The following is a 55,587-nucleotide window of genomic DNA, read 5'->3' as shown; positions in this document are numbered from 1 at the left end:
CCGGAACCGGAACCCCCGCCAGTGACAACCGGACGTACGGGAAAGACCTTCTTCTGAGCGGCTGTCGTTCCGGACTATTCCAGCCGCAGCTGCGGCACGATCTCCTGCAGGGTGCGCAGGCGGTCCACGGGGTCGTCCAGGCTGAGCAGCTGCTGCTTGTGCTCCAGGGAGACCGGCAGGACCTCGGCCAGCCGGCCGGCGAGCCACGCGGCGTCGGTGTCACGGCGCGGGCAGTGGTGGTAGCCCAGGCTGGTCATGGCCAGTACCCGGTCCAGGAGCTGCGTGATGTCCGCCGGCTGCGGCGGCAGGGTGACCGCCGGCTCCGGGCCCAGGCGCTCGATCTCCGCCAGCCGCAGGCGGTCCGGGGCCAGGCGGCTGCGCAGGATCCGGAAACGCTCCTCGCCCAGGGCGGTGACGCCCAGCAGGCCGTCGCTGCGCTGCTCCCAGTCGACGATCCGCGCCAGGGTGCCGAGGCCGTGGGGTGTTGCCGCGTCGGCCACCTCGCGCCCTTCCCGGATCAGGCAGACGCCGAAGGGCTGCTCCTGGCGCAGGCAGCGGCTGACCATGTCCACGTAGCGCGGCTCGAAGATCCGCAGGGGCAGGGGCCCCCCGGGGAAGAGCACCGTACGCAGGGGGAAGATCGCGATCTCCCGGGCACTTTCGGGTCCTTCGGTGGTCACGTCGCGTTCTCCGGGCCGTGCCCCCAGCGCGGCATGAGCTCCTGGGGGATGTCCAGATGGTCCAGTATGCGCGCCACCACGAAGTCCACCAGATCCTCGACGCGTTGCGGGTGGTGGTAGAAGCCCGGGCTCGGCGGCATGATCACGGCGCCGGCCTGGCTGAGGCGCAGCATGTTCTCCAGGTGCAGGGTGGAGAAGGGCATCTCCCGCGGTACGACGATGAGCTGCCCCCGCTCCTTCAGGGCCACGTCGCCGGCGCGCTCGATGAGATTGTTGCTGGTGCCGGCGGCCAGCGCCGCCAGGGTGCCCGTGGTGCAGGGGCAGATCACCATGCGCCGCGGCGCGCCGGAGCCGGAAGCGCAGGCGGCGGTCCACTCGTTCTGGCCCAGCAGGCGCAGCTGCCCGTCCGCGGCCCCGTAGCGCTGGGCCAGGTAGCGCTCGGCGTCGCGGTTGCGCCCGGGCAGGGATTCCTCCGTCTCCATGCCGATGACCACCCGCGCCGGATCGGAGATGAGCAGGTGCACGGGGCGGCCGGCCGCCAGCAGGCAGGCCAGCAGCCGCAGCCCGTACTGGGCGCCGGACGCGCCGGTGAGCGCCAGGGTGATGCCGTCGTCGCGGATGTTCATGCCGGTACCTCGATGGGGGCGTGGTGGCGGCTGGCCAGGGCATCCAGCAGGCGTTGGTGAATGCCGCCGAAGCTGCCGTTGCTCATGACCACGATCTGATCGCCTGGCCGGGCCTCGGCGGCGATCCGCTCGACCAGCTCCGCCAGGTCGTCGGACCAGGCGCCGGTGCCGGCCATGGCGTCGCTGACCTCCGCCACCGACCAGTCCAGGCCCGGCGGCTGATAGAGGAACGCGCGCTGGGCCGGGGCCAGCGCGCCGGGCAGGGCGGCCCGCTGGGCGCCCAGGCGCATGGTGTTGGAGCGCGGTTCCAGGACCGCCAGCAGGCGCCCGGCCGGGCGCAGCGCCTCCAGGGTCGCGCGGATGGCCGTGGGGTGATGGGCGAAATCGTCCACCACGCGGATGCCGTTGACCGTGCCCCGCAGCTCCTGGCGCCGCCGCATGCCGCGGAAGCCCGCCAGCGATGCCAGCCCCTGCGCCACGGGCACGCCGGCATGGCGGGCGGCCAGCAGCGCCGCCAGGGCGTTGCGGGCGTTGTGAACGCCGGCCAGCGACCAGTTCAGCTCTCCCTGCGCGCGATCGCCCGCCATGACGCGGAATCCGGCGCCCTGCGGCTCCACGTGCCAGCCCTGTGGGTCGTCCATGGCCTCCAGCTCGCTCCAGCAGCCCATGGCCAGCATGTCCCGGACCCCGGGGTCGTCCTGCGGCGCGATGATGCGGCCGCGCCCGGGCACCGTGCGGACCAGGTGGTGGAACTGGCGCTGGATGGCGTCCAGGTCCGGGAAGATGTCGGCGTGGTCGAATTCCAGGTTGTTGACCACCAGCGTATCCGGGCGGAAGTGCACGAACTTGGAGCGCTTGTCGAAGAAGGCGCTGTCGTACTCGTCGGCCTCGATGACGAAGAACGGCGATGCCCCCAGGCGGGCCGAGACGTCGAAGTTGCCGGGCACGCCGCCGATGAGAAAGCCCGGTGCCAGCCCGGCGTCCTCCAGCAGCCAGGCCGTCAGACCGGCCGTGGTGGTCTTGCCGTGGGTGCCGCTGACGGCGATCACCCAGCGGTCCCGCAGCAGGTTGTCCGCCAGCCACTGGGGCCCGGAGGTGTAGGGGATGCGGCGGTCCAGCACCGCCTCCACCAGCGGGTGCCCGCGGGACAGGGCGTTGCCGATGATGACGCAGTCCGGTGCGGGTACCAGCTGCTCCGGGTCGTCATCCGGGCCCACGGGGATGCCCTGGGCGGCCAGCAGATCGCTCATGGGCGGATAGATCCCCCGGTCCGAGCCGGTGACCCGGTGCCCGGCTTCCCGAGCGAGCAGGGCCAGGCTGCCCATGAAGGTGCCGCAGATGCCCAGGATGTGGATGTGCATCGGGGCGTGCTCCTGAAAGGTCGGTGATTGCCGGAGAGGCTACCGGAGCGGCGCATTCTTGGGTAGGACCCGCGCCCGGAGGATCGCGCAACGGCGCCGGAATCCGGCGGTACGCCCGGGTTGTCGGTAACAGCGTCCGGGCGGCGCCTTGCCCGGGATTTCGGGAACGGGGTGGTTTGAGCTATCCTTGCGGCGCTTTCTGGCGGCCGCCGCCCCCGGGCCCGGCAAGACGGTCCGGTCGCGACCAGTGCAACCCAGCGAGGGACAGCCCATGCCTCCGAAGAACGCCTTCTACGCCCAGTCCGGCGGCGTAACCTCCGTGCTCAATGCCAGTGCCTGCGGGGTCATCGAGGCGGCACGACAGCACCCCGACCATATCCGCCACGTCTACGCCGGGCGCAACGGCATCATCGGCGCCCTGCGCGAGGACATGATCGATACCGGCCAGGAGTCCGCCGAGGCCATCGCGGCGCTGCGCTACACGCCGGCCGGGGCGTTCGGCTCCTGCCGCTACAAGCTCAAGGGCCTGGAGGACAACCGCGCCGAGTACGAGCGCCTGATCGAGGTCTTCGCCGCCCACGACATCGGCTACTTCTTCTACAACGGCGGCGGCGATTCCCAGGATACCGCCCAGAAGGTCTCGCAGCTGGGCGAGCATCTGGGCTACCCCATTACCTGCATCGGCATCCCCAAGACCGTGGACAACGATCTCGCCGAGACGGATACCTGTCCCGGCTTCGGCTCCACCGCCAAATACGTGGCCGTGTCCACCCGGGAGGCGGGGCTGGACGTGCGCTCCATGGCCGAGTCCTCCACCAAGGTGTTCGTCATGGAGGTCATGGGCCGGCACGCGGGCTGGATCGCCGCGGCCTCGGGCCTGGCCGCCGAGCACACCGGCGATGCGCCCCATGTCATCCTGTTTCCGGAAGTCACCTTCGACCCGGATGCATTCCTGGCCCGGGTCCGGGACAGCGTCGAGCGCTTCGGCTTCTGCGTGGTGGTGGTCTCCGAGGGGCTCAAGGACCGCGACGGCAGGTACATCTCCGACGGCGGCAGCCAGGACGCCTTCGGCCACACGCAGCTGGGGGGCGTCGGCCCCATCATCGCGGATCTGTGCAAGGAACGGCTCGGCTACAAGCACCACTGCGCCGTGGTGGACTACCTGCAGCGCTCCGCGCGGCATCTGGCCTCCAAGACCGACGTGGACCAGGCGTACGCCGTGGGCCGGGCGGCCGTGGAGCGCGCCGTCGCCGGCGACAACGCCATTATGCCCACCATCGTCCGCAAGGCCGACGAGCCCTACCAGTGGGAAATCGGCACCGTGCCCCTGGCGCAGGTCGCCAACGTGGAACGCAAGGTCCCGGCGCACTACATTACCGAGGACGGCTTCGGCATCACGGAGGCGTGCCGGCGCTACCTGACGCCCCTGATCCAGGGCGAGGACTACCCGCCCTACCGGGACGGGCTGCCCGCCTACGTGACGCTCAAGAACGTATCCGTGCCGCGGGTGCTGGGCACCGGTTTCGACGTGTAGGGCGGGCCGCCCGGCGGCAATCCCGGAATTCAGTTACTGGCAACGAAGAGAGGTGCACCCATGAACGTGGACAACATCCCGGTCGGCAAGTCCGTGCCCGACGATATCAACGTGATCATCGAGATCCCGCAGAACGCGGATCCGGTCAAGTACGAGGTGGACAAGGACAGCGGCGCCCTGCAGGTGGACCGCTTCATGTTCACCGCCATGCACTACCCGTGCAACTACGGCTACGTGCCCCATACGCTCTGCGGTGACGGTGACCCGGCGGATGTCCTGGTGATCGCTCCGTTCGGCCTGGTCCCCGGCTCGGTGATCCGCTGCCGCCCCGTGGGCGTGCTGGAGATGACCGACGAGGCCGGCGAGGATGCCAAGATCGTCGCCGTGCCGGTGAGCAAGCTGACGCCCCTCTACGACCGGGTGCACGAGCCCGAGGATCTGCCGCCCATGCTGCTGGAGCAGATCGGCCACTTCTTCGAGCATTACAAGGACCTCGAGAAGGGCAAGTGGGTGCGCGTCGATGGCTGGAAGGGGGCCGAGGCCGCCCGCCAGGAGCTCCGCGACGCCGTCGATCGCTACCAGCGCGAGGGCTGAATCCGCGGCGACGCGTGCATTTGGCGCCCGGCTGTGGTGCCATGGGGCTGCCGACCTGCAGAACACGGTTCCGCAGGGGTGGACATGGCCTGCAGCCGGCCTATAATCGGGCCTCGATGCAGTGCAGCATGCCGCGCCGAGGCGCGGCCGGAAGGTGGCACACGCGTGCGACAAACAGGCGGACGGAGTTGGCTTCATGGCGACGGCAGGGGTCATGGGCAAGCGGCGTCTTGAGCGGGAGAACCAGGCCTACGGGGCCACCGGCGGCGTCAGCCAGCACAACCGGTGCTTCGGGTTTCGGCCGGCGTTCAAGGACGGCGAGACCGGGGCGATCTATCCGTCCCTGAATGCGAGCGGGTCCCCCTGCCCCTTCCACTGCCTGGACGGCCTGCCCGCTGAAGTGGTTACCGAGCGCGGCACGGGCGGGCAGGTTGTCTGTGTCAAGCCGACCCTGGAAGCCGGTTTCGAGCGCGAGGGCGAGTTCTTCACCCGGGCGCAGGCGGCCGAGCTGGTCGCCCGCGGCGAGAACGAGACCCGGTAGGGATTCCCGATGCATCACCGTCAGATCCGCTGCACGTTGCCGGCAGCCGCGTGCGCGCGCGCCGAGACCGTGCTCGTCGACCAGGGGGCGTACTCCGTCACCCTGCAGGACTCCGGCGGTGAGCCGATCCTGGAACCCGATCCCGGCAGCAGCCCGCTGTGGGAGCAGGTGGTCATGCTGGCCCTGTTCGATGGTGATGTGGACGTGCCCGGGATCCGCACCGCCCTGGAGCAAGCCCTGGGCCCGGACGTGCTCGCCGGCTGGCACGAGGAAACCATCCCCGACCAGGACTGGGAGCGGGCGTGGATGGACACCTTCGAGCCCATGCGCTTCGGCCAGCGCCTCTGGGTCTGCCCCAGCACGCATCAGCCGCCGGATCCCCGGGCCGTCAACATCCGCCTGGACCCGGGCCTGGCCTTCGGCACGGGAACGCATCCCACCACGGCGCTGTGCCTGGAGTGGCTGGATCAGCAGAACGTCGCCGGCCGGCGGGTGCTCGACTACGGCTGCGGGTCCGGCGTCCTCGCCGTGGCCGCGCTGCTTCTCGGCGCCGGCGAGGCCCACGGCGTGGACAACGACCGCCAGGCCCTGGTCGCCAGCCGGGAGAATGCCCGGCGCAACGGGGTCGAGTCCCGCCTGCACCTGCGTGACAACGAGGAAGCGGACCCGCCGGTGGCCGACGTGCTGGTCGCCAACATCCTCTCGGGGATTCTCATCGACCTGGTGCCCCGGCTGATGGCCCTGGTGCGGCCCGGAGGGCAGGTGGCCCTGTCCGGCATCATGGAGCAGCAGGCCGGGACCGTCGAGGAAGCCTACCGCGAGTTCGTCGACTTCCAGCGCCCGCGCTTCCGGGACGGCTGGACCCTTCTCGCCGGCGTCCGGCGGGGCGCCTGAGTTCTTCTTTACAGTCCGTACGGGCGTCCCGACAATGCAACCCTGACGAGGCGGCCGCCGGACGCAGCCATGTACACCCAGTGCCCCACCTGTGCCACCGTTTTCCGGGTGAGCGAGCAGGAACTCGCCTGCGCGGACGGGGTGGTGTGCTGCGGCTACTGCCTGCGGGCCTTCGACGCCCGCCGCCGCCTGGCGACCGCGCTCCCCGAGGCCATGGCAGCCTTGTTGCCGGAACCGGAACCGGAACCGGAACCGGAACCGGAGCCGGAGCCGGAGTCCGAACCCGAGTCCGAACCCGAGCCTGCCGCGGCCCCCCGCCGGCGCCAGATCGACTGGCTCTCCGGGCCGGTTCCGGTGATCCCCGGGCATTCCGGGCGCTCGTCCGCGTCCCGGTCGCCGGCGGCATCGCCGGGGTCAGCGGCGGCTGCCCCCGAACCGAGCGCGGGCGCGGGCCACCGGGCCGACGCGTCGGCGCATGCACCGGTGCAAGCAGATGCTGCCGCAGCCGCGGCGGACGCCCCCGAGGCCGGACCCGCGGGCGTGCCCGAGCCGGACCCCGGGGTGGCCATGGGGGCCGGCCTGGCGGCGGACTGGCACGATCTCTCCCGCATGGAGATCGAGAGTGCGCCGCCGGCTGCACCGGCGCGCCGGTCACGGCGGTACGGCTGGCTGGCGGGGATCGTCCTGCTGACGGCGACGCTGGGGCTCCAGGCCGCCTATGTCATGCGCGACGATCTCGCCGGCGACGCGCGCTGGCGCCCCTGGCTGGAGGCGATGTGCAGCGTCGCCGGCTGCGAGCTGCCGCTGATGCGGGATGTCGACGCCATTCGCCTGGTTCGGGGACGGGTGACCGAGCATCCGGAGATCCCCGGCGCCCTGGTCGCGACCGCTGCGCTGGTCAATGATGCCTCCTTCCGGCAACCGTACCCTTTGCTTCAGCTGTCACTTCTGGATAATAACCAGAATATTTCGGGGGAGCGCTGGTTCCACCCCGAGGACTATCTCGGCGACGGGGCGGGACGGCGCGACTGGACGGCGGGCATGGCACCCGGGGCGACGAGCCGGGTGCGGCTGGTCCTCGAGGATCCGGGCACGGGCGCACGGCAGTACATCTTCGACCTGCGCTAGGTCCCCGTAACGGGCTCCAGGCCCCCGGACGAGTCGGGCGCGGCGTTTCCCGGGCGCCGCCTTTGGGGTATCATGCCGGCCCTCTCCACTCCGGTGCATGTCCGGCAGTCCACAGCCGTGATCCAGGATGACAACCGCCATGAGCGAGCAGGCAAGTCGATTGCAGCAGGCCGATGACGAAACCGGCGTAGGCCCCATCCGGGCGTGTGTGGACCAGGCCGTGCGCGAGTACCTGTACCAGCTGGACGGGCACGACTGCAGCGATCTCCACGATCTCGTGCTGTCCCAGGTGGAGCCGCCGCTGCTGCGGGCGGTGCTGGACCACTGCCAGGGCAACCAGACCCGCGCTGCCCGCCTTCTGGGCCTGAACCGCGGCACCCTGCGCAAGAAGCTGCTGCAGTACGATATCCGCACCTGACCGCTCCCGGGGGAACATGCCGACCCTGACCAACCGAGGATCCCGTTCACCATGACTGCCACCGCCGGTCTGCGCCCCGTGCGCCGCGCCCTGATCAGTGTCTCCGACAAGACGGGGATCGTTGATCTCGCCCGTGCCCTGGCCGGGCACGGCATCGAGCTGATCTCCACCGGCGGCACCGCGCGCGCCCTGCGCGACGACGGCCTGGCGGTGCGCGAGGTCGAGGACCTGACCGGGTTTCCCGAGATCATGGCCGGACGGGTGAAGACCCTCCATCCCGCCGTGCACGGCGGCCTGCTCGGACGTCGGGGCATCGACGATGCCGTCATGGCGGAGCACGGCATCGAGCCCATCGATCTCCTGGTGGTGAATCTCTATCCTTTCCGGGAGGCGGTGGCGCGGCCGGACAGCAGCTTTGCCGACGCCGTGGAGAACATCGACATCGGCGGGCCCGCCATGCTGCGGGCGGCGGCCAAGAATCACGACGGCGTCGGCGTGGTGACCGATCCGGCGGACTATCCGCGCGTCCTGGAGGCGCTCGCGCGCGAGCGGGGCCTGCGCTTCGACCTGCGCCTGGAGCTGGCGGTCAAGGCCTTCGAGCACACCGCGGCCTATGACGGCGCCATCGCCTCCCATCTGGGCCGGCTCAACGCCGACCTGCAGCCGGAGGGCTATCCGCGGACGCTGAACCTCCAGTTCCAGCGGGTGCAGAGCATGCGCTACGGCGAGAACCCCCACCAGAGCGCCGCGTTCTACCGCGAGCCGGCGCCCGCCGAGCCCTGCGTGGCCACGGCCCGCCAGCTCCAGGGCAAGGAGCTGTCGTTCAACAACGTCGCCGACACCGACGCGGCCCTGGAGTGCGTCAAGCGCTTCCGGGATCCGGCCTGCGTGATCGTCAAGCACGCCAATCCGTGCGGCGCCGCCGAAGCGGGGGATCTGGCCCGCGCCTACGAGCGCGCCTTCGCGTGCGACCCGGTATCGGCGTTCGGCGGCATCATCGCCGTGAACCGGACCCTGGATGCGGCCACCGCGCATGCCATCGTCGAGCGCCAGTTCGTCGAGGTGATCATCGCGCCCGCGGTGGCCGACGGCGTGCCGGAGATCGTCGCCGCCCGCCGCAACGTGCGTCTGCTGGTGTGCGGCGAGTGGCACGGGCAGCGCCAGGGGCAGGCGGACTACAAGCGGGTCACCGGCGGCCTGCTGGTGCAGGACAGCGACATCGGCTTCGTCGCCGATGCCGACCTGCGCGTGGTCACCACTGTGCAGCCCGATGCGCAGACGCTGCGGGATCTGCGCTTCGTCTGGGAGGTGGTGCGCTTCGTCAAGTCCAATGCCATCGTATACGGGCGCGACGGCGGTACCATCGGCATCGGCGCCGGCCAGATGTCGCGGGTGTGGAGCGCGCGCCTGGCACGGGACAAGGCCATCGATGCCGGGCTGGAGGTCGCCGGGGCGGTGATGGCCTCGGACGCCTTCTTCCCGTTCCGGGACGGCATCGACCAGGCCGCCGAGGCCGGCATCCGGGCGGTGATCCAGCCGGGCGGATCGGTACGCGACGACGAGGTCATCGCGGCGGCGGACGAGCACGGCATGGCCATGGTCTTCACCGGCATGCGCCATTTCCGGCACTGACAGGCAGCGTTGGGTGCAGTCACCATGAACGTACTGATTATCGGCGGCGGCGGACGCGAGCATGCGCTGGCCTGGTCGGCGGCCCGCTCGCCGCGCGTGGACACCGTCTACGTGGCTCCCGGCAATGCCGGTACGGCCGGCGAGCCGAAATGCGTCAATGTCCAGGTGGGCGCCGAGGACGTGCCGGCGCTGGTCGCCCTGGCACGGGACTACGACGTGGGGCTGACCATCGTCGGCCCGGAGGCGCCACTGGTCGTGGGCGTGGTGGATGCGTTCCGCGAGGCGGGGCTGCGCTGCTTCGGGCCGACCATGGCCGCGGCGCAGCTGGAAGGGTCCAAGGCCTTCAGCAAGGCCTTCCTGGAGCGTCACGGCATCCCCACGGCCGGCTATGCCAGCTTCACCGATCCCGGCGAGGCGTATCACTACATCACCGAGCGGGGTGCGCCGCTGGTGGTCAAGGCGGACGGCCTGGCCGCCGGCAAGGGCGTGGTCGTGGCGGGCACCGTGGACGAGGCGCTGGCGGCGGTGGACAGCATGCTGGACGCCAGCGTCTTCGGCGAGGCCGGGGCCCGGGTGGTGATCGAGGATTTCCTGGAAGGCGAGGAAGCCAGCTTCATCTGCCTGGTGGACGGCGAGCACGCCCTGCCGCTGGCCTCGTCCCAGGACCACAAGCCCCGCGACGAGGGCGACGTCGGGCCCAATACCGGCGGCATGGGCGCCTACTCGCCGGCGCCGGTGGTCACCGACGCCGTGCACCGGCGGGTCATGGAGGAGGTCATCCGGCCCACGGTGGCGGGGATGGCCGCCGAGGGGCAGCCGTATACCGGCTTTCTCTACGCCGGCTTGATGATCACCCCCGACGGCACGCCGCGGGTGCTGGAGTTCAACTGCCGGCTGGGTGATCCCGAGGCCCAGCCGTTGCTCATGCGTCTGCAGTCGGACCTCACCGAGCTGTGTGACGCCGCGCTGGACGGCCGCCTGGATGCCGCCAGCGCCGACTGGACGCCGCAGGCGGGCCTGGGCGTGGTCATGACCGCCGGCGGCTACCCGGGCAGCTACCGCAAGGGGGATGTCATCCACGGCCTGCCGGAGACGGAGGCGCCGGGACGTAAGGTGTTCCACGCCGGCACGGCGCTGGACGAGACCGGCGCCATCGTCACCAGCGGCGGCCGCGTGCTGTGCGCGTGCGCCCTGGGCGACAGCGTCGCCGATGCGCGGGCCAATGCCTACGCCCTGGCCGAGGGCATCCACTGGGACGGCGTGTACTTCCGCCGGGATATCGGCTACCGGGCCGTGGGCCGGGATCAGGGCTCGGCGAACAGCAGCTCGTAGAGCTCCACCGTCTCCAGGTCCACCGTCAGGCGCAATCGCTCCCGGGTCGCCTCGTCCTTCGGCGCCAGGGAACGGGCGGCCGGGTGGACGGCCTCGCCGTCTTCCCCGGGGGTGAAGCGGTAGCCGGATTCCACGCGCTGGGCCAGGGCATCCGCCACGTGAACCAGGGCCGTCGCCTGCGGATGCTCCGCGGCCCGGTCGGGTGCGTGGTGCCAGGCGACTGCCTCCTGGAGCATGGCCGGCATCTGCCAGCGGCGCAGGAGCTCGTGACCCACCTCGGCGTGGTCGCAGCCCAGACGCCTCCGTTCCAGCTCCTGCAGGGGCCGGTCGCCGCCGGCGAGCTCCCGCAGTATGGCCTCCGCCTCGGCCGGGACGACCTGGTAGATCACCAGCTTGCCCAGGTCGTGGAACAACCCTGCCAGGAACAGCCGCTCCGCCTCCTGCGCGCCCGCCTCCCGCCCCAGGGCCCGGGCCATGAGGCCGCAGTAGATGGAGTGCTCCCAGAAGCGCTCCATGTCCACCAGATCAGTGCCGATGTTCCGGAACTGCCGGGCCACCGCCATGCCCAGCATCAGGTCGCGCAGCCCCCGCGTGCCGATGATGGTGATCGCCATGGGGATGGAGTCGATGCGGCTGGGGAAACCGTAGAAGGCGCTGTTGACCACGCCCAGGACGCGGCTCGCCATGGCCGGGTCGCCGCTGAGGGCGGCGCCGATCTCCGAGAAGGTGGCGTAGGGATCGGCGATCAGGTGCTCGACCCGGTAGTAGGCGTCCGGGAACGAAACCAGGTTGTCCAGCCGAGCGACCATGGTATCCGGCGTCATGGGGACCTCCCGCCGTCCGGGGATTCCCGGCAGTATAGAAGCAACCGTCGCTGTCAGTTCTCCGGCGGTGCCGGTTCCGGCCCCGTGCGCGGGTGGCCGAGCTGGTCGCGCAGGGACTCCAGCTGCTCCACCGGCGCCTGACAGACGGTGCCGAGACACAGCTGCGCCCGGACCTGCGACCCGGCCGCCCCGGGATCGACGAACACTAGGCGTCCAGGCTCATAGTATCGCTCCAGGTCCTCCCGCCAGGCGTGACATGCGTCACGATCGCCGCGGAGCGTGATCAGCCTCGGCGGCCGGAGGACCCGCTCCAGCGCGCCCAGCAGGGTGGCATGGGCGTGGGGCAGCTGTGTCAGGGCCGGCCAGGCGCTGCGCACGGCCCGCTCGCCGGCGTCGATGTAGCGCGGCTCGCCCAGCAGGCAACCCAGGTCCAGCAGGGCCCGGGCGGCGACGCCGTTGCCCGCGGGCAGGGCGTCGTCGGTCAGCGGCCGGCTGCGTGTCGGCAGCGCCTCGTGGTCGTGGGCGGTGAAGAAGAATCCGCCGCCGTCCGGGTCCTGGAAGCCCGCCAGCAGCCGCTCCGCCAGCGACCGGGCGAAATCGGCCGCCTCGCTGTCCCATTCGCACTGGAGCAGCTCCAGGACGGCATCCAGCAGGAAGGCGTGGTCGTCCAGATACGCCGGCAGCTCCGCCCGCCCGTCCCGCCAGCTGGCCAGAAGGCCCGAGCCGGTCCACAGCTCCCGGCGCAGGAAGGCCAGTGCCTGCGTCGCCGCCTGCACCAGGTCGTCGCGCCGGAGCAGCCGTCCGGCCCGCGCCATACCGCGGATCATGAGGGCGTTCCAGCCGGTGAGGATCTTCTCGTCGCGCAGCGGCCACGGCCGCTGGCAGCGGGCCGCGTACAGCTTGCGCCGGGCGCTGTCCAGGCGTTGGCGCACAGTCTCGCCGGGCAGGCGCAGGAACTTGGCCAGCTCCGACAGCGACGCGTGCACGTGGAAGTGCCAGCGCCCCTCGAAGTTGGCCGCGCCGTCCAGGCCGAAGCGGGCCGCCACCACCGCGTACTCCTCCGGCGTGAGCAGCGCCCGGACCTCGTCGGGGGTCCACAGGTAGAAGCGCCCCTCCTCGCCTTCGGAGTCGGCGTCCAGGGCGCTGTAGAAGCCGCCGGCCGGGTCGCGCATCTCCCGCAGCGCCCAGTCGGCGGTCTCCCCGGCGATGCGTGCGAACAGGTGGTCGCCGGTGGCCTGCCAGGCATCGCTGTACAGCGCCAGCAGCAGCGCGTTGTCGCTGAGCATCTTCTCGAAGTGCGGGATCATCCAGTCGTCGTCGACGGCGTAGCGAGCGAAGCCGCCGCCGACCTGGTCGTAGATCCCGCCCAGGGCCATGCGGCGCAGCGTGGTGCAGGCCATGTGCAGCGACTCGCGGCGCTCCGCCGGGGCGTGGGCGTAGTCCCGCAACAGGCACTCGATCAGCGTCGGCTGGGGAAACTTCGGCGCCTGGCCGAAGCCGCCCCGGTGGGAGTCGAAGGCCTCTGCCAGGGCGGACCGGGCCTGGTCCAGCGGCGTCGCGTCCAGGGCGGCCTGCGGCGATCCCGGGGCCGCGTTGACCTGCTCGAAGGCGGCCTGCACGCGCTGATTCTGCTCCCGGATCTCCTCCCGGCGTTGCCGGTACAGGGCGGCGATGCGCTCGAGCAGGTCCGGGAAGCCCGGCAGGCCGTGGCGCGGATGGCGAGGGAAGTAGGTGCCGGCGAAAAAGGGCAGCCGGTCGTCCGGCGTCAGGAACACCGTCAGCGGCCAGCCGCCGCCGCGGCCGGTGAGCAGCTGGTGCGCGGTCTGGTAGATGCGGTCCAGGTCGGGGCGCTGCTCCCGGTCCACCTTGATGTTGACGAACAGGCGGTTCATGACCTCGGCCACGTCGGCATCCTCGAAGGACTCGTGGGCCATGACGTGGCACCAGTGGCAGGCGGCGTAGCCGATGGACAGCAGGATCGGCCGGTCTTCCCGCTGCGCCCGTTCCAGGGCTTCGTCGCCCCACGGATACCAGTCCACCGGGTTGCCCGCATGCTGCTGCAGGTACGGGCTGGTGGCCGAGGCGAGCCGGTTGCGCGGTGTGGCCTGCATGGGGGACTCCGGGAATCGCGGGGTGACGGCCGTCACCCGGTTGCCTGACGGTCATGGTAGCATCCGTTGCCGGGCCTCACGGGAGCCGGGACGTGGCGACGGGAACAGGACTGAGCGTGGATGTGGCCAGTGGCTGCGTACAGGGCGCGCTCCGGGCGCACTCGCCCAACCAGGACGCACGCCCGGACGGCGCGCGCCCGGAGCTGGTGGTGCTCCACGGCATCAGCCTGCCCCCGGGCGTGTTCGGCGGCGGGGGCGTCGATGCGCTGTTCACCAATACCCTGGATCCCGCCGCCCACCCGTTCTACGCACAGATCGCCGCGCTGCGGGTCAGCGCCCATCTTTTCATCCGCCGCGACGGCGACCTGGTGCAGTACGTGCCGTTGCACCGGCGCGCCTGGCATGCCGGACGGTCCTTCTGGCAGGGGCGCGAGGCGTGCAATGACTTCTCCGTGGGCATCGAGCTGGAGGGCACGGACGACCATCCCTACAGCGAGGCCCAGTATTCGGTCCTGGTGCCGTTGTGTCGGGCCCTGATGGCCGCCTATCCTGATCTCGGGCCGGACCGGATCGTGGGGCACTGCGACATCGCCCCCGGGCGCAAGACGGACCCTGGCCCGGCATTCGACTGGCAGCGCCTGTGGCGAGGGCTTGCCGGGCGGGGGGACGACTGACGCGGGGGCAGCGACCATGCATCTGATCACCATTCTCGTGGCCCTCTGGCTGCACGGCCGGATCGACGGGCATGCCCCCTGGAGGGACGAGCAGCGGCAGCTCGGGAGCCTGGGTCGGCTGCACGGCAGGCTGGCGCAGGCGCGGATCTGGGACAGTCCCGTGGGGCTGATCCTGGTGATGCTGCCGCCGGTGGCCCTGGTGGCCCTGGCGCAGTGGCTCCTGGCCGGCGTTCTCATGGGGATCCCGCAGCTCGGGCTGGGGCTCGTGCTGCTGCTCTGGGCCCTGGGCGAGGGGCGCATCGACCGTTCCCTGGAGCGCCTCGACCGGGCCCTGGCCGGGGGTGACGGCGTCGCGGCCGCCCGGGAAGCGGGGAGGCTGGCACCGGGGGTGGTCGTGCCCCGGGACGTAGACGGGCAGGTCCGCACGGCCCTGGCGGGGGCGTTCCAGAGGGCCGGCGATACCGTCTTCGCCCCCGTCTTCTGGTTTCTGGTGCTGGGGCCGGTGGGGATCGTGCTCTACCGGGTCAGCTACCTGGCGTGGCGCTACGGCGCCCGGGCCGCCAATCCCGGCCCGCGGTTCCGGCGCAGTGCCCGGCGGGTGTTCGTGGTCCTGGCCTGGATTCCGGCGCGGCTGACGGCCCTGGCCCTGGGGCTCGCCGGGAGCCTCAGCGATGCCTGGCGGGGATGGCAGCTGGCCCGTGCCACCGAGGGCGACAGCCACCGGGCCGTGCTCTGGGGCGCCGGGTTCGGCGCCCTGCGTTTCCCGGAGCACGGCGGCGCCCTGGATGAGCCCGAACGCTGGGTGAAGGAGGCGCGGCAGCTGCTGTTCCGTACCCTGGTCGTCTGGCTGGTCGCCATCGCCCTGCTGACCCTGACCGGCTGGCTGGCCTGATCCGGGCGCGGCACCCCGCCCGAACGGCCATCACGCGCCCGGCGTCAGTGCACCGTGACACTTGCAGGCGACTCGCTCCCGCGGGCCGTCGAGACGCAGCGCGGTGAGCTCGCCGCCCCACAGGCAGCCGGTGTCCAGGGCGATGAAATCGTCGCCTTCCTCGAACCCCAGGGTGGACCAGTGGCCGCTGACAATGGTCAGGGGTTCCCCGGCGGGTCGACGCCCCGGCACGGCGAACCACGGCCAGTAGCCTTCCGGGCGCGTGTCCGGCGCGCCCTTGTAATCCATGAGCATGCGCTTCTCCGCATCGCAGTAGCGCATGCGCGTGAACGCATTGATGATGAAGCGCAGGCGGTCCCACCCGGCGAGCTCCGGCGACCAGCGGTCGGGCTGATCGCCGTACAGGTTCGCCATGAACGCGTCGAACGCGTCCTCGGGGGCGCGCAGGGCGTCCTCGGCCTCCGGCGCCAGGGAACGGGCGTCCGCCAGGCTCCAGCCGGGATAGAGACCGGCGTGCAGCATGGCGTAGCCCAGGTCCCGGTCCTCGTGCATCAGCGGCTGCCGCCGCAGCCAGTGCAGCAGCTCCTCGCAGTCGGGCGCATCCAGCACCTCCTGGAGCGTGTCCGCGGGCTTGAGCGTCGCGTAGCCCCGCCAGGCCGCCAGCAGATGAATGTCGTGATTGCCCAGGATGGTGATGGCACTGTCACCCAGGGAGTGCACGAACCGCAGGGCGTCCAGCGATTCCGGACCCCGGTTGACGATGTCGCCGACGAACCAGATGCAGTCCCGGGCCGGGTCGAACCGCAGCTGCGCCAGGAGCCGCTGGAGCTCGGTGTTGCACCCCTGGATGTCGCCGATGCAGTAGATAGCCACGGTGTGTCCGCGCGTCAGTGGAGTGTCCGTGGGCCGGCCAGCGTGAACGCGGGGATCTCCGCCGTGAACGTGACCCCGTCGTCGGCCAGCAGCTCATAGCTGCCGTGCATGCTTCCCACGGGCGTCTCCAGCATGGCGCCGCTGGTATAGCGAAAGCCCTTGCCGGGCTCCAGGTGCGGCTGCTCGCCGACGACGCCGTCGCCGCGCACCTCCCGCTCCTCGCCGTTGGCGTTGGTGATGACCCAGTGGCGGCTGATCAGCCGTGCCGGGACGTCGCCGACGTTGCGGATGGTGATGGTGTAGCTGAACACGAACCGGTCTTCCTCCGGCTCGGACTCCTCGTCCAGATAGGCCGGCTCGACATCCACTTCGATGCTGTAGCGCGTGCTTTCGGTCATTGTCATCGTTGTGTCGGTCCCTTGCCGCTTCACGCGGCCAGCGCCTTCGCCTTTTCGTCCAGGCTCCGGAGGAGATTGGTGTAGGAGTCCAGGAACGCCTGCACGCCGTCGCGTTCCAGCGTCGCGGTGATCTCCGCGAGATCGATGCCGGCGCGCTCGATGCGCTCGAGCACGGCCGCCGCCTGGTCCATCCCGTCCTGGATGCGCGCACGGGGGTCGCCGTGATCCTTGTAGGCATCGTAGGTGGCCGGCGGCAGGGTGTTCACCGTGCGGTCGCCGATGAGCGCCTCCACGTACAGGACATCGCTGTAGTCCGGGTTCTTGGTGCCGGTGCTCGCCCACAGCAGGCGCTGCTCGCGGGCGCCCAGCGCCCGGAGGTCGTCGAAGCGGCTGCCGTCGAAGACGTCCTGGAAGTGCGCGTAGGCGCAGCGGGCATTGGCGATGGCGGCCGCGCCCCGGAGCTCCGCATGTGAATCGTCCAGAAGAGGGTCCACGGCGCTGTCCACGCGGCTGACGAAGAAGCTCGCCACCGAGCGCACGCCCGCCACCGCCTCGCCGCGGCGGGCGCGCTGCTGCAGCCCGGCCAGGTAGGCGTCCACCACCTCGCGGTAGCGATCCAGGGAGAACAGCAGGGTGACATTGACGTTGACGCCCTCGGCGATCAGCGTCTCGATGGCCGGCACGCCGGCGGCGGTCGCCGGTACCTTGACCATGACGTTGGGCCGGTCCATCCAGGCCCACAGGCGCCTCGCCTCGGCCACGGTGCCCTCGGTGTCGTGGGCGAGCTCCGGGGACACCTCCATGCTGACCATGCCGTCAACGCCGTCGGTGCGCTCGTAGACCGGGAACAGGACGTCCGCGGCCGCCTGGATATCCGCGATGGCCAGGTGATTGAACAGCTCCGCCGAGGACAGGGACGGCTCGTCCCGGAGCAGGTCGGCAATGGCCCGGTCGTACGTGTCGCCGCCGGAGATGGCCTTGTCGAAGATGGTCGGGTTCGAGGTGACGCCGCGCAGGTCGTCCTCGCTGACCAGGCGCGCCAGGTCGCCACGTTCCAGCATGTCCCGGTGAATGTTGTCATACCAGACGCTCTGGCCCAGCTGACCGAGGGTCTTCAGGGGGTTCGTACTCATGGGGAACGCTCTCGCCTTGCTTGCCCGGACGTCCGGGCGGCCTCTTCGGAGCCCTCTAGTCTAACGGTTCGCGGTCCCCCCAAAAAGGGCGCGGGTCCCGGTAGCGCCCCGAGTGGCTGGTAAGCCGGGGTAAAATCTGGAATAATCAATGATCTGCGGCTTGCTGCATGCCGTACTCTCAGTGCATGAACACAACAACAAACAGAAGAACCTTTGACCGGCTCCCACTACGGACCGGACAAGGCGAGAAGGTTGATTCGATCATGTCAAGGCATCGTTCACGTTTCCGCAGGCCGGATCCGCTCCTGGTGCTGGCCGTTGCCGTCGTGGTGGCGGTCATCGTCACGTCGCTGTAGGCACGGTTCAGTACAGCCGGACGGCGAGGACGTCGCACGGCGCGCCGTGGAGGACGGCGTTGGCCGTGGAGCCGAGCAGCAGGGCCAGGCCGTGGCGTCCGTGGCTGCCGACGACGATCAGGTCGGCAGCGATGGTCTCGGCGTGCACCAGGATCTCCTGCTTGGTATAGCCGGCAGCGACGTGCCGCGCGGCGTGCTCCAGGCCTTCGGCACGGGCATAGTCACGCAGGCGTTCCCGGGCGGTTTCGATCATCTCCTCGTGCAGGTCCGTCTGCGGCGGGCCCATGAACTCGCCGGCGGCGTCGATGGGGATGTGCTCGACGACATGGATCAGGTGCAGGTGCGCATCGCTGGCGTGGGCCAGGCGGCGGGCGCGGTCCGCGATCAGGCTGGCATCCGGGGTGAAGTCCACGGCCAGCAGGATGGTGTTGTAGGGTGTCACGGCTCGGCCTCCCGGCTGCGCTCCGGCGCGTTCGTGAACCAGTATAGGGCCGCTATTCGGCGCAATGCGAGAGTCGCCCGGCCAGGCGCCGGAATGCGGCCAGATCCAGCTGCTCGGCCCGCTGGCCGGGATCGACCCCGCAGGCGCGCAGATCGTCCTCCGTCAGCAGCCCGCGCAGGGTGTTCCGCAGCGTCTTGCGCCGCTGCCCGAACGCCTGCGTGACCACCCGGGCCAGCCGTTCCGCGGCGACGGGGTCATCCACGGCCCCGGCGCGGGGAACCAGGCGGACAATGGCCGATTCTACCGCCGGGGCGGGGCGGAATGCCCCCGGGGCCACCGTGAACAGGCGCTCGGCGCGGCAGTGGTAGGCGGTCATCACGGACAGCCGCCCGTAGGTCCGGCTGCCCGGGGAGGCGACCATGCGGTCGACGACCTCCCGCTGCAGCATGAAGTGCATGTCCCGGATCCGGTGCGCCTGGCCGAACAGGTGGAACAGCAGCGGCGTGGAGATGTTGTACGGCAGGTTGCCGACCACGCGCAGGGCACGGCCGTCGTGGAAGCGGCCCAGGTCCGCTTCCAGCGCGTCCGCCTGGTGCACGACGAGCTCGCCCAGTGGGGCCAGGGATTCCTGCAGGGGCGCGACTAGGTCGCGGTCCATCTCGATGGCTTCCAGCCGTCCCGCGGCGCGCAGCAAGGGAGCGGTCAGGGCGCCCTGGCCGGGGCCGATCTCCACCAGGGCGTCGCCCGGTTGCGGCGCGATGGCGCCGACGATGCGCCGGATGATCGCGGGGTCGTGGAGGAAGTTCTGGCCGAACCGCTTGCGCGGCCGGTGACCGCTCTTCATGACGGCCGGGCCGCGCTTCCGGTGCGGGTCCCGGAGCGCCGGACCAGCTCGCGGGCCAGCGCGAGGGCGGCGTCCAGGCTGCCGGTATGCACCTCCCCGGTGCCCGCGCGGTCCAGGGCGGTACCGTGGTCCACGGACGTTCTGATGATGGGCAGGCCCAGGGTGACGTTGACGGCGCTGCCGAAGCCGGCGTGCTTGAGCACCGGCAACCCCTGGTCGTGGTACATGGTCAGCACGGCATCGGCCCCGGCCAGCGCGTCGGGCGTGAACAGGGTATCGGCGGGCAATGGGCCGCGGAGATCCAGGCCTTCCCGCCGCAGGCTCTCCAGAACCGGCGTAATGATCGTCTGCTCCTCGTGGCCGAGGTGGCCGCCCTCGCCGGCGTGCGGGTTGAGGCCGCTGACCAGGATGCGCGGCCGGTCCAGGCCGTACTTGGTGCGCAGGTCCCGGGCCAGCACGCGGGCGACCTGCTCCAGGCGCCCGGCGGTGACGGCATCGGCCACCTCCCGCAGGGGCAGGTGCGTGGTGACCAGGGCAACCCGCAGCGATCCGGCCGTCAGCATCATGACGGGAACCGCAGCGCCGGTGCGCTCGGCGAAGTACTCCGTGTGGCCGGTGAACCGCACGCCCGCCTCGTTGATCACGCCCTTGTGCACCGGGGCCGTGACGATGGCGTCGAAGTCGCCGGCCACGGCGCCGTCGCAGGCGACGCGCAGCATCTCCACGACCGCCGGGGCATTGCCGGGGTCCAGGCGGCCCGGCGTGACGGCTTCGGCCACCGGCACGGGCAGCACGGCCAGCCCGTCGTGCGCGCCGGGGTCGTGCCCGGCTGCCACGCGGCGGATCGGCGGCAGTGTCACGCCCAGTTGCCGGGCGCGGGCCGTCAGGACCTCCGGGTCGCCGATGACCACCGTGTCGGCCAGGGCGCCGCGAGCCGCCAGCATCACCGCCAGGTCCGGGCCGATCCCGGACGGCTCGCCGGTGCTGAGAGCGATGCGCAATCCCCCGGCATCCATGGTCATTGATCCAGCCGGACGTCCACGTAGGCATCATCCCGGAGTTGCTGCAGCCAGGACTGCACGGTCTCCTCGCTGCGGCGCTGGCGCAGCTGCTGCGCGGCCCGGGCCCGGCGTCGCTCCTGGGTGCTGTCGTGCTCCCGGCGCTCCTCCACCTGGACGATGTGCCAGCCGAAGCGGGTGCGGAACGGCTGGCTGACCTCCCCCGGGGCGAGCTGATCCATGGCCTCCTGGAAATCCGGGTCCAGCTCGCCCGGGCTGGTCCAGCCGAGGTCGCCGCCTTCCGAAGCGGTGCCCTGGTCGTCGGAATGGGCGCGGGCCAGCTCCGCGAAGGACTCGCCCTGCTGGATGCGGTTGCGCAGGTCCTCGAGCCGGACGCGGGCGTCGGCGTCGCTGACGACCTCGTTGGGCCGGATCAGGATGTGCCGGGCCCGGGTCTGTTCGACGATCTCGGGATCCGCCGCCCGGGTGTCCTCCAGCTTGACGATGTGAAAGCCGCTGGAGCTGCGGATGGGACCGGCGAGCTCGCCGGGGCTGAGGTTCAGTACCTGGTCCTGGAACATGCTGGGGAGCTCGCCCGCCTGCCGCCAGCCGAGGTCGCCGCCTTCCAGGGCGTCCTCGGCGTCGGAGACCTCCGCCGCCACGCGGGCGAACTTCTCGTCGCCCTCGCGCAGGCGCTGCATGAGCTCCTCGGCCCGCGACCGGGCCTCGTCGATGGCCTCGGGTTCCGCAGTGCCGGGCACGCTGACGAGGATGTGGGAGACCCGGAACTCCGTGTCATCCGCCCGACCGGCACGGCTCTCCAGGAACTCCTCGATGTCCCGGGAGGAGATGTCCACGCGCTGCTGGACCTGCTGCTGCCGCAGCCGCTGCAGGCGGATGTCGCGGCGCAGGTCCTCGCGGAAGCGGGCGAAATCCATGCCCTGCCGCGTGACCGCCCGGCGGAACTGCTGCAGGTTCATGTTGTTCTGCTGCGCGATACGCCGGACGGCGGCGTTGAGCGTGTTGTCATCCACGGTGATGCCCATGCGCTCCGCCTGGGCGAGCTGCAGCCGCTCCATGATGAGCTGATCCATGACCTGGTTCACCAGGGCGTCCCGGGGCGGCGGCCGGCGGTTCTGGGACTGCATGCGCTGACGCACGCGATTGAGCTCCGCTTCCAGCTCCGACTCCAGGATGACGTCCTCGTTGACCACGGCAACGATGCGATCCAGCGTCTGGGCCGCCGGCGCCGCCGTGCTCGCCAGGACCAGGGCCAGGGTCAGCAGCACGCCGACCGCGGCCCGCCCGGGCCGGTGCATCGCGTTTGGTCCGTACATCGATCCGCTTACCTCCGCCTGCCGTATCCGAACATGGAGTCTTCCAGGAAGGACTGGACGTCGTCGCCCAGCGAGCCCAGGCCCCGCAGCTGGAACTGCAGCATCACCGAGCGGTCCGGCTCGTCGCTCGCCTCTTCCTGGTAGTAGCGGCCCACCAGCCGCACGCTCCAGCAACAATCGCGGTATTGTAGACCGCCAAAGCTTTCCAGTGTTCGATCCTCCAGCATCGAGTACCGCCAGCCGCCGAGTACGTGCCAGCGCGGGTGGACCGGCCAGGCGGCGCTGATGTTGCGCTGCTCCAGCTCCAGATCGCCCATGGCGTCGCGGCGCGCGCGGTAGCTGGCGCTGACGATGCTGTCCGGGGCCGGCCGGTAGCTCAGACGCACGCCGGTGAGGTCCGTCCGCCCGGCATCCGGGTTCCACTGCACCTGGGTACTGGCCTGGAAGCCGTCCGGCAGCGTCAGGCGCGCTTCGCCGATGACGTCCGAGCGCGCGCGCTCTTCCTCGGGTCCCGGCTCGCCGCGCAGGACGACCTCGCGATCATCGAAGTACTGGATCTGCCCGACACCGACGCGGAAGAACTCCGCCCCGGTCTCGCTGCTGAGAAACCGGCTGGTCAGCCCCGTGGTCAGCTGGTTGGCGTCGCCGATGCGGTCGGGACCGCTGAACCGGTTCTCGGAGTAGTACTGGAACAGGCCCGGCACCGGTTCCCCGGTGTCGAACAGCGGCAGATCGCTCTGCTCGCGCTCGGGAGCGTACAGGTAGAACAGCCGCGGCTCCAGCGTCTGCCGCAGGGGCTGGTCGAAAGCGCTGAAGCGGCGCTCGAAGTACAGGCCCGTGTCGAGGCTGGCCACGGGCAGCGTGCGGCTGCGCGACTCGTCTTCCGTGGTATCCAGGGTCGTGTTGCGGGGATCGGTGGCGCTGTCCAGGTCGTACTGCGTGTGCCGCAGGGTCACCGCCGGCGTGAAGAAGCCCGCCAGACCGACGAAGGGGCGCGACAGCCGCGGCGCCAGGTCCAGGCGCGAGCCGGTGATGCGCCGATCGGGGGCCGGATGGTCGAAGCGGACCAGCTCGCTGTTCATCCGCCAGCGCAGCCCCAGGGGCAGGTCGCCGGGGTGATGGTTCAGCGTGATGCGCGGCAGGCGCCGGTACGGTCGTCCCGCGCGGGGGATGTCCGCATCCACCGTCTGATAGACCTGGCCCTCCAGGCGCCCGGAAACGCTGCGGGTGCTGTAGCGCAGCTGCGCCAGGGAGCGCAGGTGCCGCGTCGTGGACGTGCGCAGGCTGTCGCCGAAATCCTGGAAGTACGCATCGTCGCTGACGCGGGCCAGGTCCAGGCGACCGCGCAGGCGGCTGGTGAAGCGGTGCCGGTGCTCCATGCCGACCTGCCAGCGATCGCGACCGGCCTGGTCGTCACCGGGCAGGTAGCCCCCTTCCAGGGCGCCGGAGAACGACAGCTGCAGGTAGCGGAACTCGCCGTTGAGCATGAGCCCGCGCTGGCTCAGGTAGCGCGGCGCCAGGGTGGCGTCGTAGTTGGGCGCGATATTCCAGTAGTAGGGGATGGTGAGATCCGCGCCGTTGCGTTCCGACTGGCTGATGGTGGGCGGCAGCAGCCCGCTCTTGCGGCGGTCGTCGATGGGGAAGTTCAGGTACGGCGTGTACAGCACCGGAAAATCGCCCACGGTCAGGCGTGCGTGCCACGCCTCGCCGGTGCCCGTGTCCTGGTCCAGGCGCACCCGCTCGGCCCGCAGCATCCACTCCTCGTTCCCCGGCTCGCAGGTGGAGTAGGTCGCGCCGTGGATTCGGGAGACGTCCTCGTCGACCAGCTGCATGCGGCGCGCCCGGCCCTGGACCAGGGTCTCCGGCAGCAGGTACCGGGCGTTGCTCATCTCGCCGCGGTCGTCGTCGAGCAGCAGAAATCCGGCATCCGCGCCCAGCCGCAGGCCCCGCTCCCGGTAGCGGATTGCTCCGCGGGCATCGGCGCGGTTGTTGCGGCGGTCATAGCGCATCGCGTCGGCGTCGAGGCGCTGGTCGGCGCGGTTGAGCTGCACGTCGCCGCGCAGGCTGGTGACGCCGGTCTCGCCGCGGTGGTACAGGGTGTCCGCGTCGATGGTCGCGCGCGCTCCCTCCCGGGAGGGCGACGCCAGCGACGGTTGCGGCGGAGTCGCCGGGCCCGTGGGCGCGATGCAGCCGGCCCAGCGTCCGTTGTCGCCGCTGAGCAGGGGCCACTGGTCGTCGTCCGCGGCAACGTCCGCGGGGCAGGCCAGCGCCGTGACGGCGATCAGCAGGCCGCCGCATGCACCGGCGCGGATGGCGGAGGAATTCCGTGGCACGCGTGCTGTGTCCCTGGCTGCACAGTACCGGATACCGCGACGGCGGCGGCCGGCGTCAAGGGGTCGAGAGGTGGGTAACGTCGCACACAAGCGCGGGCGCGGCAAACGGGTTCGCACGCCCGCGCGCCCTCGGGCACAATTGCGGGCAATCATGCCGGCAGGAGGACGCGGCAATGGCACGTAGTTATGAAACGGGACACTAGGCTGCAGGCGCTGCGGCGCTGGCTCGCCGACCAGGGGGTGGCCGACGGGCCGCTGACGCCGGTGTCGTCGGATGCCAGCTTCCGGCGCTACTTCCGGGTGCCCGTGGCCGGGCAGGACCGCATCGCCATGGATGCGCCGCCCGAGCACGAGGACGTGGCGGCCTTCGTGCACGTTGCCGGCCTGATGCGTGGTGCGGGACTGAACGTGCCGGAGATTCTTGCCCGGGATCCGGACAACGGCTTCCTGCTGCTGTCGGACCTGGGCCGGCGCACCTACCTGGACGTGCTCGATGACGACAACGCCGACGCGCTCATGCAGGCCGCCCTGGAGGCCCTGGTGCAGTGGCAGGCGGCCACCCGCCGGGGCGAGCTGGCGGCGTACGACGCGGCGGTCCTGCAACGGGAGCTGCAGCTGTTCCCGGACTGGTACCTGGCCCGTCATCTGGGCGTCGAGCCCACCGCCGGCGAGCGGGAGGCCATGGAGGGCGTGTTCCGCCGGCTGGTGGATCGAGCCCTGGCCCAGGAGCGGGTCTGGGTGCACCGGGACTACATGCCCCGCAATCTCATGCCGGGCAGCCCGTCACCGGGGATACTCGACTTCCAGGATGCCCTGGAGGGCCCCGTGAGCTACGACGTGATCTGCCTGCTGCGGGATGCCTTCATCTCCTGGCCCCGGGAGACGGAATGGCGCTGGTTGCGCAGCTACCACGCCGCTGCGCGGGACGCGGGCGTGCCGGTACCGGCGCATGTGGAGACGTTCTGGTCGGACTGCACCTGGATGGGCGTGCAGCGGCATCTCAAGGTGCTGGGCATCTTCGCACGCATCCGCTACCGCGACGGCAAACCCCGTTACCTGGAGGATGCCCCCAGGTTCCGGGCGTACCTGGAGCGCGCTGCGGAGGATGAACCGGGACTGGGCAGGCTCGCGGAGCTCGTGGAGGATTGGCATGCCCGCTCCCGGGTGCCGTCGCCGGCGGGGGGGGCGTGACAATGCGCGCCATGGTGCTGGCCGCCGGGCGCGGCGAACGCATGCGACCATTGACCGACACCACGCCCAAGCCCCTGCTGGTGGCCGGTGGGCGCCCCCTGATCGACTGGCACCTGGAACGCCTGGCCGCGGCCGGCGTCACCGAAGTCGTCATCAACCTCGCCTGGCTGGGTGAGCGTATCGCTGCCCATGTCGGGGACGGCAGCCGCTGGGGGCTGCGGGTCGCGTATTCCCGGGAGGGGGAGCGGGGTCTGGAGACCGGTGGCGGCATCGTCCGGGCCCTGCCGCTGCTGGGTGAGGCGCCGTTCCTGGTGGTCAACGGCGACATCTGGTGCGATCTTGACCTTTCCCCGGTGTTGACTCCGCCGTCGGGGCTGGCCCATCTGGTACTCGTGCCCAACCCCTCGCATCATCCCGACGGCGATTTTCAGCTGGCCGGCGACCGGGTAGTCGCCGCCGGCGGCGAGCCGTTCACCTTCAGCGGCATCGGCGTGTACTCGCCGCGCCTGTTCGACGGTTGCCCGGACGGCGCCTTCCGCCTGGCGCCGCTGCTCCGTGAAGCGGTGGCGCAGGGCCGGGTGACCGGCTTCCGCCACGACGGGGGCTGGTGCGACGTGGGCACCCCGGAGCGCCTCCGGGCGCTGGAGCAGGCGCTCGCCGGGGGTGACTGAGCCGTTCCCGGCCCGGATGCAATGGCGTGGAGGCGGGGCCGCGGAGGCTACTCGCCCCGCTGGGATTCCGGCGGAATGGAGTAGGTGCAGGTGGCGTGGGCGCACATCTCGGTCTCACCGTCGGCATACATGGCGACCTCGCCCACGGCAAGGCGGCTGCCCAGCTTGAGCAGGCGGCACTCGGCGATGATGTCGCCGGTGGGCTTGCGCATGAAGTTGATGTTCAGCGCCGTGGTCACCGCCATGAGCACCGGGCCGATGGCCGCCAGGATGGCCGCGTACATGGCCGTGTCCGCCAGGGTCATCAGCGCCGGGCCGGAGATGGTGTTGCCGGGGCGCAGGTTGGAGCGATGGTAGGGCAGGCGCACGCGCGCGTAGCGGTCCTCCACCGCCTCGATGCGCCAGGTCCCCTCGCGGACCTCCGGGAAGGATTCGTGCAGGATGGTTTCCAGTTGCTGCGCATCCAGTCGGGGCATGGTCAGGGCCTTGTGTCGTTATCGGTAGCAGCCGTTACCTTATCCTGATCGTCGGCACCGGCACCAGGGAACGGCCGCAGGCCCGAGCACAGGCGCTGCACGAGCGCGCGGCCGGCCGCGGGCGCATCGATGGCCGCGCCCAGGTCGCGCATCCGGGTCACCGCCAGGCCCTGGTAGCCGCAGGGGTTGATGCGGGTGAACGGCGACAGGTCCATGTCCACGTTCAGGGCGACGCCGTGGTAGCTGGCGCCGCGCCGCACGCGCAGGCCCACCGAGGCGATCTTGGCGCCGTCGACATACACCCCCGGCGCGTCCGGGCGGGGCCGTCCATCGATGCCGTGCTCCGCGAGCAGCTCCACCACCGCCGTCTCCAGCAGGGTGACCAGGCGGCGTATCCCCAGCGAGCGGCGGCGGAGGTCCACCAGGACGTAGACCACGGCCTGCCCGGGCCCGTGGTAGGTGACCTGGCCGCCCCGGTCCACCGGCACCACGGGAACATCGCCGGGATCCAGGAGGTGCTCCGGGCGCCCGTTCAGTCCCTGGGTAAAAACCGGGGGGTGCTCCAGGGACCAGAGCTCGTCGGGCGTCACCGGCGTGCGCTCCTCGGTGAACGCCTGCATGGCCCGCCATGTGGGCTCGTAGGGCACGCGGCCCAGTTCCCGTACGCGGATGGCCATGGGGTCGGTTCCGGTCACAGCGTCATGACCACCTGGTCGTCGGCGTGGAGGCTGCGATAGACGGCGTCGAGCTGGGCCTTGCTGGTGGCGGTGACGGTGACCGTCACGGAGACGTAGGTGCCGCGCCGGCTGGAGTTGGTCGTCACCGCGTCATCGGGCACGTCGGGGACGTGCTCGCGTACCAGTGCCAGCACGTGCAGCACGAAATCCGGATCCGCCGGCCCCATCGCCTTGATCGGGAACGTGCAGGGGAACTCCAGCAGTGTGTCTTCATCGGACGAGTGCATGGCGTCGTACCTGCGTGCGTTACTGGAAGCGCAGCATGATGCTGTCCACGAGCTGGCCGAATAGCCCGCCTTCCTCGCCGGCCTCCAGGGCGACCAGCGGCGCTTCGGCGACCAGCGCATCACCGATGCGGACCTCCACGGTGCCGAGCTGCTCGCCCTGATCGACCGGGGCGATGATCGTCGAGCGGAGGTTCATGGTCGCCTCGAGATTATCGTACTCCCGCTCCGGCACGGTGACATACAGGGACTCGGTCAGGCCCACGGGCAGCGTATCGGTAGCGCCTTTCCAGAGGGCGGGCTCGGCCAGGGGTGTGTCGGCCTCGTAGAGCTCGTAGGTGCCGAAGAAGCGGAAGCCGTAGCCCAGCAGGGCCTGGGTCTGCTCCATCCGGGCACTGGCGCTCTCGGTGCCCAGGACCACGGAAATCAGGCGCATGCCGTCGCGCTCGGCGGAGGTCGCCAGGTTGTATCCGGCGGATTGCGTGTGCCCGGTCTTGAGGCCGTCGACACTGTCATCCCGCCACAGCAGCCGGTTGCGGTTGCGCTGGGTGATGCCGGCATAGGTGAACTGGCGCTCCGAGTAGAACTCGTAGTACTCCGGGAAGTCGCGGATCATGGCCCGGGCCAGGATGGCGATATCCCGGGCGGTGGTCTGCTGTTCCGGATTGGGCCAGCCGGTGGCGTTGGTGAAGTTGGTGTTGTTCATGCCCAGCTCGCTGGCGTGCTGGTTCATGATCTGGGCGAACGTCTCCTCGTTGCCGGCGATGTGCTCCGCCAGGGCGACGCTGGCATCGTTGCCGGACTGGATGATCATTCCCCGGAGCAGCTCCTCCACGGAGACCGTATCGCCGACCTCCACGAACATCCGGGAGCCGCCCATGCGCCAGGCCTTCTCACTGATGGTGACCTGCTCGTCCATGCTCAGGTGCCCGTCCCGCAGCTCGCCGAAGACCACGTAGGCGGTCATCAGCTTGACCAGGCTGGCCGGCTCGTGCTCGGTGTCCGGGTCGCGTGCCGAGATCACGTGGCCGCTGTCGTAGTCCATCAGGATGTAGCTGGGCGCGCCGACGGACGGCGGCGCCGGTGTGGGCACGGACTGTGCGACTGCGGTGCTGGTGGCGAGGAGCAGGACGGCAAGGACGAGGAGCTGGGCAATCAGGCGCTGGCGCATTTCGTGTCTCGTTCCGGATGATGGTGTCGGTCTCGGGGGTATCGGCGCATCGTTGGCGCGGAAGCATATCATGCCAGGCGCAGCCCCCGGGCAGTGTACCCCTCGGGCGACGCCGGCCCGGGCCCTCAACAGGCCCTAGGAATTGTCCACGGTGATCACGTGGCCGTCCGCGAAGCCGCTCTGCCGGAGCCGCTCGGCGATGGCTTCCGCCTCGGCCCGGCTGCCCAGCGGGCCCACGTGCACGCGGTGGATATCCCCGCCCGAACGGATGGCCACCGTGCCGACGTCATGGGCGGCAAGCCGCTGGCGCAGTGTCTCGGCATTGTCACGGCTGGAGAACGCGCCCATCTGCAGCAGGAAGCGCCCGCCGGCTTCCCGCGCGGTCGCGGCGGTGCCGTCCTGCGCTTGCAGTCGTTCGGGGACCCGGCGTGTACTGGTGACGACGTCGTCGGTCCCGTCCGCGGTGCTGCCCTCGCTGCCGGACGGCCCGGCGGCGTCTGCCGGCGCCGGCGGCGGATTGTCCGGGTCATAGGCGAAGCTGAGGCTTTCCACGCGCACGGGGGCGGTTCCCGCTTCCAGCATGCCCAGGCGGTCCGCCGCGGCATAGGAGAGATCAATGATGCGGTTGCGCGCGAACGGCCCGCGGTCGTTGATCTTGACCACCACGGAGCGATCGTTGTCCAGGTTGGTCACCCGGGCGTAGGTGGGCAGCGGCAGGCGCGTGTGCGCGGCGGTGAAGGTATACATGTCGTAGGGCTCGCCGCTGGAGGTGCGCCGGCCGTGGAACTTCTCGCCGTACCAGGAGGCCGTTCCCTCTTCCGAGTAGTCGCGGGCCTCCTCCGGGGCCATGACGTGATACCGCCGGCCGAAGACCTCGTAGCTGCTCGGGTTGCCGTACCGGCTCATCGGCTCGTTCCGCGGCTCCGGCTCCTCGACGTCGCTGAGATCCGGTGCCACCTCCGGCCCCCGGTCGCGTTCGTCGTCGGGGGCGCGGTCGGCGGGGCCGGTGGCGCAGGCGGCGAGGAGCACGCTCAGCAGGGCGACCAGCAGCAGGCGTGTCATTCGTTTTGCCCTCCGGATTCCTCGATGGCACCGGCCAGCTGCAGGGCGGCCAGGGCGTACAGGGGGCTGTGGTTGTAGCGCGTGATCACCCGGAAGTTGTGCAGCCCCACCCAGTACGCCGTGCCGTCGTCGGTGTCCAGCTCCAGCAGCAGCGCCCGGGCGTCTGCGGGGAAACCGGCGTCCGTCTCGATGCCCGCGTCGCGCAGCGCCCCGACGGTGGTGTTCAGCCGCATGCCGTCGTCCAGGAACGGCTCCGGGTCGGCGCCGTCGGCGAGCCGTGCGGGCGCGGCCACCGGCTCACCGCGCCGCCAGTCGTGCTCGCGAAAGTAGTTGGCGACGCTGGCGACGGCATCGGGGACGCTGTCGAGAAGATTCCGGCGTCCGTTGCCGTTGCCGTCCACGGCATAGTGGCGGTAGCTGCTGGCGATGAACTGGGGAATCCCCATGGCGCCGGCATAGGAACCCCGGACCTCCGTGGTCTCCAGCCCTTCCTCGCGGGCGAGCAGCAGGAACGCCTCGAGCTCGCTGCGGAAGAAGTCGGCCCGGGGCGGGTAGTCGAAGGCGAGCGTCACCAGGGCGTCGAGCACCCGGTGTTCGCCGCGGTGCCGGCCGTAACGGGTCTCGATGCCGATAACGGCCGCGATGATGTGGCGGTCGACGCCGTACTCCTCTTCGACCCGCCGCAGGAGCCCGGCATGCTCGTCGACAAAGGCCGCGCCTTCGTTGATGCGGTCCTCCTTGAGGAAGATGCGGCGGTACCGGTGCCAGGGCAGGGCTTCCGCGGGGGTCGTGATGGCCTCGATGATCCCGGGCTGGTGGCGGGCTTCGTCCATCAGCAGCGTCCGCAGGGCCTCCCGATCCAGGCCGTGCTCCCGGGCCATCTCCCGGGAGAATGCCTCCAGCTCGTCGCGACGCTCGTCCAGCGGCCCGGCGGCCGCGCTACCGGCGGCGATCAGCAGAAGCATCGCGAAGGCAAGTACTCGTGCGGACAATCGGTCCATGTGCTGCTTCTCTCTGCAAAGCCCGGTGCGGCCTGTCCGGCTCTGTATCCGGACCGCCTACGACGCCCAGAGTTTCCGGTGGGTGCGGATGGACATGAGCATACCGAAGGCCGCCATGAGCGTCACCATGGATGTGCCGCCATAGGAGACCATCGGCAGGGGAAGGCCCACCACCGGCATCAGCCCGGAGACCATGCCCACGTTGACGAACACGTAGACGAAGAATGTCAGGGTGAGGCTGCCGGCCAGCAGCCGGCCGTAGGTGTCCTGGGCGTTGACGGCGATGTACAGGCCGCGACCGATGATGAACAGGTACAGCGCCAGCAGGTGGAGCACGCCGATGAGGCCGAACTCCTCGGCGAAGACGGCGAAGATGAAATCGGTGTTGCGCTCGGGCAGGAACTCCAGGTGCGACTGCGTGCCGTTGAGCCAGCCCTTGCCGAACACGCCGCCGGAGCCGATGGCGATGGTGGACTGGATGATGTGGTAGCCCGCCCCCAGCGGGTCACGCTCGGGGTTGAACAGCGTGAGCACGCGCTGCTTCTGGTAATCCCGCATGACGAACAGCCAGAACACCGGGATCAGCGCCACGATGGCGAGCAGGGCGGCGATCATGATCCGCCAGCGCATGCCGGCGAGAAAGAGGACGAAGAATCCCGAGGCGCCGACCAGCAGCGCCGTGCCCAGGTCGGGCTGGAGGATGATCAACCCCGTGGGCACGCCGATCGCCACCGTTGCCACCAGGACGTTAAGCAGCGAGGGGGGAAGCGGCCGCATGCTCAGGTACCAGGCGATGGCCATGGGGATCGCCAGTTTCATGAGCTCCGAGGGCTGGAACCGCACGATTCCCAGATCGAGCCATCGTTGCGCGCCCTGGCCGATGGTGCCGATCAGCAGGACCAGCCCCAGCATGCCCAGCCCGCCGAGGTACACCCAGGGGGTCCAGCGGCGCAGGGTGTCCGGCGGGATCTGGGCGACCACGACCATGGTGGCAAAGGCGATGGCCATGCGGATGAGCTGGCTCTGTACCGCCTCCATGGAACGGTCCGTGGCGCTGTAGAGGATGGCGAGACCGGCAATGGACAGCAGCAGCAGCGCGGTGACCAGCTGCACGTCCAGGTGGAGGATGCGCTGGAGGACCGGCGTGGTGCGGCGCGTGGCTACGTTGTCGGCGAGCTCAGACACGATCGCCCCCGCCGTCGGCCGGGTTCAGGTAGGCGTCCATGACCTTGCGGGCGACGGGCGCGGCGACCCCGCCGCCGCTGCCGCCGTGCTCCACCACCGCGGTGACCGCGATGCGCGGGTCGTTCGCCGGGGCGAAGGCGGTGAACAGCGCGTGGTCGAGCAGCCCCCGGCGCAGCTTCTCCTCGTCGTAGTCCTCCTCCTGGCCCAGGCTGAATACCTGGGAGGTTCCGGTCTTGCCCGCCATGCGGTAGCCGAGATCGGAACCGACACTGCGCCCGGTGCCCCGCTCGCCGTGGATGACACGCTCCAGGGCGGCGACGAGATAGTCCCAGTGCTCCGGGTTGTCCAGCTCCACCACGCGCTCCGGCTCCGGTGCGGCGGCCTCCACGGTCTTTCCCGTGGCGGCTTCGCGCACGGCGCGCAGGATGCGCGGCGGGAACGACAGGCCGCGGTTGGCGATGACGGACGTGGCATGGGCCAGCTGCAGCGGCGTGGCGAGGAAGTACCCCTGGCCGATGGCGGTGATGATGGTCTCGCCGTGATACCAGCTCTCCCCCCGGGCGTTCCGCTTCCACTCCCGGGACGGCAGAATGCCGTCACGCTCGCCGGGGATACCGGTTCCCGGCTTCCGCCCGAAGCCGAACCGTCCCAGGAACGCCGCCATGGCGTCGATGCCCAGCTCGTAGCCGAGATTGTAGTAGTAGACATCGCAGGACTGGGCCATGGCCGACGCGAAGTCCATGTCCCCGTGCCCGACGCGCCGCCAGCAGCGCCAGCGATGATTGACATTGTCGATGGTGAAATACCCGGGACAGTAGTAGGTGTCGTCGGGGTCGACCGTTCCGTGCTCGAGGCCCGCCAGGCCCAGGAACGGCTTGATGGTCGAGCCCGGCGGGTACTGGCCGCGCACCGCCCGGTTGAACAGGGGGCGCTCCGGGTTCTCCTGCAGGCCGGCATACGTGGCCCGGTCGATGCCGTTGACGAACAGGTTCGGGTCGAAGCTCGGCGTGCTCGCCAGCGCCAGGATATCGCCGTTGCGCACGTCGATGGCCACCACGGACCCGGACTGGTCGCCCAGGGCGTCCTCGGCAACGCGTTGCAGGCGGCTGTCCAGGGTCATGACCACGTCGTCCCCGGGTTCGGGGGCACGGCGCCCCAGGGGCTGGATGACGCGGCCGAGGGCATTGGTCTCCACGCGTTCCAGCCCAGATTCACCGTGGAGGCGTTCCTCGAACTGCAGCTCCGAGCCGGTCTTGCCGATGTGGCTGCTGCCGCCGTAGCCGCGGCTGTCCAGCCGCTGCAGCTCCTGCTCGTTGATGCGGCCCACGTAGCCGATGGCGTGCGCCGCGTGGGAGCCGTGGGGATAATGGCGGCTCAGGCGCGCTTCCACCTCGACGCCGGGGAAGCGGTGCCGGTTGGTGGCGAACACGGCCACCTCCCTGTCCGTGAGGCGCACCTTGAGCGGCAGGGCCTCGAACGAGCGCGAACGGGCGACCAGGTCGCGGAAGCGCTCCACCTCGGCGTCGCTGATATCGAGGATCTGCCTGAGACCGCTCAGCGTCGCCTCCATGTCCGGGATCTGCTCCGGGGTGACCAGCAGCTGGAAGTTGGGGCGATTCTCCGCCAGGACGATGCCGTTGCGATCGTAGATCAGGCCGCGGTTGGGCGGGATGGGAACGAGCTTGACCCGGTTGGCCTGGGACAGGGTGCTGTAGCGCTGGTGACCGGCGACCTGCAGCTGCCCCATGCGCCCGCCGAGCAGCCCCATGAGCGCGAGCACGCCGGTGCCGGCGACGAACGTGCGGCGGGTGAACTGCCGCTTCTCGCCGGTGCGGTCCCGGAGCTGATTGTCGTCGCTGTTCCTGCCGTTGGCCATGCCCGACCGTTGTCGCTATTGAACGCTGAAGCGGCGGCGCACGCCGCGCATGAGAATGAACACCCAGGGCCAGAGCAGGGTCCCGACCAGCGGCGGCAGCCAGTACGCCACCCCGGGAACCGGCCGGGTTGCGAGACCGCTGATCCAGGCCTGGATGACGTGGACCAGCAGCAACAGCAGCATCACGATCAGCGCCTGCTGCGGCAGCGGATACACGCGGATGCGCTGATGCAGACGCAGCACGACATAGGCCATGATGGCATAGGCCAGGGCGTGCTGGCCCAGCAGCGTGGCCTGGACCGCGTCCTGGCCGAGGCCCACCAGCCAGCCGATGACCACGCCGACCCGGTGCGGTACCGCCATGCACCAGTAGATGAGCACCAGGGCCGCCCATTCGGGGCGGGCCATGCCCGCCCAGTCCGGCAGCGGCATGATGGTCAGCATGTACGCGGCGATGACGCTGGCGAAGATGATGCCGCCGCCGCGCTGGAGTCCCGGTATCATCGGCTGTCATCCTCCCGGGCGAGCTCCTCCATGCGCTGGAGCTCCTCCAGGTCCGGCTCCTCGAATTCCTGCTCCTCCTCGGCCCGGACCAGCAGCATCTCGCGGCTGCGGTCCAGGCGGGCCAGGGGGCGCGCGGTGACGTGCGCGAACGACTCCCCGGGCTGGCGCTCCACGGCGGTGACCCGGGCGACGGGGTAGCCGCGCGGGAAGCGCCCGCCCAGGCCCGAGGTCACCAGCAGGTCGCCGTTGCGAATGTCGGCATTGTTGGGCAGATGGGGCAGGTCCAGCTCGCGCAGGTTGCCGCTGCCGAAGGCGATGGTCCGCAGGCCGTTGCGGTTGACCTGGACCGGGATCGCGTGACTGGGGTCGGTGATGAGGCGCACCACGGCGCTTCCCCGGCTGACGCTGTCCACCTGCCCCATGACCCCCTCGGCGTCGATGACCGGCTGGCCGCTGAAGACACCGCTCTCCGAGCCCTTGTCCACGCGGATGATGTGGCGGTAGGGGTCCAGGTCCACGCGCATCAGCTCGGCGATGAGAACGGACTCCTCCACCTCGTAGGCGGAGCCCAGCAGACCCTGCAGCCGGATGTTCTCGCGCTCCAGCTGGTCCAGCCGCTGGAGGCGCGCCTGGTAGAGCAGGTGCTGGTCGCGCAGGCGCGCGTTCTCCTCGATCAGCGCGGCGCGGCTGGCCAGGTGCCGGGAGGTGAACTGCGCCAGATCGAACGGCAGGTTGACCGCATAGTGCACCGGCTGTGCCGCGGTCTGGATGGCGGTGCGGATCGGCTCGCCCAGTTGTTCCCGGTGGTCAAGCGTCATCAGCCCGACTGATACGAGAACCAGCAGGATCAATCGCGTCGTCGCCGATGGGCCCTGGGCGAATAGTGGTTTAATGGTGCTCCCCGTCCGTGTACAGGATGTTGCGCGCTGCGTGCCATCGGGTGGCACGCGGTCACCAGCCGTCAGCCTCCCACTGTAACGGAAAACGTTCCGTGAATCAGGTCACTGCGCGGGGCAGCCGGAGGTTCCCGGTACCGGCCTGCGTGTCGCCGAGGGGGCACGGGCCGGCCTCCCGCAGGCTACTCCATGGTGTACAGGTCGAGGCCCTGTTCGTCCATGAGCTCCAGCGCGCGGCCGCCGCCGCGGGCGACACAGGTGAGCGGGTCGTCGGCCACCACCACCGGCAGGCCGGTCTCCTCCATGAGGAGCCGGTCCACGTTGCGCAGCAGGGCGCCGCCGCCGGTAATGACGATGCCCCGGTCGGCCACGTCGGCGCCCAGCTCCGGCGGTGTCTGCTCCAGGGCGGTTTTGACCGCGCCGACGATGCCGGACAGCGGTTCCTGGAGGGCCTCCAGGATCTCGTTGCTGTTCATGGTGAAGCTGCGCGGCACGCCCTGGGCCAGGTTGCGGCCCTTGACGTCGATCTCGCGTACCTCGGTGCCCGGGAACGCCGTGCCGATCTCGTGCTTGATGCGCTCGGCCGTGGACTCGCCGATGAGGATGCCGTAGTTCCGGCGGACGTAGTTGATGATGGCCTCGTCGAAGCGGTCGCCGCCGATGCGCACGGAGGCGGAATAGACGATGCCGTTGAGCGACAGCACGGCGACCTCGGAGGTGCCGCCGCCGATGTCGAGCACCATGGAGCCGCGCGCCTCGTCCACCGGCATGTTGGCGCCGATGGCCGCCGCCCGGGGCTCCTCGATGAGATAGGTCTCGCGCGCGCCGGCGCCCACGGCGGACTCCTTGATGGCGCGCCGCTCCACCTGGGTGGAGCCGCACGGGACGCAGACCAGCACGCGCGGGCTGGGCTTGAAGAAGCGCGCCTCGTGGACCTTCTTGATGAAGTGCTGGAGCATCTTCTCGGTGACCGTGAAGTCGGCGATCACGCCGTCCTTCAGGGGCCGGATGGCGCGGATGTTGCCCGGCGTGCGCCCCAGCATGCTCTTCGCTTCCGCGCCCACGGCGGCGATGCTGCGCGGGCCGCCGTCGCGATCCTGGCGAATGGCCACCACCGAGGGCTCGTTGAGCACGATGCCCTGGCCGCGGAGGTAGATCAGCGTATTGGCGGTGCCAAGATCGATGGAGAGGTCGTTGGAGAAGAGTCCACGAATGCCCTTGAACATTGCTGGGTCCCGGTATCCTGTTCCGATGAAGCGCCATGGTGTGCGCCCGGAGCATGCAAGTCGCTGGCTGGTCGGGCCGGCAGGGGAGGAAACGAGACGCCGCCCCGCCATCGTCTGGCGTGGCGGCCGGCGTATTCCCGGGCAGCACCGGCCGGTTGCTCTTGAATTCTCGCAACCAGCGCCTTTCGCGCATGAAGGCCGCTAATCTATCAGCGCACCCGGCCCCCGGCAAGCAGCGAACGGCGGAGAACTTCGCGGTTTGTGGCAGGGATCACGTTTGCGCTGCGCGGGCGATTCACCGACAATTCCCGTTTTCCCGGCAAGCGGTGCGAGGAAGTCATGTCGCTCAGCAACGAGCAGGTCAACGAGATCGCCCATCTGGCCCGGTTGCGCGTGGACGAGGCGGATCTGCCCGAGTATGCCAGCAACCTGTCGGCCATCCTGTCGTTCGTGGACGCCATGAATGCCGCGGATACCACCGGCGTCGAGCCCCTGGCCCATCCCCTGGAGATGCCGCAGCGGCTGCGCGAGGATGCGGTCACCGAGGAGAACCAGCGCGAGCGCTTCCAGGCCGTGGCGCCGCAGGTGGAAGCCGGGCTGTACCTGGTCCCCCGGGTGATCGAGTAATCGCGCGCACCGTCGTCCGGCGGGGTCCCGATCCGGGTTTGTCATCCAGCGTTTCCTGACACAGCGGGGAAGCAATCGTGTCCGATACCAGCAAGACCGTCGCGGAACTGGCTGCCGGCCTGGCGGCCGGGACGTTCTCCAGCGAGGAGATCACCCGCGCTTACCTCGAGCGCATCCAGGGTGCCGGGGCCGATCTCAACGCCTTCATCACGGTGACCGGGGACCGGGCCCTGGAGGCGGCGCGCGCGGCCGACGACCGGCGCCGGTCCGGCGACGCCGGTCCCCTCACCGGGGTTCCCCTGGCCCACAAGGACATCTTCTGCACCCGCGACGTGCGCACCAGCTGCGGCTCGCGCATGCTGGACAACTTCACCGCCCCCTACGACGCCCACGTGGTGGAGCGGTGCCAGCAGGCGGGCATGGTGTGCCTGGGCAAGACCAATATGGACGAGTTCGCCATGGGCTCGTCCAACGAGACCAGCTACTACGGCCCCGTGAAGAACCCCTGGGATACGGATGCCGTCCCCGGCGGCTCCTCCGGCGGCTCCGCCGCCGCGGTGGCTGCGCGCCTGGCGCCGGCGGCCACCGGTACCGACACCGGCGGCTCCATCCGCCAGCCCGCCGCCCTGTGCGGGATCACCGGCCTGAAGCCGACCTACGGCCGGGTGTCGCGCTACGGCATGATCGCCTTCGCCTCCAGCCTGGACCAGGGCGGCCCCATGGCCCGCACCGCCGAGGACTGCGCGCTGCTGCTGGAGGCCATGGCCGGTTTCGACGAGCGCGATTCCACCAGCGTCGACCGGGCGGTGCCCCGCTACAGCCAGGAGCTCACCGGCAGCCTCCAGGGGCTGCGGGTCGGGCTGCCGAAGGAGTACTTCGGCGACGGCCTGGATCCGGAGGTCGCCCGGGTCATCGATGCCGCCATCGGGGAATACCGCGAGCTCGGCGTGGAGTTCCGCGAGATCAGCCTGGCCAATACCGAGCTCGCCGTGCCGGCGTACTATGTCATCGCCCCGGCGGAGTGCTCGTCCAACCTCTCGCGCTTCGACGGAGTGCGCTTCGGCTACCGTTGCGAATCGCCCCGGGACCTGGAGGACCTCTACAAGCGCTCCCGGGGAGAGGGCTTCGGCGCCGAGGTCAAGCGCCGCATCATGGTGGGCACCTACGCCCTGTCCGCCGGCTATTTCGACGCCTACTACCGCAAGGCCCAGCAGATGCGCCGGCTGATCAAGAACGACTTCATGGCCGCCTTCGAGGACGTGGACCTGATTCTCGGGCCCACCTCGCCGACGCCGGCGTTCAACATCGGCGAGCGCGCCGACGACCCGGTGAAGATGTACCTGTCCGACCTGTACACCATCGCCGTGAACCTGGCCGGGCTGCCGGGCATCTCGCTGCCCGCCGGCTTTGCCGGCGGCCGCCCGGTGGGCCTGCAGCTCATCGGCAACTATTTCGACGAGGGCCGGCTTCTCAATGCCGCCCACCGCTACCAGCAGGTCACCGACTGGCACACCCGCGCCCCCGGGGCGTTCGCGTAACCGCGCAAGAGGGACGAAACGATGGAATGGGAAGTGGTCATCGGGCTGGAGATCCACGCCCAGCTCGCCACCCGCAGCAAGATCTTCTCCGGCGCGTCCACGAGCTACGGTGCGGAGCCCAACACCCAGGCCTGCGCCGTGGACCTGGGGCTGCCGGGCGTGCTGCCCGTGCTCAACAAGGGCGCCGTGGCCATGGCGGTGAAGCTGGGGCTGGCCACCGGCTGCACCATCGCCCCGCGCTCGGAGTTCGCCCGCAAGAACTACTTCTATCCTGACCTGCCCAAGGGCTACCAGATCAGCCAGTACGATCTGCCGGTGGTCCACGACGGCGCCGTGACCATCGAGCTGGACGACGGCAGCACCAAGCGCATCGGCGTCACCCGGGCGCACCTGGAGGAGGATGCCGGCAAGTCCCTGCACGAGGGCTTCGAGGGCGTGACGGGCATCGACCTCAACCGTGCCGGGACGCCGTTGCTGGAGATCGTCTCCGAGCCGGACATCCGCTCCTCGGCGGAAGCCGTGGCCTACATGAAGAAGATTCACACCCTGGTGCGCTACCTCGGCATCTGCGACGGCAACATGCAGGAGGGCTCGTTCCGCTGCGACGCCAACGTGTCCGTGCGCCCCGCCGGGCAGGCCGAGTTCGGCACCCGCACGGAGATCAAGAACGTCAACTCCTTCCGCTTCGTCCAGCAGGCGCTGGACCACGAGGTGGAGCGCCAGATCGACGTCATCGAGTCCGGCGGCAAGGTGGTGCAGGAGACCCGCCTGTTCGACGCGGTCAAGGGCGAGACGCGGTCCATGCGCACCAAGGAGGAGGCCAACGACTACCGCTACTTCCCGGACCCGGACCTGCTGCCGCTGGAGATCGACGAGGCGCTGGTAGAGGAGGTCCGCAGCGAGCTGCCGGAGCTGCCCGATGCCAAGAAGCAGCGGTTCATGGACGACTACGCGCTGCCGGCCTATGACGCCTCCGTGCTTACGGCCAGCCGCGAGCTGGCGGACTACTTCGAGGCCACCGCGGAAGCCGCGGGCGGCGAGGGCAAGCTGGCCGCCAACTGGGTCATGGGCGAGCTCTCCGGGGCCCTGAACAAGGCCGGCCTGGACATCACGGAGAGCCCGGTATCCCCGGCCATGCTGGGCGGCATGCTCCGGCGCGTCAGCGACCAGACCATCTCCGGCAAGATCGCCAAGCAGGTCTTCGAGGCCATGTGGAACGGCGAGGGCGATGCGGATACCGTCATCGACAAGCACGGGCTCAAGCAGGTCACCGATACCGGCGCCATCGAGGCCATGATCGACGAGGTCATTGCCGCCAATCCCGAGCAGGTGGCCCAGTACCAGGCGGGCAAGGACAAGCTGCTGGGCTTCTTCGTGGGCCAGGTGATGAAGGCCTCCAAAGGCAAGGCCAACCCGGAGCAGGTCAACGAGCTGTTGCGGAAGAAGTTGGCGGAGTGAACCCATAGGCCCCATCATGCCCATCCGTCCCGACACCCTGCAGCGCTTCGTCTTCGAGCACGCCAACGTGCGGGGGGAGCTGATCCACCTGGATCAGACCCTCGCCGAGGTGCTCGCGCGCCGGTCCTATCCGCAAGCGGTTACGCGGCTGCTGGGCGAGGCCCTGGCGGCGGCCGGGCTGCTGTCGTCCATCGTCAAGTTCCGCGGCGCGCTGATCCTGCAAATGCAGGGCGAGGGGCCGGTGCCTATGCTGGTGGCGCGGGCGAGCCACGAGCAGGAGCTGCGCGGCCTGGCCCGGCTCGAGGGCGAGCCGGCGGCGGATACGCCGCTGCATGCCCTGTGCAGCGGCGGCTACCTGGCGATCACCATCGATCCCGAGGACGGCGGCAACCGCTACCAGGGCATCGTGCCCCTGGAGACCGAGCGCCTGAACGCGGCGGTGGAGAACTACTTCGCCCAGTCGGAGCAGCTGCCCACCCGTCTGTGGCTCGCCTGCGACGGCGAGCGGGCGGCGGGGCTGCTGCTCCAGCGACTGCCGGGCGAGGACGCCGACGATGCCGATGCCTGGAACCGGGCCGAGCACCTGGCCGGGACCATCACCGAGGACGAGCTGCTCGGGCTCGGTCCCGAGGAAGTGATCCGGCGGCTCTTCCACGAGGAGGATATCCGCGTGTTCCCGGCGGATCCGGTGCGCTTCGGCTGCCACTGCTCCCGCGAGCGCCTGGCCGGCGTGCTCCAGGGTCTGGGCTACGCGGAGGCCCGGGACATTCTCGCCGAGCAGGGCCAGATCGAGGCGGCGTGCGAGTTCTGCGGCACCACCTACCGCTTCGACGCCGTGGATGTCGAGCAGCTGTTCAGCGAGGGCGGTATCGGCCCGCCGGAGACGACGCTGCACTGACACCGTGACAGCATCGTGGTGTTTTCAGTTTTCAGTTTTCAGTTTTCAGTTTTCAGTTGCGGTGAGGTGGGGGTTGCGTCCCCGGCATGGGCTTCGCCGCAGACGCTGCAATCCGGATCCCGGGCCACGGTGAAGCGCTGCCATTCGCCGCTGGCGGCGTCCCAGGCGCTGAAGCGGCCGTCCGCCGGGGTGCCGAAGCCGGTGATGATGCGCATGGCCTCCAGGGCCTGCATGCTGCCGATGACCCCGACCACCGGGCCGAGAATCCCGGTCTCGCTGCAGCTCTCCCGGGGTGCCTCGTCCGCGGCCTCCGGCGGGAACAGGCAGGCATAGCAGGCGCCGCCCCGATCCGGGCGGAAAACGGCCAGCTGCCCCTCCAGGCGGATGGCGGCGCCGGAGACCAGGGGCGTGCCGGTGATCACGCACGCGTGGTTCACGTTGAAGCGCGTGGCGAAGTTGTCGGTGCCGTCCAGGACCACGTCCGCCGCCGCGACCGCCTCCAGCAGCGCGTCGCCTTCCAGGCGTCGTGACAGCAGGCGCAGCTCCGGCTCCGGGTTGAGGGCGTGCAGCCGGTCCCGGGCGGACTCCGTCTTGGGTCGCTCCAGGTCCGCGGCGCCGTGCAGGATCTGGCGCTGCAGGTTGGTGAGATCCACCCGGTCGTCGTCGGCCAGGGTCAGGGTGCCGATGCCGGCGGCGGCCAGGTACAGGGCTGCGGCCGAGCCCAGGCCGCCCAGGCCGACGATGAGCACGTGGCTGCCGGACAGGGCCTCCTGGCCGGCCATGTCCACTTCCGGCAGCATGATCTGGCGGCTGTAGCGCAGCAGTCCGCTGTCATCCATTGTCGCTCTCCTCCGCCCGGCCGGCGGTAAAACGGTCATGGCCCTGGTGATCGTGCTGGCTGGCCACCGCGGTCATGCCGGCGCGCTGCAGCAGCCCCCGCACGGCCGCCGCCTGCCGGGCCCCGTGCTCGACCATCAGCCAGCCGCCCGGGCGCAGGTGCGCCGGCGCCCCGCCGGCGATGATCCGCAGCGCCGCCAGGCCGTCCGCGCCCGCCCGCAGGGCCGTTGGCGGCTCGTGGGCGGCGACCTCGGCGGCCAGATCGGGATCGTCCGCGGCCACGTAGGGCGGGTTGCTGACGATCAGGTCGAAGGGCCCTGTCGTTACCGCGCTGAACCAGTCACCGGCGAGCCAGTCGACGGCCAGGCCCAGGCGCTCGCCGTTGGCGCGGGCCACGGCCAGGGCCTCGGCGCTGTGCTCCACCGCGGTGACGTGCCAGCGCGGCCGCTCACTGGCCAGGGCCAGGGCGATGGCGCCGCTGCCGGTCCCCAGGTCCAGCGCCCGGACCGGCGCATCCCGGGGCATCAGCGCGAGGGCGTGGTCCACGAGCTGCTCCGTCTCCGGGCGCGGGATGAGCACATCCGGGCTGACCGCCAGGTCCAGCGACCGGAACGGCTGCGTGCCCAGCAGGTAGGCGAGAGGCTCGCCGCCGGCCCGCCGGTCCAGCAGCCGCTGGAAGGCCGCGGCGACCCGCGACGGGGCGGCCTCGTCCACGCCGGCCCGCAGCAGGGCCGCCGGCTGCCCGGCCGCATGGGCGAGCAGCCAGTCGGCCTCGCGTCCCGCTAGCCGGTTGCGGCCCTGCCGCAGCAGTTGCATGTAGGTACGAACCTTCCCAGAAATCTTGTCAGGCCTCAGGTCAGATCCAGCCGAGCCCCCGCGCGGTGAGGGCGCGCTCTTCCAGCATCACCGGAATGCCGTCCTCCACCAGGTAGATCCGTTCGCCGTTCTCCGTGATCAGGGCCTCGGTCACCGGCCCGGTCACGGGGGTGCCGTCCTGGTAGAGCGCCTGCCCCTGCTCGACCAGCGCGTTGAGCGCGTCGAGGCGTTCCCGGGGCAGGGGCTCCACGGGGACCTTGGTGACGGGGCAGCAGAGAATCTCGAGCAGCTTGCGATCGACGGCCATGGGTAGCCTCGTTGCCTTGAAGTCCGTACGCCCATCATACCGCCTGGAGGGCGCCGGCGACGACTCTAGAAGGAATTGCTCAGCGTTTCCTTAAAGAAATCGCCCCGGTTGCCGTTGCAGGGAGCAGGGAGTGATTCCGAACCGCGGGGTCGATCGCCGGGAGCCCATGCATGGACCTGTCCGCCTTTCGTCACGACGATCTTGTCACGAGCATCGAGATCTGCGCGTTCTGCCGCCGCGACGCCGAGGCCGTCGACGGCTTCGTGGCCGGCCACGAAGCCGCCATGTGCAACGACTGCGCGGCCGTTCTCGCGGACGAGCTGGCGGATCATCAGCACGCGATCCTGCGCGAGCGCGTGCGCGCGCTGCCGTCCCCGGCCCGGCTCCACGCCTGGCTGGACCACCGCGTGGTCGGCCAGGAGCAGGCCAAGCGCGTACTGGCGGTGCAGGTCCACAATCACTACAAGCGGCTCGCCTGGCGGGGCATGCACGGCACCGACGCGGGCCCCGGCAAGTGCAACGTACTGCTCAGCGGGCCCACCGGCAGCGGCAAGACCCGGTTGCTGGAGTCCCTGGCGCGGTGCCTGGACGTGCCTTTCGCGGCGGTGGACGCCACCACGCTGACCCCGTCGGGCCATCAGGGGGCCGGCATCGAGAGCGTGATCCAGGCCCTGCTGCGGGACTGCGACTGGGATCCGGCCTGCGCCGCCCGCGGCATCGTCTACCTGGACGAGCTGGACAAGCTGGGCGGGCCGGACCCGGACGGGCGCGGGGCCGGCGTGCAGCAGACCCTCCTGCAGTGCCTCGAGGGGCGCCGGGTCGGCGTGCAGCGCCCCAACGGCCGCTGGCTGAGCGTCAGCACGCGGGACGTGCTGTTCGTCGGCGGCGGCGTGTTCGCCCGGGACGGGAGAGCCGCGGGCGGCGCGCGCCCGGGGGAGGACGACGCCCGCTGGCTGCTGCGGCAGGGCCTGATCCCGGAGCTGGTCGGCCGGTTCCCCGTCCATGTGCCCCTGGATCCCCCCGGTATCGACGTCCTCCGCCGGCTGCTCACCGAGCCGCCGGATGCCCCGGTTCGCCAGATGGAGGCGCTGCTGGCCGCGGACGGCTGCGCGCTGCAGGTCTCCGGCGCGGCACTGGAGCGGATGGCCGGCAACGCCCTGCGGCGGGGCATGGGCGCGCGCGGGCTGTTCGCGGAGGTCGAGGGCGTCCTGCGCGACGCCCTGTTCGAGGTGCCGGGACGCGCGGACGTCGAGCGCGTGAATGTGGACGTGGACGGCGACAAGGTGGCGGCCCGGCTCGTACCCCGCCGCCGCGTCTTCGCCGATTCGTCGGCAGCGTAGCCAACGACGCCGCAGGTCGCTACCATACGGGACTTTGGAACGAACAATACCCGACTCCGTCCCCATGTCAGGTGAGTCCCTATGGTTGATCCAGCTGCCGTCAATGGCTCGATTGACGACGTCAACGTCGTTACCCAGGAGTTGCTGCCCACGCCGGAGGAGGTCCACGGGCGCCTGCCGCTGAGCGCGGCGGCGCGGGAGACCGTGCTCGGCGGCCGCCGAGCGGTGCAGAACATCCTCGACCGCCGCGATCCGCGCGTTTTCCTGGTGGTCGGGCCGTGCTCCATCCACGACATGGCGGCCGCGCGTGACTACGCGCAGCGGCTCAAGGCCCTGGCCGACGAGGTGGCCGATTCCGTGCTGGTGATCATGCGCGTGTACTTCGAGAAGCCGCGCACCACCGTCGGCTGGAAGGGCTTCATCAACGATCCGCACATGGACGACTCCTTCCGCATCGACGAGGGCCTGTACAACGCCCGCCAGCTGTTGCTGGAGTGCGCCGAGATGGGACTGCCCACCGCCACCGAGGCGCTGGACCCGATTATCCCGCAGTACATCCAGGACCTCATCACCTGGACGGCCATCGGCGCGCGCACCACGGAGTCCCAGACGCACCGGGAGATGGCCAGTGGCCTGTCCACGCCGGTGGGCTTCAAGAACGGCACGGACGGCAACCTGCAGACGGCGATCAATGCCCTGCACTCCGTCGCCAACCCCCACAGCTTCCTGGGGATCAACTACCAGGGCCAGTGCTCCATCGTGCGCACCCGCGGCAACCCGTACGGCCACATCGTCTTGCGTGGCGGCGGTGGAACCCCCAACTATGACTCCGTGAGCGTTGCCCTGTGCGAAAAGGAGCTTACCGAGGGCGGGCTGCCGCGGAATATCGTCGTGGATTGCAGCCACGCCAACAGCAACAAGGACCCGGCGCTGCAGCCGCTGGTTCTCGACAATCTCGTGAATCAGATCACGGAAGGCAATCGCTCCCTTGTGGGGATGATGGTCGAGAGCAATATCGGCTGGGGGAACCAGAAGCTCACCGACGATGTCTCCGAGTTGGCCTACGGGGTCTCCATTACCGATGCCTGCATCGACTGGGAGACCACGGAGCGCTCGGTGCGGGACATGGCGTCCCGGCTGCAGGGGGTTCTCGAGCAGCGCACGGAGTAAGCAGCGGGCTTTGCGCTCGCAGCGAGGCGCTGCTATAAAGGAGCCGTCCGTGGCGGACGGCAGCATGAATGCGCGGCCCCGGAAAGGCTTTGTCACCCGGGTCGCGGAGGCGCCCCGCTCGTACGGGCAGGGAAGCCGGCCATGACACTTTGGCGGGGCGTGAACGAAGGAGGAACTGCCATGAATCAGAAAAACAGGATGCCGGTTGAGGACTTCACGCCGTACCAGGCGAGTGACGGCGAGGAGTACATGAACGCCGAGCAGCTGGAGCATTTCCGCCAGCTGTTGCTGGCGTGGAAGCGCCAGCTCCAGGAGGAGGTCGAGCGGACCGTCCATCACATGCGCGACGATGCCACCAACTATGCGGACCCGGCGGATCGTGCCACCCAGGAGGAGGAATTCGCCCTGGAGCTGCGCACGCGGGATCGCGAGCGCAAGCTGATCCGCAAGATCGATCAGACGCTCGAGGCGATCCGCCGCGAGGACTACGGCTACTGCGAGCAGTGCGGCGTGGAAATCGGGCTGCGGCGTCTCGAGGCGCGGCCGACAGCGACGCTGTGCATCGACTGCAAGACCCTGGAGGAAATCCGGGAAAAGCAGCGCGTGGCCTGACGCCGCGTCCGCCACGGTGGATGGAGCGGGCCGGAATCCTCCGGCCCGCTCCGCGACAGACGGGCGGCCACCTCGCGGTGGCCGCCCGTCTGTCGTTTCCGCGGTTGCTTCTCGCTCCAGAGGCATAATGTTATCATGTTGCAAAATCGGTTGGTTGACGCAGAACAGGTGATGACATGAATGCTCTCGTGCGCGGCCTTGCCGCAGTGGTGGCCTTGCTGCTCCCGGCCGCTGTCCAGGCGGCCATGCCGGTGACGGTCAGCGTCCCGCCCCAGGCCTACCTGGTGGAGCGCATCGGCGGCGACCGGGTGGATGTCTCGGTCATGATCGAGTCGGGGGGCTCACCGCATACCTTCTCGCTGGCGCCGCGGCGGCTGGTGGCGTTCGACGAGGCACGCGTCTACTTCAAGGTCGGGCATCCGGATTTCGCCTTCGAGCGCCGTTTCCTCCAGCACTTGGAGTCGCGGCGCGATGACGTGCAGGTGGTGGATCTTTCGCAGGGCGTCGATGTGCTGGCCATGCAGGAGCACGGCGGGCACGGCGATGATCACGCGGGGCACCACGACGGGCACGGGGCTGGCGAGCACGGCCACGAGCACGACCATGACCACGACCACGACCACGAACACCACGCGGAGCATGGGGATGAGGCTGGACACGAGGGCCATGCCCACGGCGAGACGGACCCCCACCTGTGGGTGTCGCCGGCGATCATGCGGGCTGCGGCGGGGCGTGTCGCCGAGGCCCTGATCGCGGCGGATCCGGCCGGCGAGGCACACTACCGCGACGGGCTGGAAGCGGTGCGCGCGGAGATCGACGCCCTGGACGAGGACATCCGTGACCTGCTCGGGGGCCTCGAGCGGCGGCGCTTCGTTGTCAATCATCCGGGCTGGGGGTATTTTGCCCGCGATTACGACCTGGAGCAGGTGGCCATCGAATCCGGGGGGCGCGATCCGTCGCCGTCGCAGCTTGCCGGTTTCATCGAGCAGGCGCGACAGGAGGAGGTGCAGGTGATCTTCGTCCAGCAGGGCTTCTCCGAGCGCAGCGCCCGTACCATCGCCGAGGAGATCGGCGCCGTGGTGGCGACCGCCGATCCCCTGGCCCGGGACTGGGCGGGCAACCTGCGGCGGTTCGCCGAGGCGATCCACGATGCGGAGACGCGATGAGCGGCGACGATGCCATCCTGGAAGTCCGGGGGCTGAGCTTCGGCTACGACCGCGAGCCGGTTCTCCGGGACGTGGACCTGCGCATCGGCCCGCGGGACTTCCTGGCCATCATCGGCCCCAATGGGGGCGGCAAGACGACACTGCTGCGCCTGATCCTGGGCCTGGAGACGCCCTGGCGGGGGACCATCCGCTGGCCGTCCGGCATCGCCCGCGGGGCGATCGGCTTCGTGCCGCAGTTCTCCACCTTCGACAAGAACTTCCCGCTGCGGCTGCGGGACGCCGTGCTCACCGGCCGCCTGGGCCGCGGCGGCTGGATCGGGCGCTACACGCGGGCCGATCACCGGGCCGTGGCGCACACCCTGGAGCGGCTGCACCTGGGGCGCCAGGCGGACGTGCCCGTGGCCGAGCTCTCCGGCGGGCAGCTCCAGCGCGCCCTGATCGCACGTGCCCTGGCCGGGGAGCCGGAGATCCTGTTCCTGGACGAGCCCACGGCCTCCGTGGACGTGGAGACCCGCCAGGTACTGGAATCGCTGCTCGCCGAGCTCAACCAGCGCATCCCCGTGGTGGTGATCACCCACGACATCACCAGTTTCGCCGCCCAGGTCAAGCAGATCGCCTGTGTCAACCGGCGTCTGTTCTATCACGGCTCCGGCCGCCTGAGTCACGCCGACCTGGCGGAGGCCTACGGCTGCCCCGTGGAGCTCATCGCCCACGGCGTACCGCACCGGGTGCTCCACGAGCATGCCGGCGACGAGGCGGCCGCCCATGAGTGAGCTGCTGGGCCTGTTCGACTACCAGTTCGCCCGCAATGCCCTGGCCGCAGCGCTGCTGGCGAGCGTCCTGGCGGGTACGGTGGGCACCTTCGTGGTGGTCAAGCGCCTGGTGTTCATCGCCGGCGGCATCAGCCACGCCGCCTTCGCCGGCCTGGGGTTCTGCTACTGGCTGGGCATGCCACCGTTGCTGGGCGCCGTGGTGGTGGCGGTGCTGGCGGCGCTGCTGCTGGGCGGCCTGGGCGACAGCCGCGCCCGGTCCCGGGACGCCATGATCGGGCTGCTGTGGGCCGGCGGCATGGCCGCGGGGATCGTCTTCATCCACATGACGCCCGGCTACGCCCCCAATCTCCTGGTCTACCTGTTCGGCGACATCCTGACCGTGAGCCGCCGGGACGTGGCGTTGCTGGCGGCGCTGACCGTGGTCGTCGTGGTGATCCTGGTCATGTACTACCGTCCGCTGGTGGCGGTGGCGTTCGACGAGACCTTCGCCGCCGTCCAGGGCGTGCCGGTGCGGCGCATGACCACGCTGCTGCTGGTGCTGGTGGCGCTGTCGGTGATCATGCTGATCCAGGTGGTGGGCATCGTGCTGCTCATGGCGTTGTTCACCATTCCGCCGCTCATCGCCCTGATGCTGGCGCAGCGGTTCATCCTGGTCCTGGTGGTCGCGGTGGCGGCCGGGCTGGTGACCTCAACCGGCGGGCTGGCCGGATCCTACTGGCTGGACCTGCCGTCGGGCCCGGCCATCGTGCTGTTCGGTACCGTGCTGGTGGCCGTGATCCGGGCCGTACTCTGGCTGCGCCAGCGCTGGATCGCGGAGCGGGCCGCCGACACCCCTGCCTGACGGGCGCCCCGGCCCGGGTGCCGGTCACCGGGCCGGGGCGTCGCCCCGGGCGATGGCCGCCAGCTGACTGGCCTGGTGCTCCTGCATCAACGGCCCGATCACCGGGTCGAGATCGCCCTGGAGGATGTCCTCGAGCTTGTACAGCGTCAGGTTGATCCGGTGGTCGGTCACCCGGCCCTGGGGGAAGTTGTAGGTGCGGATGCGCTCGGAGCGGTCGCCGCTTCCCACCAGGGAGCGGCGCTGGGCGGTTTCCTCGGCCTCCTGCCGGGCTCGCTGCTGTTCCATGAGGCGCGCCTGGAGAAAAGCCATGGCCCGGGCCCGGTTCTTGTGCTGGGAGCGCTCTTCCTGGCACTCCACCACGATGCCGGTGGGCAGGTGGGTCAGGCGGATGGCGGAGTCGGTCTTGTTGACATGCTGGCCGCCGGCCCCGGAGGCGCGGAAGGTGTCCACCTTGAGGTCGTTGCTGTTGAGCTCGACCTCCTCGAGCTCGTCGGCCTCGGGCATGACGGCCACGGTACACGCGGAGGTGTGGATGCGGCCCTGGGATTCCGTCTGCGGCACGCGCTGCACCCGATGGACGCCGGACTCGAACTTCAGCCGCGAGTAGACGCCCTCGCCGATGACCCGGACGATGATCTCCTTGTAGCCGCCCTGCTCGCCGTGGCTCTCGCTGACCACCTCCAGCCGCCAGCCCCGCGTCTCGGCGTAGCGGGTGTACATGCGGTAGAGGTCGCCGGCGAACAGCGCCGCCTCGTCGCCGCCGGTACCCGCACGGATTTCCAGGAAGATGTTGGCGTCATCGTTCGGGTCCTCCGGCAGGAGCAGGACCTCCAGCTCGCGCTCCAGCTCCTCCAGGCGGCGCCGTGCGGCCTCGGCCTCCTCGTCCGCCATGGCGCGGATGTCGTCATCGGCATCCGCCTGCATGGCCTCGGCCGAGGCCAGCTCGTCCTCGGCCCGGTGGTAGCGGCGGAAGGTCGCCACCAGGGTCTCCAGGCGGGCGTACTCGCGGGAGAGATCGCGGAACTGGCGCTGGTCCTGGATCACGTCCGGCTGGGCGAGCAGCTCCGAGATCTCCTCGAAGCGCTCCTGCAGCTGCTCCAGCCGTGCATGGATGGATTCTTTCACCACTGGCTCCTATCGGTCGCGATCGTCGTCGATGCCCAGCAGGAAGCGCGCGGCGTCCAGCAGATCGGCGCGGCCGGACTCGCTCGCCTCCCGCAGCCGGGCCGTGGGTTCGTGCAGCAGCCGATTGGTCAGCGTATGGGCCAGGTATTGCAGCACCTCGTCCGGGTCGTCGCCGCGGTTGAGCCGGCGCCGGGCGCGGGCGAGGACCTCGTCGCGCTGCGCGATCCCCTGGTCCCGGTAACGGCGGATGACGGGGACGGAGTCGAGGCTGCGCAGCCACTGCTGGAACCGCTCGACCTGCAGGTCGATGATCTCCTCGGCCTGGCGCGCCGCTTCCCGGCGGGAGCGCATGTTGTCGTCGATGACCTCCTGGAGATCGTCCACGGTGTACAGGTAGACGTCGTCGAGATCGCCGACCTCCGGCTCGATATCCCGCGGCACGGCGATATCCACCATGAACACCGGCCGGTGCTTGCGGCGCCGCAGGGCCCGCTCCACGCTGCCCTTGCCCAGCAGCGGCAGCTGGCTGCCGGTGGAGGCGATGACCACATCGGCGGCTTCCAGGTGCTCCGGCAACGACGCCAGGTCGATGGCCTGGCCGTTGTACTGGTCCGCCAGCTCCCGCGCCCGCTCGCGGCTGCGGTTGGCGACGATGAACTCCCGCATGCCCTGCTCGTGCAGGTGCCGTGCGGTGAGCTCGATGGTCTCGCCGGCGCCGATGAGCAGGCCGCGGTAGCCCTTCAGGTCGCCGAAGATCTGCCGCGCCAGCGTGACGGCGGCGAAGGCGACGGACACCGGGTGGGCGCCGATGCCCGTCTCCGTGCGGATCTGCTTGGACACGGCGAAGGCGTACTGGAACAGCCGGTCGAGGATCTGGCCCAGGGTGCCGGCGTTCAGGGCCTCGTTGTAGGCGGCCTTGGCCTGTCCGCCGATCTGCGGCTCGCCCAGGACCAGCGAATCCAGGCCGGGGGCGACGCGCAGCAGGTGCCGGACCGTTTCCGCGTCCTGGTGGACGTACATGTACGGGCGCAGCCAGCCGGGGTCCACCCGGTGGGATTCCGCCAGCCAGTGGAGCACGGTGTTCGCCGATGCCGCGCTGTCCAGTACGGTATAGACCTCCGTGCGGTTGCACGTGGAGATCAGCGCCGCCTCCTGGACCCCTTCGTGTGCCTGCAGCCGCGCCAGTGCCGGGGCGACGTGCTCGCTGTCGAACACCAGCCGCTCGCGTACGGCCAGCGGCGCACTCTTGTGGCTGAGTCCGAGGGTGAGCAGCGGCATGAATGGTCCGGACGTGTGCGCATGCATGAACGGCGATCGACTGACCTCTGGGCTGATGCGGTTATGATACCGCATGGGCGGGAGGTCAGCGCACCGCGTGACGGCGAACGACCCAGCACGGTCCGTTGCCGGCACGAAGGCCGCAGATTGTCGGGAATTCCCTGCGGGAATACAAGAGACGCGGCGCTGCCGTCTGTCTCGCGCCGGCTGCGGTGCGTATAGTGGTGCGGGCTGCGGATGCGCGCACGGGGGGTGACGGAGGATGCGTTCGACACAATGGTGGTGATGACACTGGCGAAGAGTCCCGCGAGGGTGTTTCCGGCCTGGATCTGTGCGGTCGCGCTGACGCTCGCCGGTTGTGCCACGGCGCCGGACGGTCCGCCGCCGCGCACGCAGGACCGGGCGGAAGTCCGGGATGTCGAGCCGGTGCCGCCGCCGGAGGACGACCTGGTGTACCAGGTGCTGGTGGCGGAGCTCGCCGGCACCGCCGGCGACGTGGAGCAGGCCCTGGCCGCCTGGCGCCGGGCCATGAGCCTCACCGACGATCCCCGCGTGGCCGAGCGCGCGACCCGCCTGGCCCTCTACGCGGAGAACGAGGACGTCGCCCTGGAAGCGGCCGAGCGCTGGGCCGAGCTGGTGGACACGGCCAGCCCGCAGCTGCACCAGATCCTCGGTTTCCTCTATCTCCGGGACGGCCGCGCCGAACCCGCCCGGCGCCATCTGCGCGAGGTGCTCACCGCCGGCGAGCGCCCGCCCGCGGAGTTGTTCCAGCGGCTGGAATCGGCCCTGGGATCGACCCGGGACAAGCGCGCGGCGCTGGAGGTCATTGCCGATCTGGTCGAGGAGCACCCGGAGCAGCCCGCCGGCTATCGGCTGCTGACCCGGCTCGCGCTGGAGGCCGGCGAGCCGGCGCGCGCGCTGGAGGCGGCGGAGGCCGGACTGGCCCTGGAGCCGCGGGACCGGGATCTCACCCGCCTGCGGGTGCAGGCGCTGCTGAGGCTGGGAGCCACCGATGAGGCCCTTGCCACCATGGAGTCCCTGGCCCGCGCGCATCCCGACGACTGGCAGCTGCGGCTGGACTATGCGCGCCGGCTGCTGGACGCCGGCCGCGGCGAGCAGGCGCTGCAAGAGTTCGAGGAGCTCCACGAGGCGCGCCCGGACAACGCCGACGCCCTCTACGCCACCGCGCTGCTGACCCTGGAGGCGGGCTATCCGGAGCAGGCACGCGAGTACTTCCTCGCCCTGGTGGAGCTCGGCGACCGGCTGGGTGCGGCGCACTATTTCCTGGGGCGCATCGCCGAGGACAGCGACCGCATCACCGAGGCCCTGCACTGGTACGGCATGGTCGAAGAAGGCGAGTACCGCTCCCAGGCGGCCCTGCGGCGCGCCGTCATCCTGGGGCAGCAGGGCCGGATGGTCCGCTCCCGCGAGGCCTTCGACAATTACCGGGCCCGTTTCCCCGAGCATGCCATCCGCGCCTACCTCCTGGAGGCGGATATGCTCCGCGACGCCGGCCAGCCCCGGGAGGCCATCCGGGTCTACGACGAGGCGCTGGCGGCCCATCCCGGGCAGACGGATCTGCTCTACGGGCGCGCGCTGATCCACGCCACCCGCGGCGAGGTGGCGGCGGCGGAAGAAGACCTGCGCCGCATCCTGGACGAGAACCCGCAGCACACGCACGCGCTCAACGCCCTGGGCTATACCCTGGTGGACAGCACCGACCGCGTCCGCGAAGGGCTCGAGCTCATCCGCCGCGCCCACGAGCAGGACCCGGACGACCCCGCCATTCTCGACAGCATGGGGTGGGCCCACTACCGGCTGGGCGAGTACGACCAGGCCGCGGGCTACCTGGAACGGGCCCACGAGCAGCAGCCGGACGGCGAGATCGCCGCCCACTTCGGCGAGGTCCTCTGGCAGATGGGCGAGCGCGAGCGGGCGCGCTCCGTATGGCGGGACGCCCTGGAGCGCGCACCGGAGCACCGGGTGCTGATCGAGACCCTGGAGCGTCTGGCGCCGGAGGTGCTGCCGGAATGATGATCCGTGGCCCGCGCATGGCGGCGCTGTTGCTCGTGCTCCTTGTGCTCGGGGGATGCGCCGCCGTGCAGGAGACCGGTCCCGACGCCCGCCGGGCCGCCTACGAGGAGCGCCGCGAGACGGTGGCGGCGCTGACCCACTGGCGGGCCGTCGGGCGGGCGGCGATTACCACGCCGGAGGACAGCGTCACCCTGAGCCTGGACTGGCGGCAGGCGGCCGACGCCTACCGGGTGGATCTGCGCGGGCCGTTCGGTGCCGGCAGCGTGCGCCTGCAGGGCAACGACCAGGGCGTGATCCTGCGCACCTCCGAGGGCACCCGCGAGCGGGCCGACGATGCCGCCAGCCTGCTGCAGCGGCACACGGGGCTGGACCTGCCGGTGGATGTCCTGCCCTGGTGGTTGCGCGGCCTGCCGTCGCCCGCGCTCGGGGTCGACGCGCTGGCGCTGGACGGCCAGGGCCGGGTGCAGCGCATGGAGCAGGCCGGCTGGGTGATCGAGTACGACGGCTACGACGCCCGCGGCGGGCCCGTGCCGCTGCCCGTGCGGCTGTCCATGGAAGGCCCCGGCGTGAGCCTGCGCGCGCACATCCGCTCCTGGGAGGTGGGCCGGGATGGCACCTGACGCCGCCCCGGGGGCGGAGACCGCCTGGCCCGCGCCCGCGAAGGTCAATCGCTTCCTGCACGTCCTGGGCCGGCGGGCGGACGGATACCACCGCCTCCAGACCGTTTTCCAGTTCCTCGACCGCTGCGATACCGTCCACCTGCGGGTGCGCGCCGACGGCATCATCCGCCGCGGCGCGGATCTGCCCGGCATCCCCGAGGCCGACGACCTGACGCTGCGGGCGGCGCGCGCCCTGCGGCGCGCCAGCGGCACGGCCCTGGGCGCCGACATCCGCGTGACCAAGGTGCTCCCGGCCGGGGGCGGCCTCGGGGGCGGCAGCTCCGATGCCGCCACGACCCTGGTGGCGCTGAACCGCCTGTGGGGATGCGGGCTGGGCGAGGACGCTCTCGCCCGCCTGGGCCTGCAGCTGGGCGCGGACGTGCCGGTCTTCGTGCGCGGGCGCGCCGCCTGGGCGGACGGCGTGGGCGAGGACCTGCAGCCCCTGGATCCGGACCCGTGCTGGTTCGTGGTGCTGGTGCCGGACTGCCGGGTGTCGACCGCGGAGGTTTTCCAGGCACCGGAATTGACAAGAAATTCGCCCCCCATCAGAATAACCGACTTTCTTGAGGGCGGCGGCCGGAACGACTGCGAGCCCGTCGTCCGGGCGCGATACGCGGGCGTTGCCCGGGCGCTGGATGCATTGTCGGCGTTCGGGCGACCGCGGCTGACCGGGACCGGCGGCTGCGTGTTCCTGGCCTGCGCCGTCGAGGCCGAGGCCCGGGCCGTCTGGGAGCATTGCCGACAGGCCGGCTGGGACGGCTTCGTGGCCCGAGGGTTGAATCATTCGCCGCTGCATCGCCAGGTGGATGCGGAGGCAGCGGGAGAGCAGACGGTTTCCTGACCACTGGGGTGTAGCCAAGCGGTAAGGCAACGGGTTTTGATCCCGTGATTCCCAGGTTCGAATCCTGGCACCCCAGCCATTCCATCCGCAGGTAAACGAACGGGTTTCAGCGTGACTGAAAACGGACACATGATGGTGTTTGCGGGCAATGCCAACCCGCAGCTCGCCAAGGCGATCAACGAGCACCTGAAAATCCGGCCGGGCTATGCGGTCGTGGGCAGCTTCAGCGACGGCGAGGTCAACGTCGAGATCGACGAGCACGTGCGCGGCAAGGACGTGTTCATCGTCCAGCCCACCTGCCAGCCCACCAACGACAACCTCATGGAACTGCTGATCATCGCCGACGCCCTGCGGCGCTCCTCCGCGGCGCGCATCACGGCGGTGATCCCGTATTACGGCTACGCCCGCCAGGACCGCCGCCCGCGCTCCCAGCGCGTGCCGATCTCCGCGAAGCTGGTGGCGGACATGATCCAGACGGCGGGCATCAACCGCGTGCTGACGCTGGATCTGCACGCCGACCAGATCCAGGGCTTTTTCAACATCCCCGTGGACAACATCTACGCCTCCCCCATCCTGCTGGGGGACATCTGGCGCCAGCTCTACCCGAACAAGGTCGTGGTCAGCCCGGACGTGGGCGGGGTGGTCCGGGCCCGGGCGCTGGCCAAGCGCCTCGGCGACGCCGATCTCGCCATCATCGACAAGCGCCGGCCCAAGGCCAACGAGTCCCAGATCATGCATATCATCGGCGATGTCCGCGGCAAGACCGCCATCATCGTCGACGACATCGTCGATACCGCCGGCACCCTGTGCCAGGCAGCCGGTGCCCTCAAGGAGCACGGCGCCGAACGGGTGCTGGCGTACATCACCCACCCGGTGCTGTCGGGCAAGGCCATCGACAAGATCAGCGCCTCGTCGCTGGACGAGCTGGTGGTGACCGATTCCATCCCGCTCAGCGAGGAAGCAGAGGCCTGCCCGCAGATCCGGCAGGTGAGCATCGCCGAGCTGCTGGCGGAGAGCATCCGCCGCATCAGCAACGACGAGTCGGTGAGCGAGCTGTTCGTGGAGTAGCACGCGAACAGGCGTGGGAGCGGG

55 protein-coding genes and 1 tRNA gene are annotated in these 55,587 nt (G+C 70.4%); 27 read left to right on the top strand and 29 right to left on the bottom strand.

Features of this window, described 5'->3' with window-relative positions; all coding sequences use genetic code 11:
* Positions 1-74: 74 nt before the first annotated feature.
* The 3 genes from QWY84_RS00450 to mpl are packed head-to-tail and all read right to left on the bottom strand — an operon-like array spanning position 75 to position 2,667.
* Positions 75-680, bottom strand: coding sequence for an LON peptidase substrate-binding domain-containing protein (locus QWY84_RS00450; protein ID WP_290200412.1), 606 nt, complete (start codon positions 678-680; stop codon positions 75-77).
* A complete protein-coding gene (locus tag QWY84_RS00445) occupies positions 677-1,306 on the bottom strand; it encodes a flavin prenyltransferase UbiX (RefSeq protein ID WP_290200411.1) in 630 nt (209 codons plus the stop codon). Before QWY84_RS00445 ends, QWY84_RS00450 begins: the two co-directional genes overlap by 4 nt.
* Positions 1,303-2,667 (bottom strand): UDP-N-acetylmuramate:L-alanyl-gamma-D-glutamyl-meso-diaminopimelate ligase, encoded by a 1,365-nt coding sequence (gene mpl / locus QWY84_RS00440; protein WP_290200410.1) that lies wholly within the window; start codon positions 2,665-2,667, stop codon positions 1,303-1,305. Before mpl ends, QWY84_RS00445 begins: the two co-directional genes overlap by 4 nt.
* 271 nt (positions 2,668-2,938) lie before the next feature.
* Between mpl and QWY84_RS00435 the strand changes: the two genes are divergently transcribed.
* From QWY84_RS00435 to purD, 8 genes are all read left to right on the top strand, one after another.
* Entirely contained in the window at positions 2,939-4,201 is a 1,263-nt protein-coding gene (locus tag QWY84_RS00435) for a 6-phosphofructokinase (protein ID WP_290200409.1), read from the top strand.
* Positions 4,202-4,261: 60 nt separating this feature from the next.
* A complete protein-coding gene (gene ppa, locus QWY84_RS00430; RefSeq protein WP_290200408.1) occupies positions 4,262-4,795 on the top strand; it encodes an inorganic diphosphatase in 534 nt (177 codons plus the stop codon).
* 196 nt (positions 4,796-4,991) lie between these two features.
* On the top strand, positions 4,992-5,336 hold the full coding sequence (locus tag QWY84_RS00425) for a hypothetical protein (protein ID WP_290200407.1): 345 nt from the start codon (positions 4,992-4,994) through the stop codon (positions 5,334-5,336).
* A gap of 9 nt (positions 5,337-5,345) precedes the next feature.
* A complete protein-coding gene (prmA, locus tag QWY84_RS00420) occupies positions 5,346-6,230 on the top strand; it encodes a 50S ribosomal protein L11 methyltransferase (protein ID WP_290200405.1) in 885 nt (294 codons plus the stop codon).
* Positions 6,231-6,299: 69 nt separating this feature from the next.
* Entirely contained in the window at positions 6,300-7,358 is a 1,059-nt protein-coding gene (locus QWY84_RS00415; RefSeq protein WP_290200404.1) for a zinc-ribbon and DUF3426 domain-containing protein, read from the top strand.
* Positions 7,359-7,497: 139 nt separating this feature from the next.
* Positions 7,498-7,776, top strand: coding sequence for a DNA-binding transcriptional regulator Fis (gene fis / locus QWY84_RS00410; protein ID WP_290200403.1), 279 nt, complete (start codon positions 7,498-7,500; stop codon positions 7,774-7,776).
* Between the two features lie 51 nt (positions 7,777-7,827).
* A complete protein-coding gene (gene purH, locus QWY84_RS00405; RefSeq protein WP_290200402.1) occupies positions 7,828-9,408 on the top strand; it encodes a bifunctional phosphoribosylaminoimidazolecarboxamide formyltransferase/IMP cyclohydrolase in 1,581 nt (526 codons plus the stop codon).
* A gap of 24 nt (positions 9,409-9,432) precedes the next feature.
* Positions 9,433-10,740, top strand: coding sequence for a phosphoribosylamine--glycine ligase (gene purD / locus QWY84_RS00400; protein ID WP_290200401.1), 1,308 nt, complete (start codon positions 9,433-9,435; stop codon positions 10,738-10,740).
* Here the strand turns inward: purD and QWY84_RS00395 are convergent.
* Together QWY84_RS00395 and QWY84_RS00390 are read right to left on the bottom strand one after the other, a co-directional pair.
* Positions 10,713-11,564 (bottom strand): HDOD domain-containing protein, encoded by an 852-nt coding sequence (locus QWY84_RS00395; RefSeq protein ID WP_290200399.1) that lies wholly within the window; start codon positions 11,562-11,564, stop codon positions 10,713-10,715. The genes purD and QWY84_RS00395 overlap by 28 nt on opposite strands.
* Before the next feature lie 53 nt (positions 11,565-11,617).
* Entirely contained in the window at positions 11,618-13,675 is a 2,058-nt protein-coding gene (locus QWY84_RS00390; protein ID WP_290200397.1) for a thioredoxin domain-containing protein, read from the bottom strand.
* 110 nt (positions 13,676-13,785) lie between these two features.
* Here QWY84_RS00390 and ampD point away from each other — a divergent pair, with 110 nt between their 5' ends.
* Positions 13,786-14,349, top strand: coding sequence for a 1,6-anhydro-N-acetylmuramyl-L-alanine amidase AmpD (gene ampD / locus QWY84_RS00385; RefSeq protein ID WP_290202655.1), 564 nt, complete (start codon positions 13,786-13,788; stop codon positions 14,347-14,349).
* 16 nt (positions 14,350-14,365) lie between these two features.
* Positions 14,366-15,241, top strand: coding sequence for a regulatory signaling modulator protein AmpE (gene ampE, locus QWY84_RS00380; RefSeq protein ID WP_290200395.1), 876 nt, complete (start codon positions 14,366-14,368; stop codon positions 15,239-15,241).
* Positions 15,242-15,271: 30 nt separating this feature from the next.
* On the opposite strand, the gene QWY84_RS00375 is transcribed toward ampE, so the two are convergent.
* From QWY84_RS00375 to QWY84_RS00340, 8 genes are all read right to left on the bottom strand, one after another.
* Positions 15,272-16,114 carry a symmetrical bis(5'-nucleosyl)-tetraphosphatase gene (locus QWY84_RS00375; RefSeq protein WP_290200394.1) on the bottom strand — a complete coding sequence of 281 codons (843 nt, stop codon included), beginning with the start codon at positions 16,112-16,114 and terminating at the stop codon, positions 15,272-15,274.
* Between the two features lie 14 nt (positions 16,115-16,128).
* A complete protein-coding gene (gene apaG / locus QWY84_RS00370; RefSeq protein WP_435372967.1) occupies positions 16,129-16,518 on the bottom strand; it encodes a Co2+/Mg2+ efflux facilitator ApaG/CorD in 390 nt (129 codons plus the stop codon).
* 23 nt (positions 16,519-16,541) lie between these two features.
* The gene (tal, locus tag QWY84_RS00365; RefSeq protein ID WP_290200393.1) at positions 16,542-17,645 is read right to left on the bottom strand and encodes a transaldolase; all 1,104 of its coding nucleotides are present in this window, start codon (positions 17,643-17,645) and stop codon (positions 16,542-16,544) included.
* A 363-nt stretch (positions 17,646-18,008) separates the two neighbouring features.
* Positions 18,009-18,443, bottom strand: a complete 435-nt coding sequence (locus QWY84_RS00360; protein WP_290200392.1) for a universal stress protein — start codon at positions 18,441-18,443, stop codon at positions 18,009-18,011.
* Between the two features lie 52 nt (positions 18,444-18,495).
* The gene (gene rsmA / locus QWY84_RS00355) at positions 18,496-19,287 is read right to left on the bottom strand and encodes a 16S rRNA (adenine(1518)-N(6)/adenine(1519)-N(6))-dimethyltransferase RsmA (RefSeq protein WP_290200391.1); all 792 of its coding nucleotides are present in this window, start codon (positions 19,285-19,287) and stop codon (positions 18,496-18,498) included.
* On the bottom strand, positions 19,284-20,309 hold the full coding sequence (gene pdxA, locus QWY84_RS00350; protein ID WP_290200390.1) for a 4-hydroxythreonine-4-phosphate dehydrogenase PdxA: 1,026 nt from the start codon (positions 20,307-20,309) through the stop codon (positions 19,284-19,286). The genes rsmA and pdxA overlap by 4 nt, the downstream gene beginning before the upstream one ends.
* Entirely contained in the window at positions 20,306-21,622 is a 1,317-nt protein-coding gene (locus tag QWY84_RS00345) for a peptidylprolyl isomerase (RefSeq protein ID WP_290200389.1), read from the bottom strand. Before QWY84_RS00345 ends, pdxA begins: the two co-directional genes overlap by 4 nt.
* An 8-nt stretch (positions 21,623-21,630) precedes the next feature.
* The gene (locus tag QWY84_RS00340; protein WP_290200388.1) at positions 21,631-23,955 is read right to left on the bottom strand and encodes an LPS-assembly protein LptD; all 2,325 of its coding nucleotides are present in this window, start codon (positions 23,953-23,955) and stop codon (positions 21,631-21,633) included.
* A 186-nt stretch (positions 23,956-24,141) separates the two neighbouring features.
* Here QWY84_RS00340 and QWY84_RS00335 point away from each other — a divergent pair, with 186 nt between their 5' ends.
* Complete coding sequence (locus QWY84_RS00335) at positions 24,142-25,146, top strand: aminoglycoside phosphotransferase family protein (protein ID WP_290200387.1); 1,005 nt, start codon at positions 24,142-24,144, stop codon at positions 25,144-25,146.
* A gap of 2 nt (positions 25,147-25,148) precedes the next feature.
* Positions 25,149-25,817 (top strand): N-acetylmuramate alpha-1-phosphate uridylyltransferase MurU, encoded by a 669-nt coding sequence (gene murU / locus QWY84_RS00330; protein WP_290200386.1) that lies wholly within the window; start codon positions 25,149-25,151, stop codon positions 25,815-25,817.
* Positions 25,818-25,864: 47 nt separating this feature from the next.
* Here the strand turns inward: murU and QWY84_RS00325 are convergent, their stop codons facing one another.
* The 11 genes from QWY84_RS00325 to QWY84_RS00275 all read right to left on the bottom strand — a co-directional run bounded on the left by QWY84_RS00325 (position 25,865) and on the right by QWY84_RS00275 (position 36,175).
* On the bottom strand, positions 25,865-26,293 hold the full coding sequence (locus tag QWY84_RS00325) for a PaaI family thioesterase (protein ID WP_290200385.1): 429 nt from the start codon (positions 26,291-26,293) through the stop codon (positions 25,865-25,867).
* Between the two features lie 2 nt (positions 26,294-26,295).
* On the bottom strand, positions 26,296-26,970 hold the full coding sequence (lipB, locus tag QWY84_RS00320) for a lipoyl(octanoyl) transferase LipB (RefSeq protein WP_290200384.1): 675 nt from the start codon (positions 26,968-26,970) through the stop codon (positions 26,296-26,298).
* A gap of 14 nt (positions 26,971-26,984) precedes the next feature.
* A complete protein-coding gene (locus tag QWY84_RS00315; RefSeq protein WP_290200383.1) occupies positions 26,985-27,257 on the bottom strand; it encodes a YbeD family protein in 273 nt (90 codons plus the stop codon).
* Positions 27,258-27,276: 19 nt separating this feature from the next.
* Positions 27,277-28,425: a D-alanyl-D-alanine carboxypeptidase family protein gene (locus QWY84_RS00310; protein ID WP_290200382.1), complete on the bottom strand. Its 1,149-nt coding sequence runs from the start codon at positions 28,423-28,425 to the stop codon at positions 27,277-27,279.
* A gap of 135 nt (positions 28,426-28,560) precedes the next feature.
* A complete protein-coding gene (locus QWY84_RS00305; RefSeq protein ID WP_290200381.1) occupies positions 28,561-29,487 on the bottom strand; it encodes a septal ring lytic transglycosylase RlpA family protein in 927 nt (308 codons plus the stop codon).
* Complete coding sequence (gene mltB, locus QWY84_RS00300; RefSeq protein WP_290200380.1) at positions 29,484-30,488, bottom strand: lytic murein transglycosylase B; 1,005 nt, start codon at positions 30,486-30,488, stop codon at positions 29,484-29,486. The genes QWY84_RS00305 and mltB overlap by 4 nt, the downstream gene beginning before the upstream one ends.
* A 57-nt stretch (positions 30,489-30,545) precedes the next feature.
* Entirely contained in the window at positions 30,546-31,673 is a 1,128-nt protein-coding gene (gene rodA, locus QWY84_RS00295; protein WP_290200379.1) for a rod shape-determining protein RodA, read from the bottom strand.
* The gene (mrdA, locus tag QWY84_RS00290; RefSeq protein ID WP_290200378.1) at positions 31,666-33,549 is read right to left on the bottom strand and encodes a penicillin-binding protein 2; all 1,884 of its coding nucleotides are present in this window, start codon (positions 33,547-33,549) and stop codon (positions 31,666-31,668) included. The genes rodA and mrdA overlap by 8 nt, the downstream gene beginning before the upstream one ends.
* A gap of 15 nt (positions 33,550-33,564) precedes the next feature.
* Positions 33,565-34,053, bottom strand: a complete 489-nt coding sequence (gene mreD, locus QWY84_RS00285) for a rod shape-determining protein MreD (protein ID WP_290200377.1) — start codon at positions 34,051-34,053, stop codon at positions 33,565-33,567.
* Positions 34,050-35,000 carry a rod shape-determining protein MreC gene (gene mreC / locus QWY84_RS00280; protein WP_290200376.1) on the bottom strand — a complete coding sequence of 317 codons (951 nt, stop codon included), beginning with the start codon at positions 34,998-35,000 and terminating at the stop codon, positions 34,050-34,052. The genes mreD and mreC overlap by 4 nt, the downstream gene beginning before the upstream one ends.
* Positions 35,001-35,131: 131 nt before the next feature.
* Positions 35,132-36,175: a rod shape-determining protein gene (locus tag QWY84_RS00275; protein ID WP_290200375.1), complete on the bottom strand. Its 1,044-nt coding sequence runs from the start codon at positions 36,173-36,175 to the stop codon at positions 35,132-35,134.
* A 339-nt stretch (positions 36,176-36,514) separates the two neighbouring features.
* On the opposite strand from QWY84_RS00275, the gene gatC reads away from it, so the two are divergent.
* From gatC to hslO, 4 genes are all read left to right on the top strand, one after another.
* Positions 36,515-36,802 (top strand): Asp-tRNA(Asn)/Glu-tRNA(Gln) amidotransferase subunit GatC, encoded by a 288-nt coding sequence (gatC, locus tag QWY84_RS00270; RefSeq protein ID WP_290200374.1) that lies wholly within the window; start codon positions 36,515-36,517, stop codon positions 36,800-36,802.
* Between the two features lie 77 nt (positions 36,803-36,879).
* Complete coding sequence (gene gatA, locus QWY84_RS00265; protein WP_290200373.1) at positions 36,880-38,340, top strand: Asp-tRNA(Asn)/Glu-tRNA(Gln) amidotransferase subunit GatA; 1,461 nt, start codon at positions 36,880-36,882, stop codon at positions 38,338-38,340.
* Between the two features lie 21 nt (positions 38,341-38,361).
* Positions 38,362-39,798, top strand: coding sequence for an Asp-tRNA(Asn)/Glu-tRNA(Gln) amidotransferase subunit GatB (gene gatB / locus QWY84_RS00260; protein WP_290200371.1), 1,437 nt, complete (start codon positions 38,362-38,364; stop codon positions 39,796-39,798).
* A 16-nt stretch (positions 39,799-39,814) separates the two neighbouring features.
* Positions 39,815-40,696 (top strand): Hsp33 family molecular chaperone HslO, encoded by an 882-nt coding sequence (gene hslO / locus QWY84_RS00255; protein WP_290200370.1) that lies wholly within the window; start codon positions 39,815-39,817, stop codon positions 40,694-40,696.
* A 38-nt stretch (positions 40,697-40,734) separates the two neighbouring features.
* Here the strand turns inward: hslO and QWY84_RS00250 are convergent, their stop codons facing one another.
* The 3 genes from QWY84_RS00250 to QWY84_RS00240 are packed head-to-tail and all read right to left on the bottom strand — an operon-like array spanning position 40,735 to position 42,656.
* Positions 40,735-41,535 (bottom strand): HesA/MoeB/ThiF family protein, encoded by an 801-nt coding sequence (locus tag QWY84_RS00250; protein ID WP_290200369.1) that lies wholly within the window; start codon positions 41,533-41,535, stop codon positions 40,735-40,737.
* Positions 41,528-42,349 (bottom strand): peptide chain release factor N(5)-glutamine methyltransferase, encoded by an 822-nt coding sequence (prmC, locus tag QWY84_RS00245; protein ID WP_290200368.1) that lies wholly within the window; start codon positions 42,347-42,349, stop codon positions 41,528-41,530. Before prmC ends, QWY84_RS00250 begins: the two co-directional genes overlap by 8 nt.
* Before the next feature lie 40 nt (positions 42,350-42,389).
* Complete coding sequence (locus QWY84_RS00240) at positions 42,390-42,656, bottom strand: Trm112 family protein (protein WP_290200367.1); 267 nt, start codon at positions 42,654-42,656, stop codon at positions 42,390-42,392.
* A gap of 170 nt (positions 42,657-42,826) precedes the next feature.
* Here QWY84_RS00240 and QWY84_RS00235 point away from each other — a divergent pair, with 170 nt between their 5' ends.
* The 6 genes from QWY84_RS00235 (at position 42,827) to QWY84_RS00210 (ending at position 48,558) form a co-directional block, all read left to right on the top strand.
* A complete protein-coding gene (locus QWY84_RS00235; protein WP_290200366.1) occupies positions 42,827-43,996 on the top strand; it encodes an AAA family ATPase in 1,170 nt (389 codons plus the stop codon).
* Positions 43,997-44,077: 81 nt separating this feature from the next.
* Complete coding sequence (locus tag QWY84_RS00230) at positions 44,078-45,166, top strand: 3-deoxy-7-phosphoheptulonate synthase (RefSeq protein ID WP_290200365.1); 1,089 nt, start codon at positions 44,078-44,080, stop codon at positions 45,164-45,166.
* A 180-nt stretch (positions 45,167-45,346) separates the two neighbouring features.
* Positions 45,347-45,778 (top strand): RNA polymerase-binding protein DksA, encoded by a 432-nt coding sequence (dksA, locus tag QWY84_RS00225; protein ID WP_290200364.1) that lies wholly within the window; start codon positions 45,347-45,349, stop codon positions 45,776-45,778.
* A 176-nt stretch (positions 45,779-45,954) separates the two neighbouring features.
* Entirely contained in the window at positions 45,955-46,944 is a 990-nt protein-coding gene (locus QWY84_RS00220) for a metal ABC transporter solute-binding protein, Zn/Mn family (protein WP_290200363.1), read from the top strand.
* Positions 46,941-47,717, top strand: coding sequence for a metal ABC transporter ATP-binding protein (locus QWY84_RS00215; protein ID WP_290200362.1), 777 nt, complete (start codon positions 46,941-46,943; stop codon positions 47,715-47,717). The genes QWY84_RS00220 and QWY84_RS00215 overlap by 4 nt, the downstream gene beginning before the upstream one ends.
* A complete protein-coding gene (locus QWY84_RS00210) occupies positions 47,710-48,558 on the top strand; it encodes a metal ABC transporter permease (RefSeq protein ID WP_290200361.1) in 849 nt (282 codons plus the stop codon). The genes QWY84_RS00215 and QWY84_RS00210 overlap by 8 nt, the downstream gene beginning before the upstream one ends.
* Positions 48,559-48,582: 24 nt before the next feature.
* On the opposite strand, the gene prfA is transcribed toward QWY84_RS00210, so the two are convergent.
* Positions 48,583-49,683, bottom strand: a complete 1,101-nt coding sequence (gene prfA / locus QWY84_RS00205; protein ID WP_290200359.1) for a peptide chain release factor 1 — start codon at positions 49,681-49,683, stop codon at positions 48,583-48,585.
* A gap of 9 nt (positions 49,684-49,692) precedes the next feature.
* A complete protein-coding gene (gene hemA, locus QWY84_RS00200) occupies positions 49,693-50,961 on the bottom strand; it encodes a glutamyl-tRNA reductase (RefSeq protein WP_290200357.1) in 1,269 nt (422 codons plus the stop codon).
* Between the two features lie 276 nt (positions 50,962-51,237).
* Here hemA and QWY84_RS00195 point away from each other — a divergent pair, with 276 nt between their 5' ends.
* The 5 genes from QWY84_RS00195 to QWY84_RS00175 all read left to right on the top strand — a co-directional run bounded on the left by QWY84_RS00195 (position 51,238) and on the right by QWY84_RS00175 (position 55,563).
* The gene (locus QWY84_RS00195) at positions 51,238-52,995 is read left to right on the top strand and encodes a tetratricopeptide repeat protein (RefSeq protein WP_290200356.1); all 1,758 of its coding nucleotides are present in this window, start codon (positions 51,238-51,240) and stop codon (positions 52,993-52,995) included.
* Positions 52,992-53,615: a lipoprotein insertase outer membrane protein LolB gene (gene lolB, locus QWY84_RS00190; protein WP_290200355.1), complete on the top strand. Its 624-nt coding sequence runs from the start codon at positions 52,992-52,994 to the stop codon at positions 53,613-53,615. The genes QWY84_RS00195 and lolB overlap by 4 nt, the downstream gene beginning before the upstream one ends.
* Complete coding sequence (gene ispE / locus QWY84_RS00185) at positions 53,605-54,495, top strand: 4-(cytidine 5'-diphospho)-2-C-methyl-D-erythritol kinase (RefSeq protein ID WP_290200354.1); 891 nt, start codon at positions 53,605-53,607, stop codon at positions 54,493-54,495. Before lolB ends, ispE begins: the two co-directional genes overlap by 11 nt.
* Before the next feature lie 4 nt (positions 54,496-54,499).
* Positions 54,500-54,574, top strand: a tRNA-Gln gene (locus QWY84_RS00180).
* 50 nt (positions 54,575-54,624) lie between these two features.
* Complete coding sequence (locus QWY84_RS00175) at positions 54,625-55,563, top strand: ribose-phosphate diphosphokinase (RefSeq protein ID WP_290202652.1); 939 nt, start codon at positions 54,625-54,627, stop codon at positions 55,561-55,563.
* The last annotated feature ends 24 nt before the right edge of the window (positions 55,564-55,587 follow it).

The organism is Aquisalimonas lutea, from assembly GCF_030409225.1.
GTDB lineage: Bacteria > Pseudomonadota > Gammaproteobacteria > Nitrococcales > Aquisalimonadaceae > Aquisalimonas > Aquisalimonas lutea.
The sequence above is the reverse complement of the archived record's forward strand: the minus strand, read 5'-3'. Positions and strand labels throughout refer to the sequence as shown.

Coding starts and splice junctions, on each gene's coding strand:
- QWY84_RS00220 (WP_290200363.1), top strand. CDS start 45,955: ATGAATGCTCTCGTGCGCGGCCTTGCCGCAGTGGTGGCCTTGCTGCTC.
- murU (WP_290200386.1), top strand. CDS start 25,149: ATGCGCGCCATGGTGCTGGCCGCCGGGCGCGGCGAACGCATGCGACCA.
- hemA (WP_290200357.1), bottom strand. CDS start 50,961: ATGCCGCTGCTCACCCTCGGACTCAGCCACAAGAGTGCGCCGCTGGCC.
- purH (WP_290200402.1), top strand. CDS start 7,828: ATGACTGCCACCGCCGGTCTGCGCCCCGTGCGCCGCGCCCTGATCAGT.
- QWY84_RS00230 (WP_290200365.1), top strand. CDS start 44,078: ATGGTTGATCCAGCTGCCGTCAATGGCTCGATTGACGACGTCAACGTC.
- QWY84_RS00345 (WP_290200389.1), bottom strand. CDS start 21,622: ATGTACGGACCAAACGCGATGCACCGGCCCGGGCGGGCCGCGGTCGGC.
- purD (WP_290200401.1), top strand. CDS start 9,433: ATGAACGTACTGATTATCGGCGGCGGCGGACGCGAGCATGCGCTGGCC.
- ispE (WP_290200354.1), top strand. CDS start 53,605: ATGGCACCTGACGCCGCCCCGGGGGCGGAGACCGCCTGGCCCGCGCCC.
- pdxA (WP_290200390.1), bottom strand. CDS start 20,309: ATGACCATGGATGCCGGGGGATTGCGCATCGCTCTCAGCACCGGCGAG.
- prmA (WP_290200405.1), top strand. CDS start 5,346: ATGCATCACCGTCAGATCCGCTGCACGTTGCCGGCAGCCGCGTGCGCG.
- QWY84_RS00310 (WP_290200382.1), bottom strand. CDS start 28,425: ATGCGCCAGCGCCTGATTGCCCAGCTCCTCGTCCTTGCCGTCCTGCTC.
- QWY84_RS00425 (WP_290200407.1), top strand. CDS start 4,992: ATGGCGACGGCAGGGGTCATGGGCAAGCGGCGTCTTGAGCGGGAGAAC.
- prmC (WP_290200368.1), bottom strand. CDS start 42,349: ATGCAACTGCTGCGGCAGGGCCGCAACCGGCTAGCGGGACGCGAGGCC.
- ppa (WP_290200408.1), top strand. CDS start 4,262: ATGAACGTGGACAACATCCCGGTCGGCAAGTCCGTGCCCGACGATATC.
- mltB (WP_290200380.1), bottom strand. CDS start 30,488: ATGGACCGATTGTCCGCACGAGTACTTGCCTTCGCGATGCTTCTGCTG.
- QWY84_RS00250 (WP_290200369.1), bottom strand. CDS start 41,535: ATGGATGACAGCGGACTGCTGCGCTACAGCCGCCAGATCATGCTGCCG.
- ampE (WP_290200395.1), top strand. CDS start 14,366: ATGCATCTGATCACCATTCTCGTGGCCCTCTGGCTGCACGGCCGGATC.
- lipB (WP_290200384.1), bottom strand. CDS start 26,970: ATGGCCATCCGCGTACGGGAACTGGGCCGCGTGCCCTACGAGCCCACA.
- apaG (WP_435372967.1), bottom strand. CDS start 16,518: ATGACAATGACCGAAAGCACGCGCTACAGCATCGAAGTGGATGTCGAG.
- QWY84_RS00390 (WP_290200397.1), bottom strand. CDS start 13,675: ATGCAGGCCACACCGCGCAACCGGCTCGCCTCGGCCACCAGCCCGTAC.
- mreD (WP_290200377.1), bottom strand. CDS start 34,053: ATGATACCGGGACTCCAGCGCGGCGGCGGCATCATCTTCGCCAGCGTC.
- mrdA (WP_290200378.1), bottom strand. CDS start 33,549: ATGGCCAACGGCAGGAACAGCGACGACAATCAGCTCCGGGACCGCACC.
- QWY84_RS00435 (WP_290200409.1), top strand. CDS start 2,939: ATGCCTCCGAAGAACGCCTTCTACGCCCAGTCCGGCGGCGTAACCTCC.
- gatB (WP_290200371.1), top strand. CDS start 38,362: ATGGAATGGGAAGTGGTCATCGGGCTGGAGATCCACGCCCAGCTCGCC.
- dksA (WP_290200364.1), top strand. CDS start 45,347: ATGAATCAGAAAAACAGGATGCCGGTTGAGGACTTCACGCCGTACCAG.
- lolB (WP_290200355.1), top strand. CDS start 52,992: ATGATGATCCGTGGCCCGCGCATGGCGGCGCTGTTGCTCGTGCTCCTT.
- QWY84_RS00235 (WP_290200366.1), top strand. CDS start 42,827: ATGGACCTGTCCGCCTTTCGTCACGACGATCTTGTCACGAGCATCGAG.
- fis (WP_290200403.1), top strand. CDS start 7,498: ATGAGCGAGCAGGCAAGTCGATTGCAGCAGGCCGATGACGAAACCGGC.
- QWY84_RS00445 (WP_290200411.1), bottom strand. CDS start 1,306: ATGAACATCCGCGACGACGGCATCACCCTGGCGCTCACCGGCGCGTCC.
- hslO (WP_290200370.1), top strand. CDS start 39,815: ATGCCCATCCGTCCCGACACCCTGCAGCGCTTCGTCTTCGAGCACGCC.
- QWY84_RS00175 (WP_290202652.1), top strand. CDS start 54,625: ATGATGGTGTTTGCGGGCAATGCCAACCCGCAGCTCGCCAAGGCGATC.
- QWY84_RS00195 (WP_290200356.1), top strand. CDS start 51,238: ATGGTGGTGATGACACTGGCGAAGAGTCCCGCGAGGGTGTTTCCGGCC.
- QWY84_RS00240 (WP_290200367.1), bottom strand. CDS start 42,656: ATGGCCGTCGATCGCAAGCTGCTCGAGATTCTCTGCTGCCCCGTCACC.
- QWY84_RS00395 (WP_290200399.1), bottom strand. CDS start 11,564: ATGACGCCGGATACCATGGTCGCTCGGCTGGACAACCTGGTTTCGTTC.
- gatC (WP_290200374.1), top strand. CDS start 36,515: ATGTCGCTCAGCAACGAGCAGGTCAACGAGATCGCCCATCTGGCCCGG.
- mpl (WP_290200410.1), bottom strand. CDS start 2,667: ATGCACATCCACATCCTGGGCATCTGCGGCACCTTCATGGGCAGCCTG.
- QWY84_RS00325 (WP_290200385.1), bottom strand. CDS start 26,293: ATGCCCCGACTGGATGCGCAGCAACTGGAAACCATCCTGCACGAATCC.
- rsmA (WP_290200391.1), bottom strand. CDS start 19,287: ATGAAGAGCGGTCACCGGCCGCGCAAGCGGTTCGGCCAGAACTTCCTC.
- QWY84_RS00215 (WP_290200362.1), top strand. CDS start 46,941: ATGAGCGGCGACGATGCCATCCTGGAAGTCCGGGGGCTGAGCTTCGGC.
- QWY84_RS00335 (WP_290200387.1), top strand. CDS start 24,142: ATGAAACGGGACACTAGGCTGCAGGCGCTGCGGCGCTGGCTCGCCGAC.
- QWY84_RS00415 (WP_290200404.1), top strand. CDS start 6,300: ATGTACACCCAGTGCCCCACCTGTGCCACCGTTTTCCGGGTGAGCGAG.
- QWY84_RS00315 (WP_290200383.1), bottom strand. CDS start 27,257: ATGCACTCGTCCGATGAAGACACACTGCTGGAGTTCCCCTGCACGTTC.
- QWY84_RS00305 (WP_290200381.1), bottom strand. CDS start 29,487: ATGACACGCCTGCTGCTGGTCGCCCTGCTGAGCGTGCTCCTCGCCGCC.
- tal (WP_290200393.1), bottom strand. CDS start 17,645: ATGAGTACGAACCCCCTGAAGACCCTCGGTCAGCTGGGCCAGAGCGTC.
- QWY84_RS00210 (WP_290200361.1), top strand. CDS start 47,710: ATGAGTGAGCTGCTGGGCCTGTTCGACTACCAGTTCGCCCGCAATGCC.
- QWY84_RS00275 (WP_290200375.1), bottom strand. CDS start 36,175: ATGTTCAAGGGCATTCGTGGACTCTTCTCCAACGACCTCTCCATCGAT.